Consider the following 57671-nt stretch of genomic DNA (forward strand, 5'->3'; position numbering starts at 1 on the left):
GACGGCCTATCGCACCTGTGCCGTGGCCTCTGGCATACTCATTGCCTTTGCCGCCTTTGGCGAAGCGGTGCTGGGTTTTGTCGGTATCTCGATGGAGGCCTTCAAGGTCGCCGGGGGCGCGTTGTTGTTCCTTACAGCATTGGACATGCTGTTCGAACGACGCACCAAACGCCGTGAAGACCGGGTCGAGGAAGAAGAGGAACACCACGACCCGTCCGTGTTCCCGCTGGCCATTCCGCTGGTCGCCGGTCCCGGATCAATTGCGACGATTATCCTGCTGGCCGGACAGCACCCGGGCATTCTTGGCATTGTCGAGGCCTGTATCGTCATGCTGGCCGTCATGGCTGTGGTTTTGACCTTCTTCCTGTCCGGCGGCTTGATTGCGCGTTTGCTGGGCAAAACCGGCCTGAACGTATTGACGCGGCTGTTGGGGATGCTGCTGGCGGCGTTGTCGGTTCAATTCATCCTGGACGGCCTCAAGGCCTTTGGTTTTGCGTCGTAAAACCCCATATATCTTTCAGAGAATATGGTGAGGAGCGCTATGGACGGCGACAACATTGGACGTTTGGTATATCTGGCCGTGCTTGGTACGGCCGTTGTGGCGTGGTTTGTCGCACAAAACCGCCAGTCTCTGAACAAAACGCTGCAGCAGGCTTTGGCGTGGGTCTTTATCTTTATCGGTGTCATTGCCGTTGTCGGCCTGTGGGAAGACATCCGCACCACTGTTGGCCCTGCCCCGCAAATGACTGTCACCGGCCAGACCATAGAGGTTCCGCGCGCCTCCGACGGGCACTATTATCTGCCCATTGATGTGAACGGAGAACCGATCACCTTTCTGGTGGACACCGGCGCAAGCCAGATTGTCTTAAGCTCGCGGGACGCCGAACGTGTTGGCATTGATCCCGATCAGTTGAATTATTTCGGCCGGGCAAACACGGCCAATGGCGTTGTGCGGACCGCGCCAGTGCGCCTGGACACGCTGGCATTGGGGCCAATCACGGACCAGAATATCTCGGCCTGGGTAAACGAAGGGGAATTGGACAAATCCTTGCTGGGTATGGATTACCTGCATCGGTTCTCGAATATCCAGTTCGCCAATGGCCGCCTGCTTTTGTCTCGCTAAGGCATCCGTTGCCGCAACTCCACGATTGAGAACAAAATAAGAACATGCTAGCCTGACGGCATGTCTACACATCTTCTTGGCCGCAAACCCGCACGTGAGGTGCCGGGGATAGATCTTCATCCGCAGATCAGACTGCAACTGGCCCGCGTGCACGAGGCCTGCGGCCCCGCCCGGCGCAGCTTTGCCATGTGGCTGGCGGGGCAGATGCAGGGGCCGGTGCTGTGGATCGCGCCCGCATGGGAGCCCGGCCAGCTTAACCCTGATGGCATGATGGCCTTTACCGATCCCGCCCGGTTCATCTTTGTGCGCCCGACCCGGTCCGAAGATCTGCTGTGGTGCGTAGAAGAGGCCCTGCGCAGCGCGGCCATGCCTTTGGTTGTCGGTGATCTGCCGGGCGCGCCGGGGCTGACGCCAGTGCGGCGCATGCATCTGGCCGCAGAACAGGGTGGTGCGATGGGGCGTGCCCCGCTTGGGGTGCTGCTGACCCCCGGCGACGGTGGTGCACAGGGGGTAGAGACGCGCTGGCACATGGCCGCAAACCATCAGGGGGAGGCCCGGCGCTGGACCCTGACCCGCCGCCGCGCCCGCGCCCTGCCCCCGGTCAGCTGGCATGCCACGCAGACCAAACCGCGCGCCGGTCTGCACCTGCAACAGATCGCTACAGAAGACACACCCGTGTGATCACGCGCCCCTCACGGGGTTTGTGACTGGCCAAAGCACAGGCCGAGCCCTAGCGTTTCAGGATGAGCCACGCGATCCACGATAGCCGATACTCCTGGCTGCGACTTGCGATCACTTTGATCATCGCAACCGTGGCCAATGTGGGAATGTGGGCCGTCATCGTTGTGATGCCTGCCATCGAAACCCAATTCAACGCCGGACGTGCCGAGGCCGCGATGCCTTACACATTGGCCATGATCGGGTTCGCCCTTGGCAATTTTTGGATGGGGCAATTGGTGGATCGGCTGGGCGTGACCAAAGCCCTAATCGGGGCCGCAATCCTCAGCGCGACCAGCTATCTGCTGGCGACACTGGCGCCCAATATTGTGATGTTGTCGGTCGCACATCTTCTGTTGGGCCTCGGGGCATCCATCGGCTTTGGACCATTGATCGCCGACATCTCGCACTGGTTCATGAAACGGCGCGGGATCGCTGTGGGTCTGGTGGCAAGCGGAAACTATCTGTCTGGGGCCATCTGGCCGACATTGCTGTCCGGTATACTCGCGCGCGACGGCTGGCAGCAGGTCTACCTGACGCTGGCCGTCATAACGCTGCTTGTCGTCATTCCCCTATCCCTACTGTTGCGTCGACAGGTCCCGGCCGAGGCGCACAGCACCGCCGCGTCGGCCGCACAAATCAAGGCGCGCAGCGTTGGCATTTCCCCCCGGACACTTCAATACATCCTCGGTCTGGCCGGTATTTCGTGCTGTGTCGCGATGTCGATGCCTCAGGTGCATATCGTGTCCTATTGCGTCGGTCTGGGTTACGGACCCACAGTCGGCGCCGAGATGTTGTCCCTGATGCTGTTCGGAGGTGTGATCAGCCGAGTAATATCAGGCATGGTCGCCGATCAACTGGGCGGCGTTCTGACGGTTCTGATCGGCTCGGTCCTGCAATGCCTCGCGCTGTTTCTGTTCCTTCCCTATGACGGGATGGTCTCACTCTACCTGATCAGCCTGCTTTTTGGCCTGTCACAAGGCGGCATCGTTCCCGGCTATGCCCTTGTCGTGCGCGAATATATGCCCCCGCGAGAAGCCGGCGCGCGTGTGGGGTTTGTCATGATGATGACGATCATGGGCATGGCGCTGGGGGGGTGGATGTCCGGCTGGATTTACGACGTGACCGGTAATTACCAACTGGCCTTCGTGAACGGCATTCTATGGAATGGCCTGAACATCGGAATTCTGCTGTTTCTGCTCAGACGCTCGCGCCCCCACAAACAAGAGGTTTTGGCATGAGATCATTGACGCGGCGCTTTCTGATTGCGGGTCTGGCGAGTATTCCGTTGGCGCGGCCCACTCATGCTGCGTTGGTCCAATATGAATTGTCTCGAGCCGGGACGTCCGTCGGTTTTTCATTCATGCTCTCGGGGGTTGCGCAGTCAGGCACGATGCCGATCCAATCGGCAGATATTCGAGTCGACACGGATCAGTTGCAAAACAGCCGTGTCACCGTCGTGCTGAATGTAGCCGCGGCGCGCACCCGGCTGCCCTTTGCCCGCGGCCCGATGCTAAGCAAAAGCGTGCTAAACGCGCAGGAATTTCCGAGCATTACGTTCAAATCCACCCGGATACAGCTTGGCCCCACCGGCCGCATTTCCGAAGGCGCAACTATCACCGGAGACCTGACGGTGCGTGGGGTCACGCGCCCTGTGACCCTGCAAGCCAATCTGTACCGCGAACCCGGAACTGAGGCTGATGACCTGAACGCTTTGTCAATTCGACTGTCGGGCGCGTTGAACCGCCACGAGTTCGGCGCCTCTGGTTATCCCGATCTGGTCGCCGATACCGTGTCTTTGAACATCCGGGCCGAGTTGACCCGCAAGGCCTGACACCCAAAGGACAAAAAACGACGCGCAGAGGTCGAATTATCACGCGCAACGCTCGCTGATGGGGTAATGCTGGGCGCACTATGCGAACGATCATTTCTTTTGCCGCCCTGTTTCTTTCCGTCATTCTTCTGCAGCTCTCAACGGGCGGCGTTGGTCCTTTGGATGCGATCTCGGGTATCACGCTTGGGTTCTCAACCGGACAAATCGGTATGTTGGGTTCGGCGCACTTTCTTGGCTTCTTCATTGGCTGCTGGTGGGCCCCCCGCCTAATGGGCAGCGTCGGTCATTCGCGGGCCTTCGCAGTCTGTACGGCCTTGGGCGCTATGGGTCTTATTGGGCATACGTTGACCGAAAACCCGTACATCTGGGCAGCCCTTCGGGTCGCGTCTGGAACCTGTGTCGCCGGGGCCTATACGGTGATCGAAGCATGGCTGAATGCCAAAGTCACAAACGAAACGCGCGGCCGCGCCATGGGGACCTATCGCATTGCGGATATGGGCGCGTCTTTGTGTGCGCAGTTGATCATCGCGGTTTTGCCGCCTGCTTCATACGTGTCCTACAACTTGCTGGCGATCCTGTGCTGCGCGTCCCTGTTACCGTTGACGTTGACACGGGCCAGTCAGCCAAAAACACCCGACGCCCCTCGGTTGAGACCCAAATTGGCCTGGCGCAGTTCGCCTCTGGCCGTTGCAGGGGTAATCGTCGCTGCGCTCAGCTCTGCATCCTTCCGAATGGTCGGCCCAGTTTACGGTCAGGAAGTCGGGTTGGACGTTGACCAAATCGCATTCTTCCTGGCGTCATTCGTATTGGGTGGCGCACTGGCGCAGTACCCAGTTGGCTGGCTGGCCGACAAATATGACAGGCGTTGGGTGCTGATCTGGCTGTCCGTTGCTGCGGTCGTCAGCAGCGGTGTCACAATGGCGGCCAGCGGAACGGGAACGGTGGGCGTCATGCTGGCCGCTGTTTTCTTTGGCCTGACAACCTTCCCGATCTTCTCAGTCTCTTCTGCCCATGCGAACGACTTCGCAACGGCAGAAGAACGGGTCGAGCTATCCGCGGCGCTGATGTTCTGGTTCGCTTTGGGTGCGATAGCCTCACCCTATATCTCTTCGACATTGATTCAGCAGTTCGGACCCGGAGCCCTGTTTGCATTTGTAGCGGTCGGCCATGTTTTCCTGATCATCTTTGGCCTGGCCCGAATGCGCTCACGCCCGACACCGGAAGAGCGAACCAACTATGTCTACGCGCCACGCACGTCGTTCACGATTGGTCGTTTGCTGAAACGGTCGCGTGAAAGGCAATAAAAAAGGGCCGGGAAAACCCCGGCCCCTTTCGATTAGTGTTCTGTCCGCGATCCTTCTTCGATCACGCCGCCTTCTTCGGCAGGTTCAACCGTCGATTCAAGCGCACCGTTGACGACACCCCCGACACCGTTTTCCATCGACAGGCCAAGCTCTTCGCCCAGCTTCTTGAGTGCGGGCATCTGCACCGCCATTCCCATGATCGAGTCCAGCGCCTGGTTGACGACCGGCTTGTCGCCGTTCGATGCGCCACCGCCATTCGTGCCACCGATTCCGCCAACCTGATGGATCTTGATCGAGTCGATCTTCTCAGCTGGTTTAACCATCTCCGCGATGATCGACGGCATGGTTTCGATCCGCGCCAGATCAACCTTCATGCGGATCTGATCCACTGACAGCACGTTATCTGCTTCGACGATCGCACGCTTACCTTCGGCTTCGGCCAGCATGTCGTTCTTCTTGGCCTCAGCCCGAATGTTCAGAGCGTCCGCTTCGGCCTGCGCCTCTTCACGGCGGGCTTCGGCGCGGTCAGCAGCGGCCTCTTTGTCAGCTTGCGCAGCCAGTCGGATCGCGGTTGCCTGACGCTCGGCCTCACGTGTGGCTTCGATCAGTGCGATCTGCTTGATACGCTCGGCCTCGGCCACCTTCTGCGCGGTCGCCACGGCTTCGGTCGCTTTGGTTGCCTCGGCACGGGCAAGATCTGCAGATGCACGGGCGCGGCTTTCCTCTTCGGATTTCTGCGCGATGATGATCTGGCGCTCTTGCTCGGCGACTTCCAGTTCACGCTCTTTCGAGATCTCGGCTTCGCGGATTTTACGCTCACGCTCGATGTCTGCGGCGCGAATGGCTTCTTCACGGCCGATCCGTGCGCGTTCCGTTTCGCGTACCGAGTCTTCGGTCCGGGCTGCAACCTCGGCCTCTTGCGCCACGCGCAGCGTTTCGATCTGCTGCGTCTGCTCGATGCGCGCCTGCTCTTCGTCCTTTTCGATCAACAGCTTCTGACGCTGAGCTTCCATCGCTGCACGGCGCACTTCGACCTCGGCATCGGCATCAATCTGCGCACGCTCTTTCTTTGAGGTGGCAATCACCTCGGCCAATTTGCGCATACCCACAGCGTTAAAGGCGTTGTTCTCGTCCAGCGCCTCAAACGGCGTCTGGTCCAATGCAGTCAGCGAAACAGATTCCAGGGACAGACCGTTCTTTAGAAGGTCTTCGGACACCGCATTCTGCACCTCTTGCACAAAGTCAGCGCGGTTTTCGTGCAGACCGTCCATCGTCATCTGGGCCGCAACAGCGCGCAGACCGTCGATCAATTTGCCTTCGATCATTTCCCGCAACTGTTCGACGTCGAACGTCCGGTCGCCAAGGGTTTGCGCAGCACGTGCGATGCCCTCTTCTGTCGCCATGACCGAGACGTAGAACTCGACGCCCACATCGACACGCATCCGGTCTTTGGTGATCAGAGCAGCCTCGCCGCTGCGCTGAACCTCAAGACGCAGGGTTTTCATGTTGACGGGGCTGACTTCGTGCAGCAACGGCACGACGATGACGCCACCATCCATTATGACTTTCTTACCGCCAGCACCGGTTTTCACCAGGCTGATCTCTCGGGTCGCGCGGCGGTAAAGACGGCCAAGCACAAGGCCGATAAACAAAACTACTGCCAGAATGGTCACAACTGTGACGGCTAGGAATGTGAGTTCCATGCAAAATCCTCCGTGATGGGGTTAGAAATTTTGGTTATTCAGACATGCCGACCAGAACGAACCGGTCGCGCCGTCGGTCGCGCAGCACAAGCACATCGGTGCCCTGCTCAAGCGTGTCCTTGTCCTGCAACGGCTCGGCGCGCAGGTAGTGGGTATTGCCAAATCGATCCATGACGCGCACCTCGGCGGGGCGTCCGCGCGAAGCGGTGCCTTGGGTGATCACGCCGCGGCGACGGGCGAGCAGGCGCTCCGACATCGCCTCGGTTTCGGTCTTGGGCAGCAGACGAGCAAAGATGCCGCCAAAGCCACGTGCAAACCACAGGCCAAAGGCACCGGCGGAAATCGCGGCCATCCAAGGCGGAAGGTCAAAGCCTAACAGGTCGCGCAGCGTCAGTTGCAGGCCCATACCGGACAAACCGAAGCCTGCCAGCAGAACCACCAGCCAGATCATGAACGGTACTTTGCCGATCCCCAGCCACGCTAAAGGTCCCGCAGAGACCGCGCCTGGCGCGTCTGCCTCAATCTCGGCCAATTCGAAATCGCCCAGATCCATGTCGGCATCAATATCCAGACCGAAATCACCGACATCCAGATCGGGGGCATCCACAACATCCAGATCGACATCGCCCTCGCCCGCCATAAGGCTTCCACCCAGGACCAATGCGATCAGTTCCAGCACAAGCAGGCCGAACAGAAGCGCAAGCGCCAAAGTGAAGGGTACAAATGCACCCTCAAGCAGAAAGTCGAACATCAGTTGTTTGCCCTCGTTATTGTATACTGTGGTATACATGATAGATGGGAAGTCATTGCGGAAATTCAAGAGTTTGTGATTCTAATTTACAACTCTGAGGTATTGCATGCGGAGAATACGATGCAATCCAAGGCTGCAACTCAGGCCGATTTTCCCGGCGACCCGTGCCTAAAATGACGTCCGAACCAAAGCCGGGGTTTTGCTGGCCGGTTACATAATGTAGACGGGCGCGCAGACAGTTACGCGGAAACGGAACATGGCTCGGATTCTCATCACCTCAGCGATCCCTTACATCAACGGGATCAAGCACCTCGGTAACCTGATCGGCTCGCAATTGCCGGCTGATCTGTACGCGCGCTACCTGCGTGGCCGGGGGAACGAGGTCATGTTCCTTTGCGCCACGGACGAACACGGCACACCTGCCGAGCTGGCCGCAGCGAAAGCGGGCAAGCCAGTGGCCGAGTATTGTGCGGATATGTACGAGGTGCAGGCCGACATCGCCAAGCGTTTTGGAATGAGCTTTGATCATTTTGGCCGCTCGTCCAGCGAACAGAACAAGACGCTGACCCAACATTTTGCCGGGAAGTTGGACGATTCTGGGCTGATCCGCGAAGTCAGCGAAAAACAGGTCTATTCCAACGCCGATGGCCGCTTTCTTCCTGACCGCTACATTGAAGGTACCTGTCCCAACTGCGGTTATGAGCGCGCGCGGGGCGACCAGTGTGAAAACTGCACCAAACAGCTGGACCCGACCGACCTGATCGAGCCGCGTTCGGCCATTTCCGGATCGACCGATCTGGAGGTGCGCGAGACCAAGCACCTGTACCTGCGTCAATCAGCGATGAAGGACCAATTGGATGCATGGATTGATAGCAAGAACGACTGGCCGATCCTGACCACCTCGATTGCCAAAAAATGGCTGCATGACGGCGACGGTCTACAGGATCGCGGCATTACCCGCGATCTGGACTGGGGCGTTCCAGTCAAGAAGGGCGATCAGGACTGGCCGGGGATGGAGGGCAAGGTCTTCTACGTCTGGTTCGACGCGCCGATCGAATACATCGCCTGCGCCAAGGAATGGGCGGATGCCAACGGCAGGACCGAGGCCGACTGGGAGCGCTGGTGGCGCACCGACAAAGGAGCGGATGATGTCCGTTATGTCCAGTTCATGGGCAAGGACAATGTGCCCTTCCACACCCTTTCCTTCCCAGCAACAGTTTTGGGCACCAATACGTACAACGAAGAATCTGGGTCATCCGAACGTTGGAAGCTTGTCGACTACATTAAGTCGTTCAACTACCTGAACTACGATGGTGGTCAATTCTCGACCAGCCAGGGCCGTGGTGTGTTCATGGATCAGGCGTTGGAAATCCTGCCGGCCGACTACTGGCGCTGGTGGCTTTTGAGCCATGCGCCCGAAAGCAGCGACAGCGAATTCACGTGGGAGAACTTCCAGCAGTCGGTGAACAAGGACCTCGCGGATGTTCTGGGTAACTTTGTCAGCCGCATTACAAAGTTTTGCCGCTCTAAGTTTGGTGAGGCAGTTCCTGAAGGTGGCGCTTATGGCGACCGCGAGCAAGCGCTGATTGATGAGCTGTCCAAACGAGTCCGCGCGTATGAAGCGCATATGGAGGCGATGGAGGTTCGCAAATCCGCGCAGGAATTGCGAGCGATCTGGGTTGCGGGCAACGAATACCTGCAGGCTGCCGCCCCGTGGTCGACCTTCAAGGAAGACCCTGAACAGGCCGCCGCTCAGGTGCGTCTGGGCCTGAATCTGATCCGCCTCTACGCCGTACTCAGCGCACCGTTCATCCCTGAAGCCTCGGCCAAGATGCTAAGCGCAATGAACACTTTGGACACCAGTTGGCCCGACGATGTTGCGGCCGCGCTGGACGCCCTGCCCGCCGGTCACGCATTCACGGTGCCGGACGTTCTGTTCGCCAAGATCACGGACGAACAACGCGAAGACTGGCAATCCAGGTTCGCGGGGCAGCGCGACTGAGATTTTGGATCACAACACCATAGTTACGGAGGCCATTTGGCCTCCGTTTTCATTTGAAATGGGGCAAAAACCGGGTTTGGGCGCCAAAACTCCATAGGATCTTGGCGTAAGTCCGCTTGAAACCGGAATAATTTCCGGGCGCACCACCCGGCTGACGCATTCAAGAAGCTTGAGATAAAGTTCCAAAACGGCCATCCTGCCAAGAAATCAGCACGACTCGTCGAGGCAACAGAGCCGCCCCGGCGCAATATCCTTAGGTCTAATGAGGCGCCCGCCATGTCCCTTGCATTAAAGAATTCCTTTTTCCGACACAGAGGTCCGGTCTTGGCCATCGCGGCACTGACTAGTTTGGGCGCCTCGTTCACGGCGCTAGCCCAGGATCAAAGCGACGCGCCGCCGCCGAAAGTGTCTATTGCAGCGGCCTATACCGAAGAAATTACAGATGAGGCCGTGTTCATCGGGCGCGCCGAGGCCATTAACAAGGTGGATATTGTCGCCCGCGTGAACGGCTTTCTTGAAACTCAGGATGTGGAAGACGGTGCGCTTATCAAAAAAGACGACCTGTTGTTTACGATCGAACCCGATCTTTATGAGGCGACCCTGGAGGCCCGGAAAGCCGATCTGGACCGGGCGGAGGCCAATCTGGAGCTTGCCAAGGTCGATCTGGCCCGAAAGGAAGAGCTGTACAAACGCGATGCCACCCCGGAGTCCGAGCGTGACATCGCCCGCGCCAATGAACTGGTCGCCGAGGCCGAGGTCAAGGCCGCTCACGCTGCCATCCAACAAGCAGAGTTGGACCTGAGTTATACCGAGATCCACGCGCCGTTTGACGGGCGGATTGGACGTGTGGAAACCAGCGTAGGCGACGTTGTGGGGCCGACAAATCCTCCGCTCGTCAACCTGGTAAGCGAAGCTCCGATTTATGTAAATTTCTCGTTAAACGAAAAACAATTTACCTCGGTCCTCGAACAGGTTGGAGAGAGCGCAGCTTCACTGGCTGAAAGCAACAAAAGCCCGAATGTACACCTGACCCTGCCCAACGGAACCAAGCTCGACGAAACAGGTGAGATTGTTTTTGTGGACAACCGCATCGACCCTCTGACAGGTGCGATCACCCTCCGCGCTGAGTTCCCTAACACCGATCGGTTTATCATCGACGGCCAATTCCTGAGTGTTCAAATCGAGGCATTGGAACCGACCCTTCAGGTGCTGGTCCCTCAGGCCGCATTGCAACGCGATCAGCGCGGTGAGTTCGTGCTGGTGGTGAATGACAAGCAGATGGTCGAACAGCGCTACATCACAACCGGCGACGTGGTTGGGACAGCGATTATTGTGACAGATGGTCTGCGCGAAGGTGAAAGCGTGATCGTTGAGGGCCTGCAGCGGGTTCGTCCGGGCGTCGCGGTGGATGCCGTCGTCGCCTCTGAACAGCCGGGAGAATAACGGATGTTCTCAGCCCTGTTCATTAGCCGGCCCAAGCTGGCCCTAGTTATTTCGCTGGTCCTAACGATCATGGGCGGCATCGGCTATTTGGTTCTGCCGGTCGCACAGTTCCCGGACATTACGCCACCGGTGGTCAGCGTGACGACCACCTATACCGGCGCCAACGCCGAAACCGTTGAAAACACCGTCGCCGCACCGATCGAGGCGCAGGTCAACGGTGTGGACGACATGATCTACATGACGTCGACCTCGGCAGATAACGGATCCTATTCGCTCAACGTCACATTCGAAGTGGGCACCGACCCGGACATCGCCTCAGTCAACGTGCAGAACCGCGTGGCTCAGGCCATGTCGTCCCTGCCTGCCGAAGTGACCTCATCTGGCGTGGTTACTCAAAAAGCATCCACCAACATGCTGTTGCTGGTGACGCTGACTTCGCCGAATGAGACTTATGACAGTGTCTTTCTGTCCAACTATGCTTCGATCAACCTGAAAGACGCGCTGGCGCGTGTTCAGGGTGTGGGTAAAGCCGACGTTCTAACCAATCTGGAATACGCCATGCGGATCTGGATGGACCCGGATCAGATGGCTGCTTTGTCCATCACACCCGGTGACGTGATCAATGCAATTCAGGAACAAAACGTCGAAGTTTCGGCCGGTTCCATCGGCGCTCCTCCGGTCCCGGAAGGGCAGACCTTTCAATACACGATCAAAACCAAGGGCCGCCTGACCTCGGCCGCAGAGTTCGGCGACATTGTCATCCGAACCGGGGATGCCGGTTCAATCGTACGGGTCAAGGACATCGCGCGGGTCGAGCTGGGTGCAGAATATTATGCGGCTTCGGGCTATTTCGACAGTGTCCCGGCCACGGTAATCGGCATTTATCAGGCCCCTGGCGCGAATGCGCTGGCCGTGTCGGACCGTGTCGAGGCCGAGCTTGAGCGATTGTCCCGAACCTTCCCGACGGATGTGGAATACGCCGTACCTTTCAACACCACAGACTTTGTCAAACAGTCGCTGAATGACGTGGTCTCGACCCTGATCCTGACCTTCATCCTTGTGATCTCGGTGGTGTTTGTCTTCCTTGGAAGCTGGCGCGCGACGATCATTCCGGCGGTTGCGATCCCCGTGTCGTTGATCGGGACATTCGCGTTCTTGCTGCTTTTCGGTATGTCGCTGAACACGATCTCTTTGTTCGCGCTGGTGCTGGCCATCGGGATCGTTGTGGATGACGCGATCGTTGTGGTCGAAAACGTCGAACGGATCATCGCCGACGAAGGGCTTCCACCGGCTGAGGCAACGCGCAAGGCGATGGGGCAGATCACCGGTCCGGTTATAGCAACCACGTTGGTTCTGTTGGCGGTGTTCGTACCAGTCACCTTTATGCCCGGCATCTCGGGACGGCTTTATTCGCAGTTCGCTGTGACAATCTCGACCGCTGTGGTGATCTCGTCAATCAACGCGTTGACACTGTCTCCTGCGTTGTGCGGTCTGGTGTTGCAAGCACGGTCCGGCCCGCCAAAAGGGTTGTTGGCGGTGTTCGAAAACTTCATCGGTAGCGTTCGCAGTGGCTATGTCGCCATCGTACGCAAATTGCTGATCCTGCCGATCATCGGTCTGGGCATCATCGTAGCGCTGGCCATGGGCACAGGCACGATCATGTCCAACACTTCGAGTGGTTTCCTTCCGCTGGAAGACAACGGATATCTGTTCGTGGATGTGCAACTGCCAGACGCCGCAACGTTGGAACGGACCGAAACGGTCACTGCACGTGTCGACGCACAGATCCAACAGATCCCCGGCGTCGCAAGCACAGTTCTGATCAACGGGTTCTCGATCCTGAACGGCACAACGACAAACGGCGCCGCGATCTTTGTGAACCTCGACAACTGGGATGAACGAAAAGAAGATGATCTGAGCGCTGATGCGATCCTGCAGAAAGTTCTGGCGATTGCCTATGGTGAAACTGCCGCATCGATAATCGCGTTCAACCCCCCCCCCATTCAGGGTCTGGGCAACTCGGCAGGTGTGGAGATGGAGGTGCAGCAGACCGGAGGCGGTACGCCTCAGGACTTGGCGTCTGCAGTCGGCTCTTTCGTCTATTCGGCCAACCAACGACCGGAAATCGGGCAGGCCTACACCACATTCCGGGCCAACGTTCCTCAGTTGTTCGTGGATCTGGATCGAGAAAAGGCCAAGACGCTGCAAGTCTCGGTGGCTGAGGTGTTCCAGACGATGCAGGCGCAGTTGGGGTCCTACTATGTGAACGACTTCAACCTGTTCGGGCGCGTGTATCGCGTGATGATTCAGGCCGACGGTTCTTATCGCGATAATGTCGACGATATCTCGAACCTGTATGTGCGCTCGACCAAGGGTGAGATGGTGCCTCTGGGTACGCTCATTGATGTCGAAAACGTACTGGGTCCGGTCCTGCTGAAACGTCACAACCTGTTCCGTTCGGCGACAGTAACGGCGGTTCCGGCGCCTGGGTTATCCACTGGTGACGCGATCACTGTCATGACCGAGGAATCCACGACTGCCCTTCCCCCGGGCTATGCCTTTGAATGGACCGGGACCGCGCAGCAGCAATTGGCGACCGGTGGTCTGGTTGTGATCATCCTCGGTCTGGCGATCCTGTTCGGATACCTATTCCTTGTGGGGCAATACGAGAGTTGGACCTTGCCTGTGTCGATCCTGCTATCGGTGATCGTCGCCTTGTTCGGGGCGGTGGCGGCCGTGGCTATCGTGGGCAGCGACATCAACCTCTATACGCAGATCGGGATGATCATGCTTGTGGGGTTGGCCTCGAAGAACGGCATTCTGATCGTTGAATTCGCGATGGAACAACGCGCCAAAGGGTTGTCGGTCAAAGACGCCGCAGCCGAGGCCGCCTTTCAGCGTTTCCGCGCGGTGATGATGACCGCCCTGTCCTTCCTGCTGGGAGTTGTGCCGCTTCTGGCGGCCAGCGGCGCGGGTGCCGCCAGCCAGAAAGCCATCGGTGTCGCCGTGTTCGGCGGGATGCTGGCAGCTACTCTGGTCGGCGTGATCCTAGTGCCGGTCCTATACGCCCTGCTGCAGGGGATGCGGGAATGGATCAAGGGAACCAAAGATGATCCGGGCCCATCAGAAGAGGCCGCGTGATCCAAAACAACAGCCCCGCCAAACTGGCGGGGCTTTTTACCTTTTTGGTCAGGCGTTCACTGCGACGGGTTTGGTTTTGCTATCCATCCAGCCTTGAATACCAGTGATCTGCTCGGCACTTAACCGCAGACCCATCTTGTTTCTGCGCCAGACAACATCTTCGGCCGTGCACGCATATTCCTTATCCATCAGCCACGCCAGTTCCCGCGCGGTTAGCGTTGCACCGAAGTCATCGCCCAGATCCGATACGGACTTGGCGTCGCCCAAAATTGTCTTGACCTCAGTGCCATAAGCGCGAACCAGACGTTGCGCCCAGACACGGTCCAGAAACGGGTAGTCGGCCAACAGTGCCTCGACCAAATCCGGTACGCCACCAACTGGAAAATCGCCGCCCGGAAGCGAAACGCCCGCAGTCCAAGGGCCGGGAAGATCGGGGAAATGCTCGGACACTTTGTCCATCGCACTCTCGGCGAGGCGCCGATAGGTGGTGATCTTGCCACCAAAGACATTCAGCACTGGCGCCCCACCCTGCGCGTCAACTTTCAGCGTATAATCCCGCGTCGCCGCAGTGGCGCTGCTGGCCCCGTCGTCATACAACGGACGCACACCAGAATAGGTCCACACGATGTCATCGCGCGTAACCGGTTTTTGGAAGTACTTCGAGGCAAACGCGCACAGATAGTCCTGCTCGGTCTCCGTACAGATCGGGAGCTCTGCCGGGTCTGGATGATCCTGGTCCGTTGTGCCGATCAGCGTAAAATCGCGCTCATACGGAATGGAGAAAATGATGCGCCCGTCTTCACCCTGAAAGAAATAGCATTTGTCGTGATCATAAAGCTTGGGCGTCACAATATGGCTGCCGCGTACAAGGCGCACGCCTTCGCGAGAGTCAACGTGGATCTTGTTCTGGATGATGTCCCCAACCCAAGGTCCACCTGCGTTGATTAGCATTTTAGCCTGCACCGTCTGCGTGTCGCCGCTCTGCTTATCGCGGATGGTAATTTCCCACAGATCATCGACGCGTTTGGCCGCCAGAACTTCGGTCCGTACCAGGATATTCGCCCCGCGTGCCTCGGCATCGCGGGCATTCAGCACAACCAACCGTGAATCCTCGATCCAGCAATCGGAATACTCGTAGGCTGTGTGAAACTTGTTCTGCAACGGCCCGCCTTCCGGCGCGCTTTGCAGATCCAGTGAGCTTGTCCCCGGCAGGATTTTGCGCCCCCCCAGATGGTCATACATAAACAGACCCAGACGGATCAGCCACGCCGGGCGCCGTCCCTTCATCCAAGGCATTACTGTGCTGAGAAGTCGCGAGGTCGGCGTTTCCGAATCGAACCGCATATCCTTGTGATACGGCAATACAAACCGCATCGGCCAGCTGATATGCGGCATCGCCCGCAGTAGTGTTTCACGCTCGATCAACGCCTCGCGCACCAGACGGAATTCGAAATACTCCAGATACCGCAGGCCGCCATGAAACAGCTTTGTCGAGGCCGAAGACGTCGCCGAAGCAAGATCGTTCATCTCGGCCAATGTCACGGACAATCCGCGCCCGGCCGCATCGCGCGCTATTCCGCACCCGTTAATCCCACCACCAATGATGAAAAGGTCCGTGACCTTGTCCGTGTGCCGTTCCATGTCCGGATGATTCTCTTTGTTTGAAAAACCGGGGTCATTAACCCGATGAACGCGCGTTTCGTCAATGTTTACTTTCGTTTTTTTTCGCTTTATCACCACAAATCGAAGTGTTTCAAAAGTGTGGCCAAACAGATCTCTTGGAAACCCTTCGAAACTAGAACAAAAACGAACCCACACCGTTTCGGAGCCGATCATGTCCCTTTCCTTTCGTCAGTCAGACATTCTGAACATCGCCAGAAAGGATGGCCGTGTGATGGTGGATGACCTGGCCGCTCAGTTCGGGGTCACGGTTCAGACTATACGCCGCGACTTGTCTGAGCTGGCGGATCTGGGGAAGCTGGACCGGGTTCATGGCGGGGCCGTAATTCGCTCGGGCGTTTCCAATATTGGCTATGAGGATCGCCGCGCCCTGAACGATGAGGCCAAAGCGCGTATTGCGTCGGCCTGCGCCCGAGACATCCCGGACGGCGCGTCGGTTTTCATGAACATCGGTACTTCGACCGAGGCGGTTGCGCGCCAATTGGTGAACCACAAGAACCTGATGGTCGTCACCAACAACATGAATGTCGCCAATATATTGGCGGAGAACGCCGATTGCGAAATCGTCGTCGCGGGTGGTGTCCTGCGCAGATCGGATGGCGGGCTGGTCGGCAATCTGACGGTCTCAACCATCCGGCACTTCAAATTCGATTATGCGGTTATCGGCTGCTCGGCACTTGATGCCGATGGCGACCTATTGGATTTTGATTTTCAAGAGGTCCAAGTGAGCCAGACGATCCTGGCCCAGACACGGCGCCCCTTTCTTGTGGCCGATCATTCAAAATTCCAGCGTGCAGCGCCCGCGCGTATCACCTCGTTGGCTGAGATCGACACGTTCTACACCGATCGGCCTCTGACGGACCGCCTAAGCAAGAGGTGTCAGGCGTGGAAGACCGACCTTCGCGTGTGCCAATAACCCCCCTAAGTAGTTCTCCTAAAAGGTGAACTTGGTAAGAGTTTTCTTGCCAGACCTCCCTGCGCCTGACAGTATCGCCGCATTGCGGTCGTTGCACGGAAGGGGAGAACCGGGCCATGATAGCGCTTTTATTTGCGTTACTTACAGCCACCATGGGGCTGAATTATTTTCGACAAACAACGGCAGCCAATGCGCTGTTTTTCTTCACGCTGGCGTTGAGTGTGTACTGGCTGAAATTTCACGCCACTAGCCAACTGACAATCCAGTTGTAGGGGGGCGATGATGACACCAGAACTGTCCCGAACCCTGAACGCCATCGGCATGCTGGCCGTCAGCCTTGTGCTGCTTTTGGCCTTTGTTTACCAACTGGCGCTTTACGAGCTGCCCTGTCCACTTTGCCTGCTGCAACGCGTTGGCTTTGTCGCCGTGGGCGTTGGGCTGGGCTTGAACCTGCTATACGGCGCGCGGCCGCGGCACTATGCGTTGATGTTAATCGCAGCGCTTTATGGCGGCAGCGTATCGGTGCGCCAGATCCTACTGCATATCGTTCCCGGCACGGGTCATTACGGCTCGCCCGTGTTGGGGTTGCACTACTACACTTGGGCCGCCATTTGCTTTTTCCTGATCCTGTTGGGCACCGCGGTTATGCTGCTGTTTGATCGCCAATACGCTGACGAAACTTCGGATCAGCCGCGCTTTGGTGGAAGCACCTTGGCCAAGGTGGCCTTCTTCATCATGCTTGGTCTGGCTGTTCTGAATGCCGGTTCTGCGCTGCTTGAATGTGGCCCCGGCATTTGCGCCGACCCGCCAACCAGCTACAAATTGATTGACGAACTGGGCACCAACAACTGAGGATGGGGAAACCTTCCCGAACGGAGGCACGAAGATGGGGTTACTTGGGCAGCCGCTTGGCTATTACGACTACCTGACATTTGTTGCGTTGATTTTGCTGCTGGCCGCCGTCATGGCGCTGTTTCTATTCGTGATGGGACTACCGGGCCGCATCGCAATTAAACGCAATCACCCTCATGCCGAAGCGATTAAGATCATGGGCTGGATGGGATTTCTCGCCATCGTGCCTTGGGTTCATGCTTTCATCTGGGCGTTCCACGATGGAACCGTGGTAGATATCCGCCGTATGCCCGATGATGAGCGTGAGGCGGTTCGCAAAGAAATCAAGCGTTTGGGTGGTGAGTTGACGGAAGAATACCGCGACCCGCTGGATCCGGAAGAAACACAAAAGAGCTAACGCCAAAGGAAACTACAAAATATGTTTGTCGCCCTCGGCATTACGCTTTTCTATATCATTTTTGTCTGGCTTATTTTCTTCAAGTTTCAGTGGCTGAAGTTCAGCATCACGTGGGGCATCGTATCCTTCTGGGTCGGTGCACACCTGCTGTTGATCTTTCTGGTCGCCCTGCGGTTTTTCCAGCCGTTCTCCATCGACAGCCACGTGGTCCGTTCCACGATCCAGATCGTGCCCCGTTTGACGGAGCCAACGATCCTGACCGAGGTGCTGGTTGAACCCAATACCGAGGTCAAGAAGGGCGATCCGCTGTACCGGTTTGATGACACCGTGTTCGCGCTGGAGGTTGAAGGAGCCACAGCGCAGCTGGTTGCGGCCGAGCAAAACGCCAAGATCCTTGAACAGGACGTCATTGCCGCAGGGGAAGCCATTGAGCGTGCCAACGCGCAACTTGCCTACGCACAGACGCAGCAAGCCCGATACGAAAACCTCGTACCCGCAGGTGGTGCGCGGCAGGACGAGCTAGATCGCTGGAACGAACAGGTGACCGAAGATCAGGCGCAGGTCAAAGAGGCCACGGCAAATCTGGAAAAGGCTCAGCTTGCGCTCGATTCCCAGATTGACGGCGTAAACACCGGCATCCTTCAGGCACAGGTGCAATTAGACAAGGCCCAGTATTTTCTGGATAACACCACGATTTACGCCCCCGAAGACGGCATGATCGTGTCCCAACAGGCCCGTCCGGGTCTGGTCGTCGGCGATATCCGCCTGGGCGCCATTGCCAGCTTTGTCACCAAGGATAACCCTTACATTCTTGCAACCTACCGTCAGCAGAACCTGAAATTTGTCGAAGTCGGCCAACCCGTTGAAGTCGCCCTTGATCTGTATCCGGGTGAAATTTTGACTGGTAAAGTCGAAGCGATCTGGTGGGCAACCCGTCAAGGGCAATACTTGCCGTCAGGCCGCCTGCCCGGCTTTGAGCTACCGAAATTACCCGGTCGCATCGCGGTCCAGATCTCAGTCGATATCCCGGACGGGCACACCTTCCCTGCCGGTGGTCACGCGGCCGTGGCGATTTATACCGGTCAGGGCAAGAGCTTTGAGTTTCTGCGCCGGATCAACATTCGTCTCTATTCCTTCGCCAACTTCATTCGACCATTGGATATCTAAGGACGCATATGATGACCCGGGCCAGATTATACCGCCAACTGATGGGCACGGCCCTTTGCGCCGCGCTGCTGGTCGGCTGCGCACCAGTTGGCCCGGATTTCGTGCGCCCGAACTCACCGGTCGTCAAACAATGGATCGAGGTCAACACCCCAAGCACTGGTCAAAGCGGCCTGACCTCGCGCAGTGCGCCTGTGGTGAGATGGTGGGAGACGTTCAACGACCCCACCCTCAATAAACTGATCGCCGAAGCCTATGCACAGAACCTGGACCTGCAGGTTGCCGGTGCTCGCGTTCTGCAGGCACGCGCGCAGTTGGGCATTGCGTTTGGCGAGCTGTATCCGCAATCACAGGCCATCGGTGCATCCATTGAACGCCGTCAGGTCAGCGACAACCTCGGGCCGATATCCGATATCCGCCGGATCATTCCGTTGGACACCGAGTTTTCGACCTCGCAAGTCGGGTTTGATGCCCAATGGGAGCTGGACGTGTGGGGCCAGCAACGTCGTGGCGTTCAGGCCGCGCGATCCAATCTGGCGCTGCAAGTGGCCAACTATGACGACGCGCTTGTCACCCTGACCGGCGATGTTGCAGCGCTTTATGTCAACATTCGTGCCTTGCAGGAGTCGCTGGCCGTGGCGCGCGACAACATCCAGTTGCAACAGGAATCTGCTGATCTGACCCAATTGCGGTTTGACAATGGCGTAACAACCGAGCTGGACGTGCAGGAATCCACGGCCCTGTTGAACAATACCAAGGCCTTGGTGCCAGAGATTGAGAGTGATCTTCAACAGGCCAAGAATGCATTGGCCGTGCTGCTGGGAACGACCCCTTCCCGCATGACCAGCCTACTGGGCAATTCCGGGCGGATACCCGCTGCGCGTACAAATGTGTCCGTTGGCGTTCCCGCCGAGCTTCTGCGCCGCCGTCCAGACGTTCGCGCAGCCGAGTTGGCAGCGGCCACGCAATCGGCGCAGGTCGGGATCGCTTTGGCCGACCTTTATCCGCAATTCATCCTGTCAGGTGCAATTGGCCTGCAGGCCTCGGGCGGGCAGGACTTGTTTTCAGCAGGCAGCAACACCGGGCTCGCGAATGCCGGAGTAGTCTGGAACGTGCTCAACTATGGCCGGATCAAAAACAACGTCCGCGCGCAGGACGCGGCCTATCAGGCGTTGATTGCCAATTACCAGAACACCGTCCTGACCGCCTATTCCGAGGTTGAAAGCGCGATGGTTGCCTATGCCCAGTCACGCAAGCAAGTTGGCTTTTATGAAAAAAGCGTCGCGGCGTCGCGCAAAGCGGCTGATATCGCCATCGACCAGTACCGGGACGGTATCGCAAGCTATTCGCGTATCCTGAACACCCAAACAGCCCTACTGCGGTCTCAGGCTAATTTGATTCAGGCCCGCCAGCAGGTTTCCAGCAATCTGGTTGCGGTTTACAAGGGATTGGGAGGCGGCTGGCAGATCCGGCAGAACCAAGAATTCCTGCCAGAAACCGTTCTGGCCGAAATGGCATATCGCACGGATTGGGGCGATCTGCTGGAGAAAACCCCGACCCGCGCCAGTCTGAACTGAGTGTTACTTCGTCAGCCCGCGCAAACCGCCTGAAATCAGGATGTTCACTTCGTACAGAATACGTGGTGCTGCCAGACCACCGGGGCTGGCGAGGTAATTCGGGCTCCATTCTGGATCGAACTTCTGCTTGAAGGATCGCAGCCCTTCGAAGTGATAGAACTGCTCGCCGTGCTCATATACGAACCCGCCGACGCGGTTCCAGAAAGACGCAAGTTGCCGGTTCTCAATCCCCGAAAACGGTGCCGCCCCCAGCGAGAACCAATGGAACCCCTGCTCTGCCCCCCAGGTCATCATCTCGGCAAACAAGGCGTCCATGATAAAGTTTGACCCGTCCGGCTCATACCGCATCAGGTCCAACGACAATTCGGACTTGTTCCCGCCTTGGAAGAGGTTGGCGAAGGCGACGATCTTTCCCGTATCTGCCTTCTTCAGCACCGCGAAATCGAAATAGGACAAGTATTCATCGTCAAACCCGCCCAAGGCAAAGCCCTTCTCCTCGCCCGCCTTATGCTCCAGCCAATCGTCTGAAATCTTGCGCAGTTCGGGCAACACAGGGCCCACTTTGTCCTTCGGTAGGATCTCGAACACATACCCTTCGCGTTCGGCCCGATTCTTGGCCTGACGGAACCGCTTTCGCGATTTACCGTCCAGCGAGAAATCTTTCAACGGCACGCGCGCGACCTCTCCGATCTTCAGAATGGACAGGCCCAGATCCAGAAACGTCGGCAGGTACTTAGTTGATACGCTGTAGAAGGCGCAGAGCTTGCCCTCGCGGTCGGCCATTTCGCGCAGTTGCCAGATCAATTGCTTTCCGGCGGTTTCATCCCCGACCGGTTCCCCCTTGGTGATCAGCGCATTGCCCGTGTCGGCATATGCCAGAAATGCGTCATCGTCCGGTGAAATCAGGAATTGCTTGTCGCCGGTCAGTGAAATCTGCGACTCGGTGTCTTCGCTCTCCATGACCAGACGTTCAACAACCTCGGGGATCTCTGTCCGGACCGGTTCCGGAACCTCGCGCCCGAACAAAGAATTCACGGCCACCACGCCAAGAATAACCGCCACCACAAGACTGGATCGCAAAAAGCGTGAGGCGTCACCGTTCCACGCGAACTCCCACCACAAGGCGTTCTGATATTCGACATGCGAATAGGAAAACAGCCCGACCCAAAAGACGACCAAAAGCAAGGCGACCACGCTGACCAGCCACGGGATGTTCAGGCGGAATATCGATGCCCCGCTGACGCGGTAAAACGCCCCGCGAAACGTGGCCAGTAAGGCGATAGTGCCCAACATGCTGATCGCTTCGTGCGTATCGAGACCCTTGGTCAGCGATGCGACGAACCCGGCAACCATCAGCAGCATGGCCACTATCCATGCGCGGTACAGCTTGCGGAACAGGCCGCGTGAAACAAGGATCAGTAGAACTCCGACAGCGCTTCCGGCAAGATGCGAAGCTTCAACGAAGGACAAAGGCAGAAAGTCCCGCAATGCGCTAAGCTTCTCGCTGCCTGCAGGCAACGCCCCGGACACCAGCAGAATGACACCCGCCACAGCTGCGACACCGGCCGCGACCATCGGCACAATCGGACGGATCACGCGGTAAACCCACGTGGCGGCTCCGCTGATGTGATGTCGGTTCGTCAGGGCCGAAGCCACCGCGATGGACAGCGTCGCGATGGCGAACGGCAAGAAGGTATAAATCAACCGGTACAGCAAAAGGGCGGCGATCACATCAGACCGACCCGAGGCCCCTAGCCCGGCGATTAAAGTTGCCTCAAACGCGCCGATCCCGCCCGGAGCATGGCTGAGAATTCCGACCGCGATCGCGCCAATGTAAACGGTGAAGAAGAACGGAAACCCGACCCCCAGATCATCCGGCATCAACACGTACAGCGTCATTGACGCCCCAAACAGGTCACCCACAGCCGCCAGCGTCAACAATCCAGGCAACTTGCCGCCCGGCAAATTGAAGCCCAAACCACCGGTGGCCAGTCTGCGTCCGCCCTTGGAGAGCCAAATGAACAGCGTTGCGAAACCCACAAGCAGGCACAGCCCTAGCACGGTTTCCACCGTGTCACTTATTGGTAGAACTTTGGACACGCCATCCGGATGAAAGGTTAGCAACCCACCCAGAAGCAGAATGAAACCTGACCAGAACGCGATCCAAGATGTGGCAATCACCCCCGCAACCCGACCCAGATCAAGGCCCAGGGACGCATAGATCCGATACCGGATCGCCGTGCCAGTAATGTAAGAAAACCCAAGGCAATTCGACACGGCATAACCACAGGCGCCAGCCATGCCTGCGACAGGCAAAGGAACCTCGCCATCTGCCACACTTTGCACGGCAAACACATCGTAAAGTGAGAGAGATAAAAAGCTGACAGCCGTCCAGCACAGGGCGAAAAACATCAGTTTCCACGATGTATTCGCGACGTCGGTTTTTACATCAGCCCATTTGACGTGCGAAGACAGCTCGTGCAGGACGGTCAGGGCAATAAGCGTGACCAGAATCGGTATCGCGATCCGGACAAGGGGCTTTTCAAGAAACCCCGAAACCCGTTCGGCCAGGCGTACAGCCCAGAGTTCTTCGACATTTTCATGAGTTGCCATGCTTTGTCCCTGCTCTCAGGCTCGATCACACTCTGCACGATCGAAACGCGCAAGCCGACTTTTGCACATTTTCGTTCAGGCTCAAAGCACTACGGGGGTCACAACCGACCTTTGCGGGTGGACAGCAGCAGGTTGGTCTCGGACTTAGTGATCCCCTCCATACGGCGAATCTGGAACAGCACCTCGTCCAGCTCGGCCAGTGTTTCGGTCCAGATTTCGGCGATCAGATCCCAGCTTCCGTTTGTGGAGTGAACAGCACGCACCTGACGCATGGCGGCAATTCGGGCCATCGTGCGCTCGGTTCCGCGGCCTTCGATTTCCAGCATCATCAAGCCGCGCACCGGGCTTTGCGCCACGTCCTGACGGGTGAGTACCGTGAACCCAACAATTTCACCGGACTGTTTGAGGCGCTGCAGGCGGCTGCGAACCGTAGTGCGCGTAACACCCAGCGTTTCGGCGAGTTCGGACAGGGACGCCCGTGCATCCCGGTGCAAGGCGCTGAGCAGCCTGCTATCCAAATCGTCCATGACTGCTTCTCATTTCGTTTATCCGAATGCCATTTTGAACATTTTGCTGTCTTTTCGCAAGCCATCACGAGGGTCTAGATAGTCATATGGATACGCAAAATGTAATATTGGTTGGCGCACCAATGGACGCAGGTAAGCGTCGTCAGGGGTGCCGCATGGGCCCGGACGCCTACCGGGTGGCCGGTCTGGAACAAGCTCTGACTGACCTCGGGCACCAAGTGTCGGATATCGGAAATGTCAACGCCGATCCGTCAGATGTACCGGAGCATCCACACCTTGTCGCGCTGCCCGAGTGCATCGGCTGGACCAGCGCCCTGAGCCGCGCCGCACAGGAAACCGCGCCGAACGGACTGCCGATTTTTATGGGCGGCGATCACGCTTTGTCCATGGGCACAGTTGCCGGGATGGCAACACATGCAGACAGGATGGGTCGCCCCCTGTTCGTGCTTTGGCTGGACGCGCACAGCGACTTTCATACACCTGACAGCACCGGCAGCGGCAACCTGCACGGCACACCGGTTGCCTATTTCACCGGGCAACCCGGGTTTGACGCATTCCCTCCGCTGGCTGCACCGATTCCAACGGATCGAGTAGGCATGATTGGTTTGCGTTCCGTGGATCCGGCTGAACGTGCACGATTGGAACAGGATCAGGCCATGCTGGCAGACATGCGCAGCATTGATGAGCACGGCATCAAGGCACCTTTGATCGCGTTCCTCGACCGAGTACGCGCAGCAAACGGTATCCTGCACGTCTCGCTGGACGTCGACTTTCTGGACCCTTCAATTGCGCCCGCCGTTGGCACCACTGTTCCTGGCGGCGCGACCGAACGCGAAGCCCATCTGGCGATGGAACTGCTGCACGAAAGCGGCCTCGTCTGCTCGCTGGATTTGGTCGAACTGAACCCGTTCCTGGATGAACGTGGACGAACCGCAAAACTGATGGTCGATCTGGCCGCGTCCCTGTTGGGCCGCCGCATCTTCGACCGCCCGACCCGGAGTTTCTGATGAATACCCTTCAATCTCCTTCCGCTGTTGTCATGGTTCGACCGCATGAGTTTGTGTCGAACCCAGAGACTCGCCATGACAATGCGTTTCAGACACTGGCACATCGGTCCGCCGAAGCGACTTCAGCAGCCGCGCGCGATGAACATGATCGTGCAGTCGAACAACTGCGCGATGCAGGCGTCACAGTTCATGTATTTGATGATCACGGCCAACAAAACACGCCGGACAGTGTCTTTCCCAACAACTGGTTCTCGACGCATCCCGGCGGACACATTGCAATCTATCCGATGTTTGTTCCGTCGCGTCGACGCGAACGCCGCACAGATGTTATCGAGTTGTTGAAACAGGAATACCGCGTTCAGGACGTGATCGATTATTCGGGGCTGGAACAGGACGATCTCGCACTGGAAGGTACCGGAGCAATGGTTCTCGATCACGTCGGCCGCATCGCTTACACGGTCAAGTCAAACCGCGCTGATCCCGTTTTGTTGGAGCGGTTCTGCACGAACTTCAACTACGAACCCATCGCGTTCGAAGCTAGGGACGACGCAGGCCGAGACGTTTATCACACCAATGTCCTGATGGGAATCGGCACACATTACGCACTGATCTGCCTCGACATGATAATCGATGCCGAACGCCGCGCGACCGTGCAGGCGCGATTGGAAGAATCCGGTCGCACCGTCATCGATCTGTCCCATGACCAGATCGCAAACTTTGCTGGAAACACCATCGAGCTTAGTGGTCGTGATGGGCTCGTGCTAGCTCTTTCCAGCCGCGCCAAAGATGCGCTGACGCGCCAACAGACCGACATTATCGAAGACAGCGCCACTCTGCTGCCGTTGTCGGTTCCAACCATTGAAACAGCCGGAGGATCAGTACGTTGCATGATCGCCGGTATCCACCTTTCCCGCCGATAGGAGACCATGATGCAACCTTCTGACAAGGCGCTTGTGCCCTTTGTATCCGTCGACAACATGATGCGGCTGGTGCACCATATCGGGCTTGAAAAGATGATCACTCAGATCGCGGCTCAGATTGAATCCGACTTCAAACGCTGGGAGAGCTTTGACAAGACCCCTCGCATTCCGGCGCATTCTCCCCATGGCGTAATCGAACTGATGCCAACCTCGGATGGTGAGGCCTATGGATTTAAATACGTCAACGGGCACCCCAAGAACACGTCCGAGGGCCTGCAGACCGTGACAGCCTTTGGCCTTCTGGCCGACGTCTATACCGGCTACCCTACGCTTTTGACCGAGATGACGATGCTAACCGCCCTCCGCACGGCGGCAACCTCGGCCCTTGTCGGCAGTTACCTGGCGCCCAAGTCATCGCGTGTTATGGCGATGATTGGGAATGGCGCTCAGTCCGAGTTCCAATGCCTGGCGTTCAAGGCCATGTGCGGGATCGACACTGTGCGCCTTTACGATACCGATCACGCGGCCACCGAAAAATGCGCGGCAAACCTCAAGAATTCCGGGCTGACGGTCGTGCTTTGCAAAACACCCGAGGACGCCATCGAAGGCGCTCAGATCATCACGACCTGCACCGCAGATAAGAAAAACGCAACGATCCTGACCGACAACATGGTCGGACCGGGCGTCCACATCAATGCAATTGGCGGTGATTGCCCCGGCAAGACCGAACTACACCGCGATATTCTGCTGCGCTCGGACATCTTCGTCGAATACCCGGAACAAACACGCATCGAGGGCGAGATTCAGGCCTTGGCCGAGGATCACCCAGTGACCGAATTGTGGCAGGTCATGGCCGGTCAGGCCAAGGGTCGACGCGACGACCGGCAGATCACTCTTTTTGATAGCGTTGGCTTCGCGATCGAGGATTTCTCGGCCTTGTGCTACGTCCAGTCTGCCATCAAAGGCACTGATTTCTTTGAACCTTTGGACATGTTGGCAGATCCGGATGATCCGCGGGATCTGTATGGAATGCTGATGCGGGCGAGCTGAAGAACCCGCACTTCACGTCGACTGGCCCCCGGTTCACCACCGGGGGCTTTTTCTACCCGGCCAATGACGGCAGGTAGAGTACGATACCGGGAAACGCCACGAGCAGCGCGATCGTTACGCCGTCGGCGATGAAGAACGGCGTAACGCCTTTGAACACGTCCTGAACGCTCAGATCCGGGCGCACCCCGGCAACGACGAAACAATTCAGGCCAATAGGAGGCGTGATCAGGCAAAACTCGGCCATTTTCACCACCAGAATACCAAACCAGATCGCACACATCGGACCTGACATGCCAAAGGCGCTTTCTGCTGCGCTGACAGTCTCACCCCCGTTCAGGGCCATTACCGCCGGGTAAACCACTGGCAGCGTCAGCAACAGCATCCCAATGGCGTCCATGAACATGCCCAAGACCGCATAGGCGAGCAGGATACAGATCAGAATCAGCATCGGCGACATTTCCAACGAAGTGATCCAGTCCGAAAACGCGCCCGGAAGATCGGCAAACCCCAGAAACCGTACGTAGATCAGCACCCCCCAGATGATTGTGAAGATCATCGCGGTTAGTTTGGCAGTTTCCAGCAGCGCCGACTTCAGTTCGGGCCACCGCATTCCGTGGAAAAGGGCGAAACAGAAGACGATGAAGGCACCGATTGCTCCGCCTTCGGTTGGAGTGCCCCAAGCCTTTTCTCCAAACGGGTTATAGACAAAGCAAATGATGATCAGGATTACAGCGACAATCGGAAACGCGCCCGGCAGCGACGCAAAACGCTGCTTCCAGGTGAAACCTGTTACCGGTGGACCAACGTTTTTGAATACAACCGCGATGCCGACGATAAGCAGACCGTACACAACGGCCGAAAATGCACCGGGGATAAACCCGGCAAGCAGCAGTTTGCCCACATCCTGTTCCACGATGATCGCATAGATCACAAGGATCGCGGATGGCGGGATAAGGGATGCAAGTGTACCGCCCGCTGCGACCACTCCGGCTGCGAATTGCTTGTTGTAACCGACTTTCAGCATCTCGGGGATAGCGATCCGGGCGAACACAGCCGAGGTCGCCACCGACGCGCCAGAAACGGCCGCGAACCCGGCTGTGGCGAACACAGTCGAAACCGCGAGCCCTCCGGGCACCCACGCAACCCAACGTTTAGCGGCCTCGAACAACGCGCGCGTCAGCCCTGCGTAATAGGCCAGATAACCGATCAAGATAAAGGTGGGGATCAGGCTGAGTGTATGGGCCGCAACCTTGGAATGGGGCACCTGCCCCGCCGTCTTGACCGCGACGGTTAGTGCTTTGCCGAAGCGATCAGGATCGTATCCAAACTTGGCCCAGAAAATCCAAACCAACCCGACCAGCCCCGCAAGAGCCGCCGCGAAGGCCACGCGCATTCCGGTCACAACCAGAACCAGCAGGCCACCCGTGACCCACAGGCCAATCTCTATCGAGTCCATGCGCTAGTCCTGCCCTTCGAATTGTTCGGCTTCGGCAGCGGCCTGAGCAGCCGCATCCTGTATCAGTGGAACGGCTACGGGGCTTTCGGCCCCTACGATCAGCGCGCGACCATATCCCCAAACCTGAAGCAGCAGCCGTAGGCAAAGCACCGAGAACGCCACAGGTGCCAGCAGTTTGGCCGGCCAAAGCGGGATACCGATGTCGATTGAACTGTCCCGGCTCCACATCGGCGCGCCAAAGTCGAACGAGCGGTCAAAATGGGACCAACTGCCCCAGACCAAGGCCAGCATCAGCACCAGGATCAGAAGAACCGAAATAAGCTCGAACAGCCACAGCGCCCGGCCGTGCAGGCGTGAGATGACAATGTCCATCCGTATATGACCGCCATCGCGCTGAACATATGAAATGCCCAGAAAAGCAATCAGCGGCATCGCCTGTTCGATCCAGTCGACATATCCCGGCAAAGGTGCGTTAATCGCATTGCGTCCGCTGACCGAGACCACCGCCAGAACCATAAGACTGAACACGGCAAGGCCGCTGATCAGAGCCAGAAACCGCTCTAACCTCAACAACTTACGGTCCAAAGAACTCAGGAGGCTGTTGTCTTCAAGCACCGTGGCCTGTCCTGCCATTGCGGTGTTCCCCTGTATTTTTATTGGTGTCCGGATGCCCCGATGGGCATCCGGATTATGTGCTTAGTTACCGCTGCGTTGCTGTTCCAGCGTGGACTGGACCAGATCATACAGGTCCTGCGCAGGAATACCCTGAGCGGACATATCCTCAATCCACTGTGCCCGGATGGGATCAGCAGCTTTGGTGCGGAACTCTGCGATTACCGCATCATCGATCTGTACCTTTGCGACGCCCTTTTCGTCCAAAACACTGTCCCACTGATCCAGCAGCGATCCATAATTGGCCAGATAGTGATCAATCGCTTCGTCGATCGAACTGTCCAGTGCCTCGCGATGCTCAGCTGGCAGTGCCTCATAGGCATCGATATTGACCACAACCGGGCAATTCACAGTGCCGGGGTTCAGGTTGGCCGTCCACCAATCCGCTTCGTTGATCGTGCCAAAAGACAGGTGCGCGTGCTGAGCAAAGGCAACCGTGTCAACGACACCGGACTCCATTGCGTTAAAGGCCTCGGTTGCAGGAACCGAAGTCGGCACACCACCTACCGCCTCGAATGCCTTGCCCAGACCACCTGTGGCGCGGACACGCATGCCTTCGAACTCGGCAAGTTCGTCACGCGGGTCGCCGGTTCCGACGATGTTGTACTGCGGCATGGGCGAGGTCATGATGATACGCGCATTCCACTGCGCCATCTCATCCTTAACGGCAGGGTGATCGTAGACCGCGTGGCTGACGGCAACTTCCTCATCCAGATTGTTCACGCCCAGGAACGGCAGTTCCAGAACGGTGATCGCGCGGTTTTTGTCGCGATGATATCCGGCACAGAACTGAGCCATCTCAAACGCACCAATTTCGATTCCATCCAGATTTTCGCGCGGCTTAGACAGGCCACCATAGCTGACATTGATGGTGAAATCGCCGTTTGTCTTTTCGCTGACCAATTCAGACAGTTTCTCAACATGCTCGGTGAACGCACGACGTTTGCCCCAGACCGAAGCATTCCATTCAGTTGCGGCTGCCTCGGACACGAACGCAACACACAAGGCGGCCACAGCAGAGCCGCTCAAAATCTTTTTCATACTGATTTCTCCCTTTGCTGCACCCCCTTACCGAGGCGCTTGCGATCAAAGCTAGCGCCAACATCGGAATGTGCCAACCCCCGGTCAGCATTCATGGCCAGCAAGGAATGGCACCGTTGAGCGCTAACAACCGAAAGGTGAGTCTCAGATGCAATTTAGTTGTAATCCGGTGGCTTATTTCCCCACAAATTTTCATTACATCCAAGGCTATGTAAAAAAACTACTATTCCCAATGACGGTCTCTTTCTTTACAAAATCACTCCGAGTCAAAAAAATAATTTACAAACTAATCGTGATAAATCGGTAATTTATTTCCTTGTTTTCAGCTCTCCGTATTATTGCGCATAAGGAGGAAACAGATCGACATCGCCAGTTCAGCAGGCAAAATCGGTCTGATTCAATATGATCCAGAGGGAGGAGCCTCAGAATGACAACCGCTGCCCAGGCAGAAGCCAATACCTTTCCGCCGTCCGCCGAAACCGTGGCCCGCACGCATGTTAACGCTGAAAAATACACTGAGATGTATGCGGCTTCGATCAACGATCCCGTCGCGTTCTGGGACAAACAAGGCAAGCGGATCGACTGGATCAAGCCCTACACACAAGTCAAAGATGTAAACTATGATTTCGGCTCGGTCGGAATCAACTGGTACACAGACGGCACGCTGAACGTTTCGGCCAACTGCCTGGACCGCCATCTGAAAACCCGCGGCGATCAGACGGCGATCATCTGGGAGCCGGATGATCCAAAAGACGAAGCGCAGCACATCACCTATGCTGAGTTGCACCGCCGGACCTGCCGGATGGCAAACATTCTGGAATCGCTGGGCGTGCGTAAGGGCGACCGCGTCGTGATCTATATGCCGATGATCCCCGAGGCCGCTTATGCCATGCTGGCCTGCGCGCGCATTGGCGCGATCCATTCGATCGTCTTTGCAGGCTTCTCACCAGACGCTTTGGCGGCGCGCGTCAATGGCTGCGACGCAAAGGTTGTCATCACCGCCGACGAGGCCCCGCGAGGCGGCCGCAAGACTGCGCTGAAATCCAATGCGGATGCTGCTCTTCTGCATTGCAAAGACACAGTGAAATGCCTGGTGGTCAAGCGCACCGGTGGTCAGACCACATGGATCGACGGCCGCGACTATGATTACAACGAAATGGCGCTCGAGGCCGATGACTACTGCGCCCCTGCTGAGATGAGCGCCGAAGACCCGCTGTTCATCCTCTACACCTCCGGCTCGACCGGACAACCCAAGGGTGTGGTACATACCACTGGCGGCTATCTGGTTTTCGCATCGCTGACCCATGAGATCACTTTCGACTACCACGAGGGCGATGTGTATTGGTGCACTGCTGACGTGGGCTGGGTTACAGGCCACAGCTATATCGTCTACGGCCCGCTGGCCAACGGCGCAACTACACTGATGTTCGAAGGCGTTCCGACCTACCCCGACGCAGGCCGTTTCTGGGAGGTATGCGCCAAGCACAAGGTCAACCAGTTCTACACCGCACCAACCGCGATCCGCGCGTTGATGGGGCAAGGCAACGAGTGGGTCGAGAAGCATGATCTGAGCGACCTCAAACTACTGGGCACCGTGGGCGAACCGATCAACCCCGAAGCCTGGAACTGGTACAATGAGGTAGTCGGCAAAGGCAATTGCCCCATCGTGGATACATGGTGGCAGACCGAGACCGGTGGTCATCTGATGACCCCCCTGCCCGGCGCTCACGCGATGAAGCCGGGCGCTGCGATGAAACCATTCTTCGGCATTCAGCCGGTCGTGCTGGACCCGCAATCAGGCATCGAGATCAACGGCAACGGCGTCGAAGGTGTTCTGTGTATCAAGGACAGCTGGCCCGGCCAAATGCGCACCGTCTGGGGTGATCATGAACGGTTCGAAAAGACCTATTTCTCGGACTACAAAGGTTACTACTTCACCGGTGACGGCTGCCGTCGTGACGAGGATGGTGATTACTGGATCACCGGTCGCGTTGACGATGTGATCAACGTCTCGGGCCACCGTATGGGGACCGCCGAAGTTGAAAGCGCGCTTGTAGCGCATGCCGCCGTGGCCGAGGCCGCCGTGGTCGGATATCCCCATGAGATCAAAGGGCAAGGCATCTACTGCTATGTCACTCTGATGAATGACCGCGAGCCGTCGGATGAGCTGCTGAAAGAGCTGCGAACATGGGTCCGTACAGAAATCGGTCCGATTGCATCACCTGACGTGATCCAGTGGGCCCCTGGTCTGCCCAAAACCCGCTCGGGTAAGATCATGCGCCGTATCCTGCGCAAGATCGCCGAGAACGACTTTGGCGCATTGGGCGACACTTCGACATTGGCTGATCCGTCGGTGGTCGAAGACCTGATCGAAAACCGTGCGAACAGGTGAGGATGTGATGGACGCTGCCACGATCACCACACCCGCTGTTCTGATCCTTCTCGGCCCTCCGGGTGCCGGGAAGGGAACACAGGCCCGTATGCTCGAGGATAAGTTCGGGTTGGTTCAGCTCAGCACCGGCGACCTGCTGCGCGCCGCTGTCGCAGCGGAAACCGATGCTGGCAAAGCCGCAAAGGCGGTGATGGAAGCTGGTGATCTGGTCAGCGACGACATCGTCATTGCCATCCTTCGTGATCGCCTAGCTGAACCGGATTGCGCCAAGGGGGTCATTCTGGACGGCTTTCCACGCACCACGGTTCAGGCCGAGGCGCTGGACGGTTTGCTGTCGGAAACCGGGCAGAAGATCAACGCCGCCATCAGCCTTGATGTCGAAGATGGCGAAATGGTGATCCGTATCTCAGGCCGATACACCTGTGCCGGATGTGGCGAAGGGTTCCATGACACGTTCAAGATCCCTGCCATTAAAGGCAAATGCGACAAATGCGGCAGCACGGAATTCAAGCGCCGCGCTGATGATAATGCCGAAACCGTCGCTTCACGTCTGGCGGCCTATCATGCGCAAACCGCGCCGCTGATTACCTATTACCAAGACCACGGTGTTCTGGAAGGTCTGAACGCCATGGGCAATATCGACGACATCGCAGGCAATCTGGAAAGGATCGTCAGCGATGCGATGAACTAAGGGAAGACGGCCCGCCCTGAACAAGGGCCCAATTCCTAAAGGAAAACTTCAAAGGACCCGCCTTGGCGGACCGGAGGAGTCTTGCCCGATGCCACCCTGGCATTCGGCATATCGAAAAGCGGCCCCGCGCATTGGAGGTTTAGGACAACGGGCCGCCTATGGAAGAAGCGAAGGAGGAACCCGCAATGGCGGATCAATCAACAAACTCCGCGCAGACTGCCGAGGCCGACAAGGGCTATTGGCAGGCGAACCTGCGTCTCATCTACATCAGCCTCGTGATCTGGGCGCTGGTGTCTTTTGGATTCGGCATTCTGCTGCGTCCGCTGCTGTCTGGCATCGCCGTTGGCGGCACCGATCTGGGCTTTTGGTTCGCTCAGCAGGGATCGATCCTGGTCTTTTTGGTGCTGATCTTCAACTACGCCTGGCGCATGAACAAGCTGGACGCCGAATACGGCGTGGATGAGGAGTAAGCGGAATGGACCAGTTTACCATTAACCTGCTCTTTGTCGGCGCGAGTTTTGCGCTGTACATCGGCATTGCGATTTGGGCCCGCGCGGGTTCCACATCGGAATTCTACGCCGCCGGTCGCGGCATTCACCCGGTCACCAACGGTATGGCGACAGCGGCAGACTGGATGTCTGCAGCCTCGTTCATCTCGATGGCGGGCCTGATCGCCTTCACCGGCTATGACAATTCGACCTTCCTGATGGGTTGGACCGGTGGTTACGTGCTGCTGGCACTGCTACTTGCACCCTATCTGCGTAAGTTTGGCAAATACACCGTCTCGGAGTTTATCGGCGACCGTTTCTACAGCCAGACCGCACGTATCGTTGCCGTGATCTGCCTGATCGTTGCTTCGGTGACTTATGTTATTGGTCAGATGACCGGTGTGGGCGTGGCCTTTGGCCGCTTCCTCGAAGTATCGAACACCTCCGGTCTGCTGATTGGTGCCTGTGTCGTGTTTGCTTACGCGGTGTTCGGTGGGATGAAAGGCGTGACCTACACTCAGGTCGCTCAGTACTGCGTACTGATCACCGCCTACACAATCCCGGCGATCTTCATCTCGCTGCAGCTGACCGGTACGCCGGTTCCGGCGCTGGGTCTGTTCAGCGACACCGCAAGCGGTGAACCTCTGCTGACCAAGCTGGATGCGATCGTGACCGAGCTGGGCTTTAATGAATACACAGCTCATCACTCGAACACGCTGAACATGGTTCTGTTCACACTGTCGCTGATGATCGGCACCGCCGGCCTGCCGCACGTGATCATGCGCTTCTTCACCGTACCGAAAGTGTCTGACGCACGCTGGTCGGCTGGCTGGACGCTGGTCTTCATCGCTCTGCTGTATCTGACCGCCCCTGCGGTTGGCGCAATGGCGCGTCTGAACATCACCGACATGATGTGGCCCAACGGTGGCATCGAAGGTGGCGCTGTCTCGGTCGAAGATATCGACAATGATCCGCGCTATGACTGGATGCAGACGTGGCAGAAAACCGGTCTGTTGGACTGGGAAGACAAGAACGGCGACGGCAAGATCCAGTACTACAACGACAAGAACGCCGACATGCAGGCACTTGCCGAAGAAAAAGGCTGGGTTGGAAACGAGCTGACCAAGTTCAACCGCGACATCCTGGTTCTGGCCAACCCCGAGATTGCCAACCTGCCGGGTTGGGTGATCGGTCTGGTCGCTGCCGGTGGTCTTGCGGCTGCTCTGTCGACCGCTGCGGGTCTGTTGCTGGCGATCTCGTCGGCGGTATCCCACGACCTTGTCAAAGGTGCGATCAACCCGCAAATCTCTGAAAAAGGAGAACTGCTGGCTGCTCGTATCGCAATGGCTGTGGCCATCGTTGTGGCAACCTATCTGGGTCTGAACCCACCGGGCTTTGCGGCGCAAACCGTGGCCCTGGCGTTTGGTCTGGCGGCTGCCTCGATCTTCCCGGCGCTGATGATGGGGATCTTCTCGACCCGCATCAACAATACCGGCGCGGTTGCGGGCATGCTGGCTGGTCTGACCGTAACCCTGGTCTACATCTTCCTGCACAAGGGCTGGCTGTTCATTCCGGGCACCAACTCGTTCACTGATGCTGATCCGCTTCTGGGTCCGATCAAGTCGACCTCGTTCGGCGCCATCGGTGCAATGATCAACTTCGGCGTCGCTTACGTCGTCGCCGGAATGACCAAAGAGACTCCGCCGGAGATCGTTGAATTGGTCGAAAGCGTGCGTATTCCCCGTGGCGCAGGCGCAGCTCAGAATAAATGAGTATGATGCGGTGCATGGATCCTTTTCACGTACCGCATCTTTCGACCGACTACTCCCGCCCGGCACTATGCCGGGCGGGATTTTTCAAAACCGGAAAGCCAGGATTTGACGATGCCCCTGTCTCATGACGAAATCACCCGGTTCCTGAAATCCGTCCACCCCTATGATGCCTTGCCCCCAGAAACACTGGATCAGATCGCCAATCAGGTCGAGGTTTGGGAGGTCGAGGAAGACTTTGCCGTGTACGAACTTGGGCACACCCTGCCCGGCGTATTCGTGATCTATGAAGGGCACGTTGAAATCACCGATGAGAATGACGCCGTGGTATCTCATCTTGGTCTGCGCAATTCGTTTGGTGAGCGTGGGCTACTGAAAGACGGGAAAGCCGCAACCAAGGCGCGCGCGCATACGCCATCCGTTTTGCTGGTTCTGCCGCCAGATCTGGTGCGCGAGTTGATCGATGGGCATGACGTCGTTTCGAAATTCTTCAACCGGACCCGTTCGAACCGATCCGGTCCGCAAAGCCTGGCGACCAGCGCGATTGACGTTCTTATGGCGCATAACCCTGCAACCTGCCCACCGGACACATCAGTTCAAGAAGCCGCCCGGATCATGCGTGACAAGCACATTTCATCCTTGTGCGTCACCGAAACGGATAGCCTGCTGGGCATCGCCACCTTGCGCGACATCTCGGGCAAATACGTAGCCAATGGCATGCCCGCAGAGACACCGGTGTCAGCGATCATGACGGCGAACCCAATCACCCTGTCGCCATCTGATATTGGATCGGACGTTCTGCATGTGATGATGGAGCGCGGGATAGGTCATATCCCGATCAGCGAAGGTGGACGCTTGGTCGGCATCGTAACGCAAACGGATCTAACCCATTATCAGGCGGTGAATTCGGCAGAGCTTGTCCGCCAGATCGCTCAAGCGGACTCGGCGGATCAAATGGCGGTGGTAACGGCTGAAATCCCGCAGCTTCTGGTGCAACTAGTGGCTGCCGGAAACCGGCACGAGATCGTGACGCGGCTGATAACAGACATTGCAGACACGGCAACCCGCCGACTGTTGGCCTTGGCCGAGGACAAGCTGGGCCCAGCACCCGTTCCCTACTTGTGGTTGGCTTGTGGGTCGCAAGGGCGGCAAGAACAAACTGGAGTATCCGATCAGGACAACTGTCTGATGCTGGACGACAGCGTGACCGATGCCGATATGAAGTACTTCGCCGAGCTTGCCAAATACGTCTCGGATGGCCTGGACACCTGCGGATATTTCTTTTGCCCGGGCGACATGATGGCGACCAACCCACGATGGTGTCAGCCGGTGCGCGTCTGGCGCGACTACTTCAACGGATGGATCGCCAAACCGAACCCCGAGGCGCAGATGCTGGCCTCAGTCATGTTCGACCTGCGCCCTATCGGCGGGGCCTTTCACCTGTTTGATGATTTGCAAGCCAAGACTTTGGCAGCGGCCAACGCAAACTCGATCTTTGTGGCACACATGATCTCAAATTCGCTAAAACATACGCCTCCGTTGGGTCTGTTGCGCGGGTTTGCGACCATCCGGTCTGGTGAACATCGCAATACGCTGGACCTCAAACACAATGGCGTGGTCCCCGTCGTCGATCTTGCGCGAATCTACGGCCTTCAGGGTCAATTGACCGAAGCCAATACTCGGGCGCGTCTGAAAGCAGCCGCATCTGGCGGCATCCTCAGCCCCTCGGGCGCGCGGGATTTGCTGGATGCGTATGATCTGATCGCAGAAACCCGCCTTGAGCATCAGGTCAGGCTTGTGAAGGGTGATCAAAAGCCGGACAATTTCCTGCCGCCCTCGGACCTGTCGGATTTTGAGCGAAGTCATCTTCGGGATGCGTTCGTTGTGGTAAAAACCATGCAATCGGCAGTAGGTCACGGCAAGGGAATGCTGGGCTAAAGCGGCAATAACTATTGGCGACTACGCCAGACATACGGAGAGTCACATGTTTCTGGAACTGATCGGCACAATATTTGCAGGCTTTGCTTTCGCGGGCATCGTAATGGTTCTGAACAAAGTGACGGGTGGCCGCCTGCCCCGCTGGATGACGCCCGTTGCCGCAGGTCTCGGCATGATCGGCATGACGATTACCAGTGAATATTCCTGGTACGACCGCACACGCGATACCCTTCCCGAAGGTATGACCGTCATTCAAGAGGTTGAAAGCCGCGCCTTCTATCGCCCCTGGACCTATGCTGTGCCCTTCGTAGACCGCTTTGCCGCCATTGATGCCGGTTCTGTTCGCACAAATGAACAGGTTCCCGAACAACGGTTGGTGGAACTGTATTTCTTTGGTCGCTGGGCCCCGGTCTCAAAACTGCCGGTCGTGGTCAACTGCAAAGAGTTCAGCCGCGCCAATCTTGCGGATGGGGCAGAATTCGCGGATGACGGGCGGCTGCTGAACGCCGACTGGATCGACGTCACCGCAAGTGACCCAATCGTCGAGGCAACCTGCGGAGTGTGACATGCTGAACCGGTTAAGCCTGCGTCTGCGCATTTTCCTGTTCTTCTGCCTGTTGGCCTTTGGCGCTCTGACCGTCAGCTCTCTGGCGCTGTGGATCAGCTATCGACGCGTTGCTGATCCTGATCTGCTTGATTCATTCATCTTTGCCGAAATCCTGATGGGTTTTGGCTTTCTGGCTTTGACTGCGGCGGTTTGGTTATTATTCGACGACAATGTCGCCAAGCCAATCGAACGGATATCCGCCCAACTTAGGGCCCGCGCGCATGCCGGAGTTAGCACCGAATTGGACACACAGGCCGCGCGATATCTGGGTGATCTGGCACCAGCCGCGGCCGGACTGGCCGACCAATTGTCCGGTAAAACCATGGACGTAGCACAGGCCGTGGCCGAAGAGACGGCACATCTGGCGGCAGAAAAACACCGTCTGACGGCCTTACTGACCGAAATTCCAGTTGCGATGCTGTTGGCGAGCCCAACACACAAGATCGTTTTGTACGATGGTCAGGCGGCCGAGGTTCTGGCACAGGTTGCGCATCCCCGGCTGAATGCCTCGTTGTTTGAATACCTGCAATCTAATCCGCTGGAGGAGGCTCATGCCAAACTGGTGAAAACCGGGCTGGAGGTCGCCTGCACGCTAACCAGCGTCGATGGTACGCAGAGTTACCGCGCGCGCATGAAGCCCCTTGGCGGCGCACCCGGATACATGCTGATCTTCGAGGACAGTGCCGCGAACATCGCACCCGAAGCCGCACGGCCTTTGGTGTATGACTTTGACTTGCTGAACACGTCGACGGACGAGACCGTCGAAAACCTAGCTCTGCAGGATTTGTGTTTCGTCGTGTTTGACACCGAAACCACCGGACTACTGCCACACAAGGACGAAATCGTTCAAATCGGAGCTGTGCGGGTTGTCAACGGGCGCATCGTGGACGGAGAGCAGCTGGACATGCTGGTTGATCCTGGCATCCCGATCCCTCCGGTCTCGACCAAGGTGCACAAGATCAGCGATCGCATGGTTCAGGGTGCGCCGGGCATCGCCGATGCCGGGCGCGCGCTGCATCAGTTTGCCCGCGATGCAGTGATCGTGGCCCATAACGCGCCATTCGACATGGCCTTTTTGCGGCGACATGCAAACCGCATGGATGTCGATTGGGATCACCCCATTCTGGATACGGTTCTGTTGTCTGCCGTGCTGTTCGGGGCAAGTGAAAAACACACGCTGGACGCCCTGTGCGAACGATTAGACATCACAATTCCCGAACATCTGCGCCACACCGCTTCGGGCGATGCCGTCGCAACCGCCGAAGCGCTGGTCAGAATGCTACCGATGCTGCAGGCGCGCGGCATGACAACCTTTGGCCTAGTCGTTGAGGCAACGCGCCAACATGGCCGTCTGTTGGAAGACCTGAACTAGTTCAGAAAACACGCATACCGGACGCAGCTTTTCATGGACAAACCCCGCTCGTCGTGGCACCTGAGGCACGGCCACGGGATTAGCGCGCAATGACGGAAAAACAATTCACTCCAACCCCGGATCAAAGCACCGCTTTTCGCGAAGCGTTGGGGTGTTTCGGAACCGGTGTGACGGTGATCACCACGAACACCGATCAGGGCCCTCGAGCCATTACGGTCAACTCGTTCGCGTCGGTATCGCTGGACCCGCCACTTGTTTTGTGGTGCTTGGCCAAAGACTCCAACCGGTTCGACGATTTCAACACCAGCCGACATTATTCGATCCACGTGATGGGACAGGATCAACAGGAACAGGCCCTGCGCTTTGCTCGCGACGGCAAGGATTTTTCGCACGCGGAATGGGCCCACGACCCGGCGCGCCGGCCACAATTATCCGGTTGTCTGGCGCGGTTCGATTGTCAGGTGCACGCCCAACACGATGCGGGGGATCACCTGATCATTGTTGGTGAGGTTCAAAAGGTCATGTACCGCACCGGCAAAGGTTTGATCTTTAAGCGCGGTCAATTTGGCGGCTTTGCGGATCTGATCTGACGGTTATTCGTCCAATGACCCATGTACGGCCAGAGCCTCTAGCTGAGTCTCTTGCGGCGTGATCACACGGAAAGCCTCACGCACTCCGGCGTCTGACAGCTCACGCGAGACGGTCAGCAGCGTGTTTGGGTTATGCTCATCACACAGCTCGGACATGTGGGCGATCTCGGCCCGTGCGACGTCCATGGCGGCCTCGACCGACGGTGCCCCGTAAAGCTGCACAAAGTGTTCAGCAAGGCTCTGCGCGATCTGATCCAGCTCGCCCTGTTCCACCTGCGTGACCGCGACGAATGTTACCCGCCCAAAGGTTTCCACGCCTAACCAGCCATTCGCAAAAGCCTGACGCGCTTTGCCTTCAAGATCGCCTTCGCCCCAATTTGAGAACTCGAATCCGCCCGAAATGCACCATTCCCCGGTTCGCGCCGGGGAGTGGAACACATTCATGTCGCTTTCGTCGAAATGGATTGCGCGCGCTAGTTTCATCATCCGTTCTCCAACAATTCCGTCAGCGGGCGAAGCTGTGTATCTGAACCATGCCGGATCAGCATGCCGAACCGTTCATCCGTCCCCAGAAACACGCCCGTTTCACCGAAGGGCTCTCCTACTCCGCGCAGCAGGCCTATCCATTCTCCGTGCACAGGCGCGTTGCCGTCTTCTTGCCAGCGGTTCAGCCATGTCATCATGTGCCGCGACCAGCTTTCGACAAGCTGCGTTGCCGAGACATCCGCGCAGCCCTCGTCGTAAAGTGCGGTGACATCCGGGTTTTCGCCCGGTGCCTGACTGGTTTGCAGCAGCGCCAAATCCCAACCGACGATCAGCCAATCCGGTTCTGCTTCTGGATCTGCATCCGAAGCTGCCACACGGAACATTCCGCATTTGGCCCCATTCACACAGATCAGCCCGTCCCAGCCCAGATGGACCGCGACCTCAGGCGGGGCCAGCGCGCCCAGCGCGTTCTGAAACCCAACGGCACAAAGCGGCACCATTGCCATCGCATCGCGCAAGACAACCTCGGGGGCAAAAACGATGGCCACACGCAGACGATCGGCCTGAATGTTATAGACTACGGTACCGCCATCACAGCCCAGCGCGGCCATTGCCTGCGCGCGCTCGAACGGGTCTTCCCCTCCCTGCACCGGGTGGCCCGTTAGCAAAGGGGGAAAGACCGGCTCGTTCATGCGTTGCCCTTGGCAATCATGCCGCGCGCAATTTGGCGGAACGCTTCGGCTTGCGGACTGTCGGGCTTGCTGACCACGATCGGTGCACCGCCATCAGCGGCAACGCGGATATCCAGATGCAGCGGGATTTCACCCAGCAAGGGAACGCCCAGCGCCTCGGCCTCGGACTTCACACCGCCATGGCCGAACACATGTTCTTCATGCCCGCAGTTCGAGCAGATATGCGTCGACATATTCTCAATCATCCCAAGGATGGGCGTCTTGAGCTGGTTGAACATGTCGATCCCCTTGCGGGCATCGATCAGAGCCACGTCCTGAGGTGTCGAGACAACAATGGCGCCATCCACGTTGAACTTCTGGCTCAGCGTCAGCTGCACGTCACCGGTGCCGGGCGGCAGGTCAACGATCAGCACATCCAGCGCGCCCCATTGCACCTGACCCATCATCTGTTGCAACGCGCCCATCAGCATGGGGCCACGCCAGACAACAGCCTGACCTTCATTGGTCATCAGGCCCATCGACATCATGGTGACGCCGTGGTTGCGCAATGGCAGGATCGTTTTGCCGTCAGGACTGGCCGGACGGCCCGAAACACCCAGCATCCGCGGTTGCGACGGTCCATAGACATCTGCGTCCAACAGCCCCACGCGTCGCCCTTCGGCCGCCAAGGCACAAGCCAGGTTGGCAGAAACCGTGGACTTGCCAACGCCGCCCTTGCCCGAAGCCACAGCGATAATTCTGTCCACACCCGGCACGGCTTGCGGACCAGTCTGCGAGGGTTTCGGTTTCGGCTTCAGATCTGGCGGTGCCTTTTCGGAATGTGCGGTCAGCATGGCCGAGACCGTGGAAACACCGTCGACCAACTTTGCGGCCTGTTCGGCTGCGGCACGGACGGGTTCCATCTGCTCGGCCTGCTTGGGGTCGATCTCAAGCACAAAGCGCACAGTGTCCCCTTCGACGTTCAGCGCGCGAACAACTCCAGCGCTGACGATGTCCTGTCCAGAGACGGGGTCGGTGATCTTTCTCAGGTTTGCAAGAACTGCGTCACGAACACTCATGCGTCATTCTCCTTTTGGAACCCGCTGGCCAGGGCTCTGCGTATCGACAAGCTGTGGTTGCCGTTCATTGCACGTGTCTCCGTCTCATTCAGTTCATTTGACGCATTTGGTGCCGTGCCGTTAGGCTGTGGCATGCGCTTTGTCCTCTTGTGCCTGAGCCTGACGCTCTCTGCCACCCCCTCTTGGTCGCAAGAGGCGATTGGTCTTGCCGCGCCGGACGAGGTTGCTGACTCTGGTCTGCTGCAACATATCCTTCCTCGCTTTTCTCTCAAGACCGGGATCCGGGTTATTGCAGATGATGCCGGCGTTTTGGTGCTGGAAACCGCCCCTCCGGGTGATCCTGTGTTCGCGCGCGACGGTGTGATCTATCACCTTCGGATCGAAGAGGACGCCAAACATGTGCGATTCCGCGACTGGCTGCTGTCCGATATCGGAAAACGGACGGTTGAAAGCTACGCGCCAGAGCAAGGCGCGCCCTTCTCGGCCAGCTTCGATATCGCTGCCGTGGAAGCCGAAACAGTTATCGACGGCGATACGCTGCGCGGCGAGGAATTGTCGATGACCCATTGCGGCCGGTGCCATGTGATCGGGCTCAAGAACCGGATGAATGGTCTGGGTTCGACCCCCTCTTTCGCGGTGCTGCGCGCCATGCCAGACTGGTCAGAACGGTTCGAGGCGTTCTTCGCCCTCAATCCGCACCCCTCGTTCACACAGATTGACGGGCTGACACCTCCGTTTGATCCACAGCGTCCATCGCCCATCTATCCCGTCGAGATGACGCTGGACGATCTGGAAGCCATCCTTGCCTTTGTCTCGGTCATTACCCCAGCGGACTTGGGCGCACCCTTACAGCTTCAGTGATCCTTTCGTTTTGAGAAATAATCCTCGGTCGTAACGACACGAGGTTTCGGGTTAGACTGGAACGGGTTGTCCTCTTGCTGGAACTGTGCGTTCACGCGGCAATTGTCACACATCTGGATCATCCGCGCCTTGTCCGAGGAGGCAAACATCGGATGTGTACCCGCAAGCTTTTCCATGATCCGTTCCACGGTGGACTTAACTCCGAACAGTGCCCCGCATTCTACACAAGCAAAGGGCTCCTCTTCATTCAGCACCTGTTGAGACAGGGCTGCATCGCTCAGGTCAAGCTGTGGGACAAGAGCAATTGCGTCCTCCGGGCAGATGCCTTTGCACAACCCGCATTGCAGACAGGCATCCTGCTGGAAGTTCAATTGCGGCTTGTCCGGGTTATCGATCAAAGCACCCGACGGGCACAGCGACACACAGCTGAGGCACAAGGTACAGGCGTCTGTGTTCACCGCGACCGCCCCATAGGGGGCGTTTTCCGGCAAGGGCAGCGGCTCTTCGGCTTTGGGGTTGAGTGCCTGCGCCGCCAAACGGGCGATCTGGCGGCGGTTACCCAATGGCAGCACCGGGTCGGCCAATGGCTGAGGGACATCTTGGGCATAAAGGACATCAGACAGCGCATCCGGGTCGGCCTCATCCACCAACCCCAGGGCATTCGGCCCTGCAATTGCCTGCGCCAAGGCCAGTTCGCGGTCCAACGCATCCCGCTCGGTCGTTGGGGATAGCAATACGTCCACACGCGCAAAACCATGCGCCAAAGCAGCCAGCATCTCGGCATGGCCAAAGCCTGAAATCACACTCAGCTCCAGCGGAATCACATCGGCAGGCAAGCCACGTCCAAAACGGGCGGCCAGGCGGATCATCTCGGCCCCGTGGGCATAATGCACCAGCAAGCGCGGCGCGGTGCCACCGGCCCGCCGATAGGTGCGCGCCAGGATGTGCATCCGCGACAGCAACGCCGAAACCGGCGGATCTTCGTAGGTTATTGCGGTCGATGGACACACTGCCGCGCATTCACCGCATCCGGCGCAGATCATGGGATCGATTTCCACATGCTCACCTGCGGGTGTGATTGCTCCTGTCGGGCAGATATCCAGACAGTTCGTGCAAGCAACCTGTTCTGCCCGAGAATGGGCACACAGCGTTTCTTCCATCCGCACATAAAGTGGCTTTTCGAAGGTGCCGACCAATTGGGCCGCCTCAAACGCCAGCCGTTCGACGGACAATGGATCTTTGGGATCAGCCCGCAGATAGCCTTCGCGCTTGGTCGGAGCCTGAACCAAAGGTGTGTCGCCGGTCAGGTCCAGAACGATGTCACAGCCCGATTGTGCCCTGTCACGTGCCTCTGTCCAATTAAAAGCTCCGCGACCGCCGGGCTCAAGCTGCTGAAACGCGTCAAGCTGCAGGGTAAACCCACCCAATGCGCCGTTCAGCGATTTGATGCGACCACGCACGACGTCGAACGCGCGCGACATCGGTTCGGCGCCATCCGTGACCAGTACTGTAACTGCAAGCGTAACGGCCAGTTTTTCAGCAAATGCAAATGCAACATCGCCGGGACCGATGATCAGGCATGTGCCTTCGCTATAGACGTTTACGCTGGGCGTCACCGGCTGCGGCAACAAGGCTTCGGCGGCCAGGGCGGCCATCTTGGGGGCCGCATCCGCGCCCTCATCAGACCACCCGGCCCTGTCACGAAGATCAACAAAGCCCGGGGCGTCCACATTCAGTTCTTCGGCCAGGGCCTGAAACACCTCCTGCTCTTGCCCGCAGGCTATGATGGTGTCCCCCTGTTGTATCGCCGCGGCCGCCGCTTCCAACTCTCGTGTGCAAAGCGCTGTGAAAACCTTGGAACATTCCATCTCGCAGGCCGAACCGATCTTGTCGGAATTCAGAGGTTGAGACCCGGCGCAATCGCATAACAGTAGTTTGGTGCCCATGATCCTCCCCCGGATACTTCTCCACCTCTTCGCATCGCAGGCTGTATCCCCGTTGCTGGAATGTAAACCCTTTGGGACAGCGGGCCATTTGGCCACGGAAACCCCTTTCTTTACAATAAACAAAGGCGTCCGTTTGTGGGGATCACTATTTTGCTACCAGCCATTACGACTAAGGTCGTACGACGCGGGCTTGGCACCTGAGCGCTTTGTGTTCCATAGTGGACCAAGGGGAAGGCATGGGAGAGCCTTCCGGGGAGGAGCCAGTGGCCAAGGCCGCAAGCCAGATTGAAATGCCAATCGGCGTCGTCGTGCGCAAAACACCCGGTGTAACCCGCTGGGCGAAATGGAATTGGCGCGCCATTGCCGTGTTGCCCGGTGCCGGACCTGCGGACTGGCACGAAATGCGACGTGAAGGCGAGGCCATTGAGTACCACGCAGCGACCCTGCCCCTGACGCTTTGGGCGGACGAAACTGAAGCCTACATGGTGAACCTGTCGGACGGCCAGCCGTCGATCTACCTTGTCCTTCGTGATGCGCTGGATGGCGAAAGGCCGATGGATGCGGTGCTGGTAACGGCGTCGCCCTTCGAAGGTCAGGACTATGCCGATACCGGTGAAGAGATCGTTGAGAAAATTCCGATGACCGATGGGTTGATCGCCTGGGTGCGCGACTTCGCTCTGGAACATCATAACGACGAAGTCTTTGTGAAACGCCGTCGGGACAAAAAACGGATCGATTTGGTCGAGGACGGCAAGGGTGACGCACGCATCCGGCAAGAGTCAGACGTGTACCGCGCCCCGCGGAGGATCGTGCAGTGACCCAAGTCCGCGATTTCTGGTCCCGCCGCAAAGCGGCAGTACAGGCCGAAGCCGAAGCCGAAGTCATCGCGATTGAAGAACAGGCCATTGCCGCCCAACACGCCGAACTGGAAGAAAAATCCGATGCGGAGATTCTAAATGAACTCAACTTGCCCGACCCTGACGAATTGCAGGCGGGTGATGACGTCTCGGGCTTTATGGCCAAGGCGGTGCCTGACCGTCTGCGCCGTCGTGCCTTGCGACGGCTGTGGCGGCTGAACCCGGTTCTGGCCAATGTCGATGGCCTTGTGGACTACGGCGAGGATTATACCGACGCCGCCTGCGTGATCGAAAATATTCAGACCGCATATCAGGTTGGCAAAGGTATGCTTGCACATGTCGAGGCGCTGGCGGCTGAGGCCGAAGACAGCGAGACGGACGAAACAATTGAACCGGATGAACCGCAGGACGAACCTGCGTCACCCGAAACCGCGACACCAGAGCCCGTTTTGATGGCCGAGGTGGACATAGCGCCGGACCTGTCTGAGGAGGCTGAGGTCACCCCTGCCCCACGCCGCATGAAATTTGAATTCGAAGGATAACCTGATGACCGCAAGTGAAGCGCAACAGATGAATGTCTCGGCAGAGGATCGCATGCGCGCGGATTTCTACAACTTTCTGGGGCTGCTTCTGTCTGCGCCGCCCGATCAGATGCTGCTGGATCAAGTATCCGGTCTGACTGGCGATGAGACCGATCTTGGACAGGCCATTCAGTCCATGGCCCGCGTCGCCAAAGTGACCAAGCCCGCCGCAGCAGAACGCGAATTCAACGCGCTGTTCATCGGGTTGGGACGTGGCGAGCTGCTGCCCTACGCCAGCTTCTACCTTACTGGATTCCTGAATGAGAAACCGCTGGCGCAGCTTCGCAACGACATGGCAATGCGTGGCATTACCCGAGCCCGGAATGTCTTTGAACCGGAAGACAACATCGCTTCATTGATGGAGATGATGGCGGGCATGATCGTTGGTCGCTTCGGCGCAGCTGCATCTTTGGAAGACCAGAGGGCATTCTGGAACAAACATATCGGCCCTTGGGCCATGCATTTTTATTCGGATTTGGAAGGCGCCGAAAACTCGGTTCTCTATGCCTCGATCGGCACAGCCGGTCGGGTCTTCATGGAGATCGAGCGCGAAGCCTTCCGAATGACGGCAGCGTGAAGCGCTGTCACTCACCAGCGCCCCAAGGGGTGCTAACTCGCAAATGGGAGAGGAGAAACCCATGAGCAAGACCAAGGAAGAAGGCGCAACGCGCCGCGACTTCCTCAAATTGGCTGGAACTGCAGCGCCCGCTGCCGTTGCCGCCGCCAGCCTGAGCGGAAAAGCCGAGGCAGCCGAGCTGCCTACGGATGAGAACCGCATTCAGGATACCGCGCACACGCGCGCATACTTGAAAAGCGCACGCTTCTAGCGCGACGACAGCGCCCGGCTCTAACCCGGACGAGGTCACACCCGACTGACGGTTGCGATTGGCCCTGACGTCGGCACCAGCAGTACCAAGCCAGCCGTGGCTCACACGGCGCGCAAGGGAGGAAACAAATGCTTAGGAAAAAGACCAACGGGGTTGCGAGACGCCCCCAGCGGACAAGTATCCTGTCCCAGGTCGGCGAGAAAACCGTCGATCGCCGCGCATTCCTGCGTGGCTCGGGCCTGACGATCGGCGGCCTTGCCGCGATCAGCGCCACGGGTGGAACCGTGACGCCAGCCAGTGCCCAGACAGCGGCCAATCAGGCCGTCGAAAATATCAAATCCATATGCACCCACTGCTCGGTCGGCTGTACCGTCGTCGCCGAAGTGCAGAACGGCGTCTGGATCGGGCAAGAGCCCGGTTGGGATAGCCCGTTCAATCTGGGCGGACATTGCGCCAAGGGGGCCGCAGTTCGCGAGCACGCCCATGGCGAGCGTCGCCTCAAGTATCCGATGAAAAAGGAAGGCGGCGAGTGGAAGCGCATCAGCTGGGAAGAGGCGATCAACGAGATCGGCGACGGCATGATGAGCATCCGCGAAGAATCCGGACCGGACAGCGTGTACTGGCTAGGCTCGGCCAAGCATAACAACGAACAGGCCTACCTGTTCCGCAAGTTCGCCGCCTATTGGGGCACGAACAACGTGGACCATCAGGCGCGTATCTGCCACTCAACCACGGTTGCGGGTGTTGCGAACACATGGGGCTACGGCGCCATGACCAATTCGTACAACGACATCCATAACTCTCGGGCCATCTTCATCATCGGCGGCAACCCGGCCGAGGCGCACCCTGTCTCGCTGTTGCATGTTCTGCGCGCGAAAGAGCAGAACAACGCGCCACTGATTGTCTGCGACCCGCGCTTTACGCGCACCGCGGCCCATGCCGATGAGTATGTCCGCTTTCGCCCCGGCACAGACGTTGCTTTGGTCTGGGGTATTCTGTGGCACATCTTCGACAACGGATGGGAAGACAAAGAGTTCATCCGCACCCGTGTCTGGGGCATGGATCAGATCCGTGAAGAGGTTGCCAAGTGGAACCCGGAAGAGGTTGAGCGCGTCACCGGCACCCCCGGTTCGCAGCTAAAGCGTGTTGCACGCACCATGGCCAACAACCGTCCCGGTACGGTGATCTGGTGTATGGGTGGCACGCAGCATACCAACGGCAACAACAACACCCGCGCTTACTGCGTACTACAGCTTGCGCTTGGCAACATGGGCACCTCGGGTGGCGGCACCAATATCTTCCGCGGCCATGACAACGTTCAGGGCGCAACGGACCTTGGTGTCCTGTCCCATACCCTGCCCGGCTACTACGGCCTGTCAAAAGGTGCATGGGGCCACTGGGCCCGTGTCTGGGGTGAGGAACCGGAATGGCTCGCTGGTCAGTTCGCCACGATCAAGGACAAGGAAGGCAAGGACAAACCGCTTCAGAACGAGCGCGGCATCCCGGTCTCCCGCTGGATCGATGGTGTTCTGGAAGACCCGGCAAACATGGATCAGGACAACAACGTCCGTGCCATGGTACTGTGGGGCCACGCGCCCAACTCGCAGACCCGGATGACGGAAATGAAGACGGCGATGGAGAAGCTGGACATGCTGGTCGTGATCGACCCGTATCCTACAGTTTCCGCCGTTTTGCATGACCGTACCGATGGTGTCTACCTGTTGCCCGCCTGTACGCAATTCGAAACCCGCGGCTCGGTCACGGCATCGAACCGCTCGCTGCAGTGGCGTGACAAGGTGGTGGAACCGCTGTTCGAAAGTCTGCCGGACGAGGTCATCATGGCCAAGTTCGCCAACAAGTTCGGCTGGGCGGACCGTCTGTTCCGAAACATCGAAATGGACGACCCGGAAACACCGAATGTTGAAAGCATCACACGTGAGTTCAACTCGGGCCTCTGGACCATCGGTTACACCGGTCAGTCACCGGAACGTCTGAAAAGTCACATGGCCAACCAGCACACGTTCGACAGAACCACTCTGCAGGCCATTGGTGGACCCAACGACGGCGAGTATTACGGTCTACCCTGGCCTTGCTGGGGAACGGCTGAGATGGGTCATACGGGGACACCAAACCTCTATGACATGTCCAAACCGGTGGCCGAAGGCGGCCTGACCTTCCGCGCCCGTTTCGGCGTGGAACGCGATGGTGACAACCTGCTGGCCGAAGGGGTCTATAGCGTTGGGTCGGAAATTCAGGATGGATACCCTGAATTCACGATGCAGATGCTGATGGACCTTGGCTGGGATGGCGATCTGACGGCCGAGGAACGCGCGGCCATCGACGCCGTCGCGGGACCAGAGACCAACTGGAAGACCGACCTTTCCGGCGGCATCCAGCGGGTCGCGATCGAGCATGGCTGTGCGCCCTTCGGGAACGCCAAGGCCCGCGCGGTTGTCTGGACCTTCCCGGATCCGATCCCAATCCATCGCGAGCCGTTGTATACTCCGCGTCGCGATCTGGTAGAGGACTATCCGACCTACGAGGACCGTCAGGCCTATCGCCTACCCACGCTCTATGCATCGATTCAAAAGAACGACTTTTCAAAGGATTATCCGATAATCCTAACGTCTGGTCGTCTGGTCGAGTATGAGGGCGGCGGCGATGAGTCACGGTCGAACCCGTGGCTGGCCGAGCTGCAGCAAGACATGTTCGTCGAGATCAATCCGCGCGATGCCAACAATCTGGGCATTCGTGACGGGGCACAGGTCTGGGTCGAAGGTCCCGAGGGCGGCAAGGTCAAGGTGATGGCGATGCTGACCAACAGGGTCGGTGCCGGCGTGGCCTTCATGCCGTTCCACTTTGGCGGCCATTTTCAGGGCGAAGACCAGCGGAATAAATACCCTGCTGGTGCCGACCCCTATGTCTTGGGTGAAAGTTCCAACACCGCCCAGACCTATGGCTATGATTCAGTGACCCAGATGCAGGAGACCAAGTGTACTCTCTGCAAGATCTCGGCAGCGTAAGGAGAACGATAATGGCTAGAGCAAAGTTTCTCTGCGACGCTGAACGCTGCATCGAGTGCAACGCCTGCGTAACCGCGTGTAAGAACGAGCACGAAGTGCCTTGGGGCATCAACCGCCGCAGGGTGGTGACGATCAATGACGGCAACCCGGGCGAACGCTCGATCTCGGTGGCCTGTATGCATTGCTCAGACGCGCCTTGCATGGCGGTGTGCCCGGTCGACTGCTTCTATCAGAACGAAGAAGGCGTCGTCCTACACTCCAAGGACCTGTGCATTGGCTGCGGCTATTGCTTTTATGCGTGCCCCTTCGGTGCGCCGCAATACCCGCAGGCGGGCAACTTCGGATCACGTGGCAAGATGGACAAATGTACCTTCTGCGCCGGTGGTCCCGAAGAAAACAACTCGACCGCAGAGTTCGCAAAATATGGTCGCAACCGGATCGCTGAGGGCAAACTGCCCATCTGCGCCGAGATGTGTTCCACCAAGGCCCTGCTCGCCGGTGACGGCGATGTGGTCTCGGCCATCTACCGTGAACGCGTCGTGGCGCGCGGATTTGGATCGGGCGCATGGGGTTGGGGCACCGCCTACGACCAGAAGGACGGGTAAACCCGCCTTCATGAACCAAACAGACGACCCGCATCCGTGGGTCGTCTGAACAGGGATTTTGACCGAGGTTCAGATGTTCCGCTTACTCGCCATATTGCTGCTGACATTTTCGATGGCCCAAACCGCCATCGCCCAATCAAGTGAAACCGAAGCCGCCGCACCAGCCGACAGGACGGCGACTGGTGGTGCGACTACGCTTGAGGATATCATGGCGCGCCAGCGCGGCGAAAAGGTGGATGACAGCTATCGCTCGGATAATACCGGCCAAAGTAACGCCGAAGGCCTGCTTGGCCAGTTGGGCACGCGCGGAATTGCCTCGGACAGCGATGTCTATCGCGCACTTCGCTACGGCTCGGCGGATGTGACCGTCTCATCTCATGGACCGGCCGCAACGGTACTGATCCAGGACGGCGGCATGTGGTGGCTGAATTTTCGCACCGGTCCTTTGCGTGAATACGGATCTTACATCATCGGCGGTATGCTTGTTCTGTTGCTGCTGTTTTTCCTGATCCGCGGAAAGATCAGGATTGATGGTGAAAAGACCGGGCGGAAGATTCTGCGTTTCAACGGGATTGAGCGATTTGGGCACTGGTTGTTTGCCGGGTCCTTCCTGATCCTGGGCATCACCGGCCTGTTAACTTTGTACGGGCGTGATTTCCTGATCCCCGTTTTTGGCAAAGAGGGGTTCGCGACAATCGCTCAGGGCTGCAAATGGCTGCACAACAACCTGGCTTGGGCTTTTATGCTGGGGCTGATCATCGTGACCGTGAACTGGATTTCTCATAACATCCCGAACCGCACCGACCTGAAATGGCTGGCTGCTGGGGGCGGATTGTTCACCAAAGGCAGCCACCCACCCGCCAAGAAATTCAACGCCGGGCAAAAGATCATATTCTGGCTCTGTATTCTGCTGGGCGTCTCAATCAGCCTATCCGGTCTGTCGTTGCTGTTCCCATTCGAAATGCCACTGTTTGCCAAGACCTTTTCGATCGCGAATTCGACCGGTATTCCGCAGATGCTTGGGCTGAACCTGCCCGTGCAGATGTCCCCGCAGGAAGAGATGCAATACGCCCAGATCTGGCACGTCATGGTCGCCTATGCGTTCATCGCGATCATCCTGGCTCACATCTATCTGGGCTCGGTCGGCATGGAAGGTGCCTTTGACGCCATGGGAACCGGAGAGGTGGAAGAGCAATGGGCGCGCGAGCATCACTCGCTGTGGCTGGAAGAGGTGCAGGCAAAAGAGGCCAGCGAAGGAGCGGCCTCGCCCGCCGAATAAATGCGCAAGCTGGTTCTGGCTCTGGCACTGATGCCCCTGCCCGCAATGGCCGAGTTCTATACGCTTAAGGGTCACGGCGGACCCATCATGGGGATCGCCACCGCACCCGATGGCCGGATCGCCACGGCCAGCTTTGACAACTCGGTCGGTGTTTGGACGGATCAATCCCCAAACTGGTTGGAAGGCCACGAAGCCGCCGTCAATTCGGTCGTTTTTAACGGCACGGCCATCTATTCGGCAGGAGATGACTTCACCCTGCGCCGGTGGCCCGGAGGTCAGGTTGTTGGTCAGCACAAAGGCAAGATCGTGGGCGTGGCCGCATCCAAAACCCACGTGGCAACGGCCAGTTGGGACGGCACAATCGGCCTATGGCCGGTTGACGGTTCGGCGTCATCGATCCTCGGCCCCACTGGCAGTGGCATAAACGCCGTCGAATTCTCTGCAGACGGTTCGGAACTGTATTCCGCAGGTATCGATGGTTCACTGCGCATATGGGACGTTGCCAGCGGACAGGAAACGAACCGGTTCGTGGAACACGGATTTGGCATCAATGAACTGGCACTTAACGAACAGGACAACTGGATTGCGTACGGCGCGGTTGATGGCGTCACCCGCATCCTCGACCTGACAACCGGCGACGAGCGTGATTTCACTTTGGAACGCCGACCAATCCTTGCATTGGCGCTCAGCCCGGATCGCAGCATGCTGGCCGTCGGAGATGGCGAAGGCTATATCATGGTGATCGACACGCTCGAATGGCGCATCGCGCAGGATTTCAGGGCCACCTTACGCGGCCCGGTCTGGGCGCTGGCCTTTTCGCCTGATGGGCAGAACCTACACGCGGGCGGCATTGACGAAGCCATGTATAGCTGGCCAGTCGCCTCGCTTGGCGACCAGGAACAGATGGCCGCGACAGAACCCAGCTTTCTCAAAAACCCTGAGGAAATGGAAAACGGGGAACGCCAGTTTGCCCGCAAATGCTCGATCTGCCACAGCCTTACATCGGATGATCAACGACGCGCGGGTCCATCGCTGCATGGTGTGTTCGGGCGCAAGGCGGGTACGCTTACCGGATATTTTTATTCGGACACGCTGCAAGACTCTGATATCATTTGGAATGAAGAAACGATAAACGCTCTATTTGACGAAGGGCCGGACCACTACACTCCGGGGTCGAAGATGCCGATGCAGCGGATCACCGAACCCAGGGACAGGGACGACCTTATCGCCTTTCTACGCCGCGCCACGGCACCGGAAAACTGAGCTGGAGGAGACTATGAAAGCCTTTCTTGCCGCTGTCGCTGCCATGGTGGTGATCACAGTCGCTGCGCCTTTTGCACTGCAACAGATCGGTTTCAGTGCTGCGGATTCCGGCACCAGCTCGGCTGTGCGTCTCGACTGAATGTCCGAATATCTGACCACCAAGGAACTGGCCGATCTGCTGCGCATTGGCGAGCGGAAGGCCTATGATCTTGCCTCATCGGGTGAGGTGCCTTGCGTGCGTGCCATGGGCAAACTGCTGTTCCCTCGGGCCGAGGTGATTGCATGGCTGAACGCCTCGCGATCCGGCCCGGAAGTGGCCGAACCGCCCCTGCCCCCGATTGTCGCTGGCAGTCACGATCCGCTGCTGGACTGGGCGCTGCGCGAAAGCGGTTCGGGGTTGGCGACCTATTATGATGGCTCATTCGACGGACTAACCCGCCTGAAAGACCGGAACGCGCAGGCGGCAGCGCTGCACATTCATGAGGATGGCGGGTTCAACACCCAGACCCTGAAAGACGCTTTGGGTGAGGCCCCGGTCGTTCTGTTCGAAGTCGCGCAGCGCCAGCGTGGTTTGCTGCTGGCACCGGGCGCATCGGAAATCCAGGGTTTTGCGCAGCTAAAAGGCCGACGTGTCATCCTGCGTCAGGACAGCGCGGCCAGCCAACGGTTGTTCGACGCACAGCTTGAGGCCCACGAAATAACCCGCAACGATCTGGAAACCCTGCCCACTTGCGCCCGCACAGAAGAAGAGTTGGCCATTGCCCTGCATGACAACAAGGCCGAGGTCGGGTTCGGACTAGGCGCATTGGCTGGGCTGTACGATCTGGGATTTGTTCCCACGCATACCGAACGCCTGGACCTGGCGATTTGGCGTCGGGCCTATTTCGATGACCCGATGCTGAAATTGCTCAGCTTTGTGCAGTCCGACCGGTTCCTGACCCGCGCCGATGAGTTTGGTGGGTATGACCTGTCCGGTCTGGGAACGATCCACCACAATGGCGCCAGCGGGTGATCCCCTATTTCGCGTTCGGAAAGAACAGCTGCTGACCATTCAACTCAAAGGCCTCGATGGCTGCCTGCCCGTCCGGGCCGATTAGCCAATCGACAAACCGCTGCCCTGCCGCCGCCCTTACACCCGCGTGTTTTTCGGGGTTCACCAGAATAACGCCGTACTGGTTGAACAAGCGCGGGTCACCTTCGACCAACACTTCAAGGTTTCCACGGTTGCCGAAGGACTCCCATGTCGCACGATCCGTCAGGGTATAAGCATCCATGCCACTGGCGACGTTCAACGTCGCGCCCATGCCTGAACCGGTTTCCCTGTACCACGTACCCGATTCCGCAGCCGGACCTACTCCGGCGTCGTTCCAGTGGCGCATTTCAGCCTTATGGGTTCCGCTGTCGTCCCCGCGTGATGCAAAGGGAACTTCGGCCTCAGATACCGCGGTCAAAGCGGCCACGATATCCGATCCGCCCTTCACCTTGGCCGGGTCTGATTTGGGACCTACAAGAACGAAGTCATTATACATCACGTCAAATCGTTCAACGCCCCAGCCGTCTTCGACAAACTGCTCCTCGTCGGCCTTTGCATGGACCAACAGAACGTCACCATCCCCATTGATTGCGTTACGGATCGCCTGCCCGGTGCCCACAGCAACAACGCGCACGTCGATCCCGGTTTCCGCCTCGAACCATGGAAGGATGTAATCCAACAGTCCCGAATTTTGGGTCGAGGTCGTTGATTGTACCACGATAAATGGTTCTTCGGCCAAGGCCGGACCTGTAAACAAGCCAAGTGAAACCAATGCTGCCCGAATGAAATTCCGGATCATTCTAAACTCCAGATTTTTTGTTATGTCACCAATCCGCCTGCAAGATACCTGCGCGAGGCATCACTTTTGGGATCGTCCAATACCTGACGCGCATCGCCATGTTCAACCACATGACCGCCCTGCATCATGACGACATCCGATGCCAGCCGGCGCGCCTGACCGATGTCATGGGTCACCATAACAATGCGCACCCCCCCTTCTGATGCGCGCAGGATCATCCGCTCAATCACCTGAGTGGCGCCGGGGTCCAGCGCGCTGGTCGGTTCGTCCAGAAACAAGGTATCCGGGTCCAGCGCCAGCGCGCGCAGGATGGCCAGCCGCTGCGCCTCACCTCCCGACAGCGATCTGGCCGCTTGCCGTGCTTTGCCTTCAAGCCCGCCTTGGGCCAGCAAATCAGCAATACGCGTCTTGCGAGCAACGCGCTGCAGGCCCTGCCGTTTCAGGACAAAATCCAGATTGGCTGCAACGGACCGGCGCAGCAAGACGGGTTGCTGAAACACCATCGCCTGCCGGGCCTTGTGATCAGCATTCAAAGGAACTCCATCTTGCTCCACGTACCCTTTGTCCGGCGCAATCAGCCCATGCAGGCACCGCAGCAACAGGCTTTTGCCCGCGCCGTTCGGTCCAAGGATTAAGGTCGGCCCCGGCCCGCTCAATGTCAGGTGCGGAACGTCCAGCAATGCGGTGCCATTACGCGCAATCTGCAATCCGTTAACGGTGATACGCCGCGCCATTTCCGAGACCAGATCACGCATGGCGCAACCCTTCTCTCTCGGCCCGCAGGCTAAGCGTGCTGACCATGGCGTTCACCGCTATGGCAATACCGATCAGGATCGCCCCGAGCGCCAGAGCCAGCGCAAGATTTCCCTTGGACGTTTCCAGCGCGATGGTCGTCGTCATCACCCGCGTCACGTGATTGATGTTTCCGCCAACGATTATGACCGCCCCAACCTCGGCAATGGCGCGGCCAAATCCGGCCAGCAAGGCCGTGACCAGCGCCAAACGCGCATCCCACAGAAGTACTGGCACAGACGCCAGCCGCGACACGCCCAAGGATCGGAGCTGTTCCGAGTACTCCTCGGCCAGCATCTCGACCACCTGCCGCGTCAACGCAGCGACGATGGGCGTCACCAAAACAACCTGCGCAATGATCATCGCGGTCGGTGTGTAGAGCAGTTCAAGGACGCCCAAAGGCCCGGATCGCGACAACATCAGATAAACCAGCAAGCCTACGACCACCGGCGGGAACCCCATCAGCGCGTTCATAAGAATGATCAAAACCCGCCGCCCCGGAAAGCGTGCAACGGCCAGCGCAGCGCCAACAGGCATGCCAATCAGTGCAGAAATCAGGACGGCAAAAACGGAAACTTTCAGGGAAAGCAGCACAATTGCCCAAAGCTCTGGATCCCCATTCAGGATCAGAGTGAACGCTGTATTGAATTCTGATGCAAATCCCTGCATTTTCTTCGGACTATCGCCAGTTTCGTATGAAATGCGCTGTTATTCATAGAATTCTACGCCATTTCGATCTCAAGTACAGACACATTTCCGACATAAGAAACAGGAAACGCGGCCCCGTTTGGGACCGCGCTTTTTCAGTCAGTGCGAAGCGGATCAGTTCAGAGCCGCATCCGTGATCTGGTGCGTCCAAGCGCCGTCTGGCTGCTTGGTGATCACAGGATCGGAACCGCCCGCCAACAGGGTGGCAACGGTACGCTCAAAATCGGCAGGGTCCAGCGAACCGTTCGAACCTGAGGTCAGCTTCGCGATCTCGCCCATCATGCGTTTCTGATGCTCTTCGGTCTGGGCGCCGGTCTCATCGTTTTCCAGCACGATATCGGCTGCCTCATCCGGGTGTTCTTCGGCGTATTTCCAACCCTTCATCGAGGCGCGAACGAAGCGTTCCATCTTGTCGACAAACGCTGCGTCCCCAAGGTTCTCTTCCAGAACATACAGGCCGTCCTCCAATGTCGCGACACCCTGATCTTCGTACTTGAAGGTCACCAGCTCATCCGGGTTGACGCCGGAATCGATGACCTGCCAATATTCGTTATAGGTCATGGTGCTGATGCAATCGGCCTGACGCTGCAGCAGCGGGTCGACGTTGAAGCCTTGCTTCAGAACTTCCACACCGCTTTCGCTTTTGCCACCCGTGTCGATACCCAGTTGGCTCATCCAGCTCATGAATGGGAATTCGTTGCCAAAAAACCAAACGCCCAGCGTGCGGTTCTTAAGGTCTTCGGGTGCCTCGATCCCGGCATCTTTCCAGCAGGTCAGCATCATACCCGAGCTTTTGAACGGCTGCGCGATATTGACCAAAGGCAAACCCTTTTCGCGTGCGGCCAGCGCGGCGGGCATCCATTCGACGGTCACGTCAGCGCCGCCACCTGCGATCACCTGCGTCGGTGCAATGTCTGGTCCACCGGGCAGAATAGTGACGTCCAGCCCCTCTTCCTCGTAGAACCCCTTGTCCTTGGCAACATAGTAGCCCGCGAACTGAGCCTGCGTGACCCACTTCAGTTGCAATGTCACCTCATCCGCAGCGAAAGCCGAACTGGCGGCCAGACTAAAGGCGGCTATCGCCCCGCTGAGTAGCTTATTCATCTTCATATCTCCTAGTTGCT

53 protein-coding genes (1 of these 53 running past the window's edge) are annotated in these 57671 nt (G+C 58.0%); 37 read left to right on the top strand and 16 right to left on the bottom strand.

Annotated features, from left to right (window positions below):
- From AC2FLJ_RS02195 to AC2FLJ_RS02220, 6 genes are all read left to right on the top strand, one after another.
- A protein-coding gene (locus AC2FLJ_RS02195) for a MarC family protein (protein ID WP_058273801.1) crosses the window boundary here: on the top strand, positions 1–502 show its 3' portion. The gene continues 122 nt to the left of window position 1, outside the view; the window shows 502 of its 624 coding nt (coding positions 123–624); its start codon lies beyond the left edge, outside the window; its stop codon occupies positions 500–502.
- Between the two features lie 39 nt (positions 503–541).
- Positions 542–1123 carry a retropepsin-like aspartic protease family protein gene (locus AC2FLJ_RS02200; protein ID WP_058273802.1) on the top strand — a complete coding sequence of 194 codons (582 nt, stop codon included), beginning with the start codon at positions 542–544 and terminating at the stop codon, positions 1121–1123.
- A gap of 60 nt (positions 1124–1183) precedes the next feature.
- Complete coding sequence (locus tag AC2FLJ_RS02205) at positions 1184–1804, top strand: ImuA family protein (RefSeq protein WP_282168468.1); 621 nt, start codon at positions 1184–1186, stop codon at positions 1802–1804.
- A gap of 62 nt (positions 1805–1866) precedes the next feature.
- Positions 1867–3081, top strand: a complete 1215-nt coding sequence (locus AC2FLJ_RS02210; protein WP_282168469.1) for an MFS transporter — start codon at positions 1867–1869, stop codon at positions 3079–3081.
- On the top strand, positions 3078–3674 hold the full coding sequence (locus AC2FLJ_RS02215; protein ID WP_282151028.1) for a YceI family protein: 597 nt from the start codon (positions 3078–3080) through the stop codon (positions 3672–3674). Before AC2FLJ_RS02210 ends, AC2FLJ_RS02215 begins: the two co-directional genes overlap by 4 nt.
- Before the next feature lie 80 nt (positions 3675–3754).
- Complete coding sequence (locus AC2FLJ_RS02220) at positions 3755–4978, top strand: MFS transporter (protein WP_282151027.1); 1224 nt, start codon at positions 3755–3757, stop codon at positions 4976–4978.
- 32 nt (positions 4979–5010) lie between these two features.
- On the opposite strand, the gene AC2FLJ_RS02225 is transcribed toward AC2FLJ_RS02220, so the two are convergent.
- A complete protein-coding gene (locus AC2FLJ_RS02225) occupies positions 5011–6681 on the bottom strand; it encodes a flotillin family protein (protein ID WP_058273807.1) in 1671 nt (556 codons plus the stop codon).
- Positions 6682–6715: 34 nt separating this feature from the next.
- Positions 6716–7432: an OB-fold-containig protein gene (locus tag AC2FLJ_RS02230; RefSeq protein ID WP_496704342.1), complete on the bottom strand. Its 717-nt coding sequence runs from the start codon at positions 7430–7432 to the stop codon at positions 6716–6718.
- Between the two features lie 256 nt (positions 7433–7688).
- Here AC2FLJ_RS02230 and metG point away from each other — a divergent pair, with 256 nt between their 5' ends.
- The 3 genes from metG (at position 7689) to AC2FLJ_RS02245 (ending at position 14018) form a co-directional block, all read left to right on the top strand.
- Entirely contained in the window at positions 7689–9434 is a 1746-nt protein-coding gene (metG, locus tag AC2FLJ_RS02235) for a methionine--tRNA ligase (protein ID WP_496704343.1), read from the top strand.
- Positions 9435–9710: 276 nt separating this feature from the next.
- A complete protein-coding gene (locus tag AC2FLJ_RS02240) occupies positions 9711–10877 on the top strand; it encodes an efflux RND transporter periplasmic adaptor subunit (protein WP_496704344.1) in 1167 nt (388 codons plus the stop codon).
- A gap of 3 nt (positions 10878–10880) precedes the next feature.
- A complete protein-coding gene (locus tag AC2FLJ_RS02245; protein ID WP_496704345.1) occupies positions 10881–14018 on the top strand; it encodes an efflux RND transporter permease subunit in 3138 nt (1045 codons plus the stop codon).
- Positions 14019–14066: 48 nt separating this feature from the next.
- Here AC2FLJ_RS02245 and glpD read toward each other — a convergent pair whose 3' ends face one another.
- A complete protein-coding gene (glpD, locus tag AC2FLJ_RS02250) occupies positions 14067–15659 on the bottom strand; it encodes a glycerol-3-phosphate dehydrogenase (protein ID WP_496704346.1) in 1593 nt (530 codons plus the stop codon).
- Between the two features lie 193 nt (positions 15660–15852).
- Here glpD and AC2FLJ_RS02255 point away from each other — a divergent pair, with 193 nt between their 5' ends.
- The 6 genes from AC2FLJ_RS02255 to AC2FLJ_RS02280 all read left to right on the top strand — a co-directional run bounded on the left by AC2FLJ_RS02255 (position 15853) and on the right by AC2FLJ_RS02280 (position 20604).
- Positions 15853–16614 carry a DeoR/GlpR family DNA-binding transcription regulator gene (locus AC2FLJ_RS02255; RefSeq protein WP_496704347.1) on the top strand — a complete coding sequence of 254 codons (762 nt, stop codon included), beginning with the start codon at positions 15853–15855 and terminating at the stop codon, positions 16612–16614.
- A gap of 116 nt (positions 16615–16730) precedes the next feature.
- A complete protein-coding gene (locus AC2FLJ_RS02260) occupies positions 16731–16886 on the top strand; it encodes a DUF5993 family protein (RefSeq protein WP_199528470.1) in 156 nt (51 codons plus the stop codon).
- A 10-nt stretch (positions 16887–16896) separates the two neighbouring features.
- Positions 16897–17466 carry a disulfide bond formation protein B gene (locus tag AC2FLJ_RS02265; RefSeq protein ID WP_496704348.1) on the top strand — a complete coding sequence of 190 codons (570 nt, stop codon included), beginning with the start codon at positions 16897–16899 and terminating at the stop codon, positions 17464–17466.
- Positions 17467–17500: 34 nt separating this feature from the next.
- The gene (locus tag AC2FLJ_RS02270; protein ID WP_113788976.1) at positions 17501–17863 is read left to right on the top strand and encodes a DUF3302 domain-containing protein; all 363 of its coding nucleotides are present in this window, start codon (positions 17501–17503) and stop codon (positions 17861–17863) included.
- 21 nt (positions 17864–17884) lie between these two features.
- Positions 17885–19030, top strand: coding sequence for an HlyD family secretion protein (locus AC2FLJ_RS02275; RefSeq protein ID WP_496704349.1), 1146 nt, complete (start codon positions 17885–17887; stop codon positions 19028–19030).
- Positions 19031–19041: 11 nt separating this feature from the next.
- Entirely contained in the window at positions 19042–20604 is a 1563-nt protein-coding gene (locus AC2FLJ_RS02280) for an efflux transporter outer membrane subunit (RefSeq protein WP_496704350.1), read from the top strand.
- Between the two features lie 3 nt (positions 20605–20607).
- Here the strand turns inward: AC2FLJ_RS02280 and mprF are convergent, their stop codons facing one another.
- Entirely contained in the window at positions 20608–23217 is a 2610-nt protein-coding gene (mprF, locus tag AC2FLJ_RS02285; RefSeq protein ID WP_496704351.1) for a bifunctional lysylphosphatidylglycerol flippase/synthetase MprF, read from the bottom strand.
- Positions 23218–23315: 98 nt separating this feature from the next.
- Positions 23316–23744 (bottom strand): Lrp/AsnC family transcriptional regulator, encoded by a 429-nt coding sequence (locus AC2FLJ_RS02290; protein ID WP_058277712.1) that lies wholly within the window; start codon positions 23742–23744, stop codon positions 23316–23318.
- Positions 23745–23830: 86 nt separating this feature from the next.
- Here AC2FLJ_RS02290 and rocF point away from each other — a divergent pair, with 86 nt between their 5' ends.
- From rocF to ocd, 3 genes are read left to right on the top strand one after another with little or no spacing between them, the layout of a single operon-like run.
- Positions 23831–24751 carry an arginase gene (gene rocF, locus AC2FLJ_RS02295; protein ID WP_282151016.1) on the top strand — a complete coding sequence of 307 codons (921 nt, stop codon included), beginning with the start codon at positions 23831–23833 and terminating at the stop codon, positions 24749–24751.
- A complete protein-coding gene (gene ctlX, locus AC2FLJ_RS02300) occupies positions 24751–25671 on the top strand; it encodes a citrulline utilization hydrolase CtlX (protein WP_496695167.1) in 921 nt (306 codons plus the stop codon). The genes rocF and ctlX overlap by 1 nt, the downstream gene beginning before the upstream one ends.
- A 6-nt stretch (positions 25672–25677) precedes the next feature.
- A complete protein-coding gene (ocd, locus tag AC2FLJ_RS02305; RefSeq protein WP_496695165.1) occupies positions 25678–26721 on the top strand; it encodes an ornithine cyclodeaminase in 1044 nt (347 codons plus the stop codon).
- A 52-nt stretch (positions 26722–26773) separates the two neighbouring features.
- On the opposite strand, the gene AC2FLJ_RS02310 is transcribed toward ocd, so the two are convergent.
- The 3 genes from AC2FLJ_RS02310 to dctP form a co-directional block, all read right to left on the bottom strand.
- A complete protein-coding gene (locus AC2FLJ_RS02310) occupies positions 26774–28177 on the bottom strand; it encodes a TRAP transporter large permease (protein WP_058273820.1) in 1404 nt (467 codons plus the stop codon).
- A gap of 3 nt (positions 28178–28180) precedes the next feature.
- A complete protein-coding gene (locus tag AC2FLJ_RS02315) occupies positions 28181–28810 on the bottom strand; it encodes a TRAP transporter small permease (protein ID WP_058273821.1) in 630 nt (209 codons plus the stop codon).
- 63 nt (positions 28811–28873) lie between these two features.
- The gene (gene dctP, locus AC2FLJ_RS02320) at positions 28874–29890 is read right to left on the bottom strand and encodes a TRAP transporter substrate-binding protein DctP (RefSeq protein WP_058273822.1); all 1017 of its coding nucleotides are present in this window, start codon (positions 29888–29890) and stop codon (positions 28874–28876) included.
- Between the two features lie 427 nt (positions 29891–30317).
- Here dctP and acs point away from each other — a divergent pair, with 427 nt between their 5' ends.
- From acs to AC2FLJ_RS02360, 8 genes are all read left to right on the top strand, one after another.
- Complete coding sequence (gene acs, locus AC2FLJ_RS02325) at positions 30318–32282, top strand: acetate--CoA ligase (protein ID WP_496704352.1); 1965 nt, start codon at positions 30318–30320, stop codon at positions 32280–32282.
- A 7-nt stretch (positions 32283–32289) separates the two neighbouring features.
- The gene (locus tag AC2FLJ_RS02330; protein ID WP_496704353.1) at positions 32290–32973 is read left to right on the top strand and encodes an adenylate kinase; all 684 of its coding nucleotides are present in this window, start codon (positions 32290–32292) and stop codon (positions 32971–32973) included.
- Positions 32974–33158: 185 nt separating this feature from the next.
- Positions 33159–33443 carry a DUF4212 domain-containing protein gene (locus tag AC2FLJ_RS02335; RefSeq protein ID WP_058274238.1) on the top strand — a complete coding sequence of 95 codons (285 nt, stop codon included), beginning with the start codon at positions 33159–33161 and terminating at the stop codon, positions 33441–33443.
- A 5-nt stretch (positions 33444–33448) separates the two neighbouring features.
- Positions 33449–35233 carry a sodium:solute symporter family protein gene (locus AC2FLJ_RS02340; protein WP_058273825.1) on the top strand — a complete coding sequence of 595 codons (1785 nt, stop codon included), beginning with the start codon at positions 33449–33451 and terminating at the stop codon, positions 35231–35233.
- A gap of 111 nt (positions 35234–35344) precedes the next feature.
- Complete coding sequence (locus AC2FLJ_RS02345; protein WP_496695161.1) at positions 35345–37168, top strand: DUF294 nucleotidyltransferase-like domain-containing protein; 1824 nt, start codon at positions 35345–35347, stop codon at positions 37166–37168.
- A gap of 46 nt (positions 37169–37214) precedes the next feature.
- Positions 37215–37733, top strand: coding sequence for a hypothetical protein (locus AC2FLJ_RS02350; protein WP_496695159.1), 519 nt, complete (start codon positions 37215–37217; stop codon positions 37731–37733).
- 1 nt (position 37734) lies between these two features.
- The gene (locus AC2FLJ_RS02355) at positions 37735–39147 is read left to right on the top strand and encodes a 3'-5' exonuclease (protein ID WP_496695157.1); all 1413 of its coding nucleotides are present in this window, start codon (positions 37735–37737) and stop codon (positions 39145–39147) included.
- Between the two features lie 89 nt (positions 39148–39236).
- Positions 39237–39737, top strand: coding sequence for a flavin reductase family protein (locus tag AC2FLJ_RS02360; RefSeq protein ID WP_058278169.1), 501 nt, complete (start codon positions 39237–39239; stop codon positions 39735–39737).
- 3 nt (positions 39738–39740) lie between these two features.
- On the opposite strand, the gene AC2FLJ_RS02365 is transcribed toward AC2FLJ_RS02360, so the two are convergent.
- Genes AC2FLJ_RS02365 through AC2FLJ_RS02375 form a run of 3 tightly spaced genes read right to left on the bottom strand, consistent with a single transcriptional unit; the run spans position 39741 to position 41973 of the window.
- Entirely contained in the window at positions 39741–40220 is a 480-nt protein-coding gene (locus AC2FLJ_RS02365) for a DUF6505 family protein (RefSeq protein WP_108859096.1), read from the bottom strand.
- Complete coding sequence (locus tag AC2FLJ_RS02370; RefSeq protein WP_282168490.1) at positions 40220–40915, bottom strand: biotin/lipoate--protein ligase family protein; 696 nt, start codon at positions 40913–40915, stop codon at positions 40220–40222. Before AC2FLJ_RS02370 ends, AC2FLJ_RS02365 begins: the two co-directional genes overlap by 1 nt.
- Positions 40912–41973, bottom strand: coding sequence for an Mrp/NBP35 family ATP-binding protein (locus tag AC2FLJ_RS02375; RefSeq protein ID WP_058273829.1), 1062 nt, complete (start codon positions 41971–41973; stop codon positions 40912–40914). Before AC2FLJ_RS02375 ends, AC2FLJ_RS02370 begins: the two co-directional genes overlap by 4 nt.
- Before the next feature lie 132 nt (positions 41974–42105).
- On the opposite strand from AC2FLJ_RS02375, the gene AC2FLJ_RS02380 reads away from it, so the two are divergent.
- On the top strand, positions 42106–42834 hold the full coding sequence (locus AC2FLJ_RS02380; protein WP_496704354.1) for a c-type cytochrome: 729 nt from the start codon (positions 42106–42108) through the stop codon (positions 42832–42834).
- Here the strand turns inward: AC2FLJ_RS02380 and AC2FLJ_RS02385 are convergent.
- The gene (locus AC2FLJ_RS02385; protein WP_496704355.1) at positions 42828–44780 is read right to left on the bottom strand and encodes a 4Fe-4S binding protein; all 1953 of its coding nucleotides are present in this window, start codon (positions 44778–44780) and stop codon (positions 42828–42830) included. The two genes, AC2FLJ_RS02380 and AC2FLJ_RS02385, sit on opposite strands and share 7 nt — an antisense overlap.
- Before the next feature lie 236 nt (positions 44781–45016).
- Here AC2FLJ_RS02385 and AC2FLJ_RS02390 point away from each other — a divergent pair, with 236 nt between their 5' ends.
- From AC2FLJ_RS02390 to AC2FLJ_RS02435, 10 genes are all read left to right on the top strand, one after another.
- Positions 45017–45598 (top strand): DUF3305 domain-containing protein, encoded by a 582-nt coding sequence (locus tag AC2FLJ_RS02390; protein WP_282118657.1) that lies wholly within the window; start codon positions 45017–45019, stop codon positions 45596–45598.
- Positions 45595–46179: a DUF3306 domain-containing protein gene (locus AC2FLJ_RS02395; protein ID WP_496704356.1), complete on the top strand. Its 585-nt coding sequence runs from the start codon at positions 45595–45597 to the stop codon at positions 46177–46179. Before AC2FLJ_RS02390 ends, AC2FLJ_RS02395 begins: the two co-directional genes overlap by 4 nt.
- 4 nt (positions 46180–46183) lie before the next feature.
- Entirely contained in the window at positions 46184–46795 is a 612-nt protein-coding gene (locus tag AC2FLJ_RS02400) for a TorD/DmsD family molecular chaperone (protein WP_058277696.1), read from the top strand.
- A gap of 61 nt (positions 46796–46856) precedes the next feature.
- Complete coding sequence (locus AC2FLJ_RS02405) at positions 46857–47045, top strand: ubiquinol-cytochrome c reductase iron-sulfur subunit N-terminal domain-containing protein (protein WP_058273834.1); 189 nt, start codon at positions 46857–46859, stop codon at positions 47043–47045.
- Positions 47046–47173: 128 nt separating this feature from the next.
- A complete protein-coding gene (locus AC2FLJ_RS02410) occupies positions 47174–50068 on the top strand; it encodes a formate dehydrogenase subunit alpha (protein ID WP_496704357.1) in 2895 nt (964 codons plus the stop codon).
- Positions 50069–50079: 11 nt separating this feature from the next.
- Positions 50080–50673: a formate dehydrogenase FDH3 subunit beta gene (fdh3B, locus tag AC2FLJ_RS02415; RefSeq protein WP_058273836.1), complete on the top strand. Its 594-nt coding sequence runs from the start codon at positions 50080–50082 to the stop codon at positions 50671–50673.
- Between the two features lie 73 nt (positions 50674–50746).
- Complete coding sequence (locus AC2FLJ_RS02420) at positions 50747–51952, top strand: formate dehydrogenase subunit gamma (protein ID WP_058273837.1); 1206 nt, start codon at positions 50747–50749, stop codon at positions 51950–51952.
- A complete protein-coding gene (locus AC2FLJ_RS02425) occupies positions 51953–53215 on the top strand; it encodes a c-type cytochrome (RefSeq protein WP_496704358.1) in 1263 nt (420 codons plus the stop codon).
- Between the two features lie 13 nt (positions 53216–53228).
- Positions 53229–53354, top strand: a complete 126-nt coding sequence (locus AC2FLJ_RS02430) for a hypothetical protein (protein WP_496695140.1) — start codon at positions 53229–53231, stop codon at positions 53352–53354.
- The gene (locus AC2FLJ_RS02435) at positions 53355–54227 is read left to right on the top strand and encodes a substrate-binding domain-containing protein (protein WP_282168497.1); all 873 of its coding nucleotides are present in this window, start codon (positions 53355–53357) and stop codon (positions 54225–54227) included.
- Positions 54228–54231: 4 nt separating this feature from the next.
- Here the strand turns inward: AC2FLJ_RS02435 and AC2FLJ_RS02440 are convergent, their stop codons facing one another.
- From AC2FLJ_RS02440 to AC2FLJ_RS02455, 4 genes are all read right to left on the bottom strand, one after another.
- Positions 54232–55047: an ABC transporter substrate-binding protein gene (locus tag AC2FLJ_RS02440; RefSeq protein ID WP_282168498.1), complete on the bottom strand. Its 816-nt coding sequence runs from the start codon at positions 55045–55047 to the stop codon at positions 54232–54234.
- A 20-nt stretch (positions 55048–55067) separates the two neighbouring features.
- Positions 55068–55802, bottom strand: coding sequence for an ATP-binding cassette domain-containing protein (locus tag AC2FLJ_RS02445; RefSeq protein ID WP_282168499.1), 735 nt, complete (start codon positions 55800–55802; stop codon positions 55068–55070).
- A complete protein-coding gene (locus AC2FLJ_RS02450) occupies positions 55795–56508 on the bottom strand; it encodes an ABC transporter permease (RefSeq protein WP_058277689.1) in 714 nt (237 codons plus the stop codon). Before AC2FLJ_RS02450 ends, AC2FLJ_RS02445 begins: the two co-directional genes overlap by 8 nt.
- 153 nt (positions 56509–56661) lie before the next feature.
- A complete protein-coding gene (locus tag AC2FLJ_RS02455; RefSeq protein WP_108859098.1) occupies positions 56662–57651 on the bottom strand; it encodes an ABC transporter substrate-binding protein in 990 nt (329 codons plus the stop codon).
- Between the last annotated feature and the right edge of the window lie 20 nt (positions 57652–57671).

Source organism: Ruegeria sp. CDSA034 (assembly GCF_059612275.1).

What these genes read in the sequence shown, in the direction of transcription:
- AC2FLJ_RS02265 (WP_496704348.1), top strand. Translation starts at nt 16,897, where the DNA reads ATGACACCAGAACTGTCCCGAACCCTGAACGCCATCGGCATGCTGGCC.
- AC2FLJ_RS02390 (WP_282118657.1), top strand. Translation starts at nt 45,017, where the DNA reads ATGGGAGAGCCTTCCGGGGAGGAGCCAGTGGCCAAGGCCGCAAGCCAG.
- AC2FLJ_RS02230 (WP_496704342.1), bottom strand. Translation starts at nt 7,432, where the DNA reads ATGTTCGACTTTCTGCTTGAGGGTGCATTTGTACCCTTCACTTTGGCG.
- AC2FLJ_RS02405 (WP_058273834.1), top strand. Translation starts at nt 46,857, where the DNA reads ATGAGCAAGACCAAGGAAGAAGGCGCAACGCGCCGCGACTTCCTCAAA.
- AC2FLJ_RS02310 (WP_058273820.1), bottom strand. Translation starts at nt 28,177, where the DNA reads ATGGACTCGATAGAGATTGGCCTGTGGGTCACGGGTGGCCTGCTGGTT.
- AC2FLJ_RS02330 (WP_496704353.1), top strand. Translation starts at nt 32,290, where the DNA reads ATGGACGCTGCCACGATCACCACACCCGCTGTTCTGATCCTTCTCGGC.
- AC2FLJ_RS02255 (WP_496704347.1), top strand. Translation starts at nt 15,853, where the DNA reads ATGTCCCTTTCCTTTCGTCAGTCAGACATTCTGAACATCGCCAGAAAG.
- dctP (WP_058273822.1), bottom strand. Translation starts at nt 29,890, where the DNA reads ATGAAAAAGATTTTGAGCGGCTCTGCTGTGGCCGCCTTGTGTGTTGCG.
- AC2FLJ_RS02450 (WP_058277689.1), bottom strand. Translation starts at nt 56,508, where the DNA reads ATGCAGGGATTTGCATCAGAATTCAATACAGCGTTCACTCTGATCCTG.
- AC2FLJ_RS02335 (WP_058274238.1), top strand. Translation starts at nt 33,159, where the DNA reads ATGGCGGATCAATCAACAAACTCCGCGCAGACTGCCGAGGCCGACAAG.
- ctlX (WP_496695167.1), top strand. Translation starts at nt 24,751, where the DNA reads ATGAATACCCTTCAATCTCCTTCCGCTGTTGTCATGGTTCGACCGCAT.
- AC2FLJ_RS02270 (WP_113788976.1), top strand. Translation starts at nt 17,501, where the DNA reads ATGGGGTTACTTGGGCAGCCGCTTGGCTATTACGACTACCTGACATTT.
- fdh3B (WP_058273836.1), top strand. Translation starts at nt 50,080, where the DNA reads ATGGCTAGAGCAAAGTTTCTCTGCGACGCTGAACGCTGCATCGAGTGC.
- acs (WP_496704352.1), top strand. Translation starts at nt 30,318, where the DNA reads ATGACAACCGCTGCCCAGGCAGAAGCCAATACCTTTCCGCCGTCCGCC.
- AC2FLJ_RS02220 (WP_282151027.1), top strand. Translation starts at nt 3,755, where the DNA reads ATGCGAACGATCATTTCTTTTGCCGCCCTGTTTCTTTCCGTCATTCTT.
- AC2FLJ_RS02260 (WP_199528470.1), top strand. Translation starts at nt 16,731, where the DNA reads ATGATAGCGCTTTTATTTGCGTTACTTACAGCCACCATGGGGCTGAAT.
- AC2FLJ_RS02410 (WP_496704357.1), top strand. Translation starts at nt 47,174, where the DNA reads ATGCTTAGGAAAAAGACCAACGGGGTTGCGAGACGCCCCCAGCGGACA.
- AC2FLJ_RS02370 (WP_282168490.1), bottom strand. Translation starts at nt 40,915, where the DNA reads ATGAACGAGCCGGTCTTTCCCCCTTTGCTAACGGGCCACCCGGTGCAG.
- AC2FLJ_RS02435 (WP_282168497.1), top strand. Translation starts at nt 53,355, where the DNA reads ATGTCCGAATATCTGACCACCAAGGAACTGGCCGATCTGCTGCGCATT.
- AC2FLJ_RS02350 (WP_496695159.1), top strand. Translation starts at nt 37,215, where the DNA reads ATGTTTCTGGAACTGATCGGCACAATATTTGCAGGCTTTGCTTTCGCG.
- AC2FLJ_RS02445 (WP_282168499.1), bottom strand. Translation starts at nt 55,802, where the DNA reads ATGCGTGATCTGGTCTCGGAAATGGCGCGGCGTATCACCGTTAACGGA.
- AC2FLJ_RS02385 (WP_496704355.1), bottom strand. Translation starts at nt 44,780, where the DNA reads ATGGGCACCAAACTACTGTTATGCGATTGCGCCGGGTCTCAACCTCTG.
- ocd (WP_496695165.1), top strand. Translation starts at nt 25,678, where the DNA reads ATGATGCAACCTTCTGACAAGGCGCTTGTGCCCTTTGTATCCGTCGAC.
- AC2FLJ_RS02400 (WP_058277696.1), top strand. Translation starts at nt 46,184, where the DNA reads ATGACCGCAAGTGAAGCGCAACAGATGAATGTCTCGGCAGAGGATCGC.
- AC2FLJ_RS02200 (WP_058273802.1), top strand. Translation starts at nt 542, where the DNA reads ATGGACGGCGACAACATTGGACGTTTGGTATATCTGGCCGTGCTTGGT.
- AC2FLJ_RS02315 (WP_058273821.1), bottom strand. Translation starts at nt 28,810, where the DNA reads ATGGCAGGACAGGCCACGGTGCTTGAAGACAACAGCCTCCTGAGTTCT.
- AC2FLJ_RS02440 (WP_282168498.1), bottom strand. Translation starts at nt 55,047, where the DNA reads ATGATCCGGAATTTCATTCGGGCAGCATTGGTTTCACTTGGCTTGTTT.
- AC2FLJ_RS02355 (WP_496695157.1), top strand. Translation starts at nt 37,735, where the DNA reads ATGCTGAACCGGTTAAGCCTGCGTCTGCGCATTTTCCTGTTCTTCTGC.
- AC2FLJ_RS02280 (WP_496704350.1), top strand. Translation starts at nt 19,042, where the DNA reads ATGACCCGGGCCAGATTATACCGCCAACTGATGGGCACGGCCCTTTGC.
- AC2FLJ_RS02365 (WP_108859096.1), bottom strand. Translation starts at nt 40,220, where the DNA reads ATGAAACTAGCGCGCGCAATCCATTTCGACGAAAGCGACATGAATGTG.
- AC2FLJ_RS02210 (WP_282168469.1), top strand. Translation starts at nt 1,867, where the DNA reads ATGAGCCACGCGATCCACGATAGCCGATACTCCTGGCTGCGACTTGCG.
- AC2FLJ_RS02380 (WP_496704354.1), top strand. Translation starts at nt 42,106, where the DNA reads ATGCGCTTTGTCCTCTTGTGCCTGAGCCTGACGCTCTCTGCCACCCCC.
- AC2FLJ_RS02205 (WP_282168468.1), top strand. Translation starts at nt 1,184, where the DNA reads ATGTCTACACATCTTCTTGGCCGCAAACCCGCACGTGAGGTGCCGGGG.
- metG (WP_496704343.1), top strand. Translation starts at nt 7,689, where the DNA reads ATGGCTCGGATTCTCATCACCTCAGCGATCCCTTACATCAACGGGATC.
- rocF (WP_282151016.1), top strand. Translation starts at nt 23,831, where the DNA reads ATGGATACGCAAAATGTAATATTGGTTGGCGCACCAATGGACGCAGGT.
- AC2FLJ_RS02245 (WP_496704345.1), top strand. Translation starts at nt 10,881, where the DNA reads ATGTTCTCAGCCCTGTTCATTAGCCGGCCCAAGCTGGCCCTAGTTATT.
- AC2FLJ_RS02275 (WP_496704349.1), top strand. Translation starts at nt 17,885, where the DNA reads ATGTTTGTCGCCCTCGGCATTACGCTTTTCTATATCATTTTTGTCTGG.
- AC2FLJ_RS02375 (WP_058273829.1), bottom strand. Translation starts at nt 41,973, where the DNA reads ATGAGTGTTCGTGACGCAGTTCTTGCAAACCTGAGAAAGATCACCGAC.
- AC2FLJ_RS02420 (WP_058273837.1), top strand. Translation starts at nt 50,747, where the DNA reads ATGTTCCGCTTACTCGCCATATTGCTGCTGACATTTTCGATGGCCCAA.
- AC2FLJ_RS02360 (WP_058278169.1), top strand. Translation starts at nt 39,237, where the DNA reads ATGACGGAAAAACAATTCACTCCAACCCCGGATCAAAGCACCGCTTTT.
- mprF (WP_496704351.1), bottom strand. Translation starts at nt 23,217, where the DNA reads ATGGCAACTCATGAAAATGTCGAAGAACTCTGGGCTGTACGCCTGGCC.
- AC2FLJ_RS02225 (WP_058273807.1), bottom strand. Translation starts at nt 6,681, where the DNA reads ATGGAACTCACATTCCTAGCCGTCACAGTTGTGACCATTCTGGCAGTA.
- AC2FLJ_RS02215 (WP_282151028.1), top strand. Translation starts at nt 3,078, where the DNA reads ATGAGATCATTGACGCGGCGCTTTCTGATTGCGGGTCTGGCGAGTATT.
- AC2FLJ_RS02425 (WP_496704358.1), top strand. Translation starts at nt 51,953, where the DNA reads ATGCGCAAGCTGGTTCTGGCTCTGGCACTGATGCCCCTGCCCGCAATG.
- AC2FLJ_RS02345 (WP_496695161.1), top strand. Translation starts at nt 35,345, where the DNA reads ATGCCCCTGTCTCATGACGAAATCACCCGGTTCCTGAAATCCGTCCAC.
- glpD (WP_496704346.1), bottom strand. Translation starts at nt 15,659, where the DNA reads ATGGAACGGCACACGGACAAGGTCACGGACCTTTTCATCATTGGTGGT.
- AC2FLJ_RS02455 (WP_108859098.1), bottom strand. Translation starts at nt 57,651, where the DNA reads ATGAATAAGCTACTCAGCGGGGCGATAGCCGCCTTTAGTCTGGCCGCC.
- AC2FLJ_RS02290 (WP_058277712.1), bottom strand. Translation starts at nt 23,744, where the DNA reads ATGGACGATTTGGATAGCAGGCTGCTCAGCGCCTTGCACCGGGATGCA.
- AC2FLJ_RS02240 (WP_496704344.1), top strand. Translation starts at nt 9,711, where the DNA reads ATGTCCCTTGCATTAAAGAATTCCTTTTTCCGACACAGAGGTCCGGTC.
- AC2FLJ_RS02340 (WP_058273825.1), top strand. Translation starts at nt 33,449, where the DNA reads ATGGACCAGTTTACCATTAACCTGCTCTTTGTCGGCGCGAGTTTTGCG.
- AC2FLJ_RS02430 (WP_496695140.1), top strand. Translation starts at nt 53,229, where the DNA reads ATGAAAGCCTTTCTTGCCGCTGTCGCTGCCATGGTGGTGATCACAGTC.